The following is a 55678-nucleotide window of genomic DNA, read 5'->3' as shown; positions in this document are numbered from 1 at the left end:
CTCGCGCTGCCCGCGCATGTGGCCCAGGAGATGTGCGACCGCGTGGTCTCGGCCGGGGTGAAGAGCATTCTGAGTTTCGCGCCCATCACGCTCCAGGTCCCGGACGGGGTGAATCTGCGCAAGGTGGACATGGCCACCGAACTGCAGATCCTGGCGTATCACGCCCAGCGTCTGGTGGACTGACCCGGCCTTTCGTGGCGCCGGAACGGCCGCGGGGATGAAAAATCGCCACCCGGTGGGGGAACACTCGGTAAACTTTGGTCTAGACCAAAAGATCCCGGGAGCCGAGCCTCTAGTGTTCCCTCCGTAAGGTCTCCCGCCGCAAAGGAACTCCCATGCCTCAGCACTCCTCCGCCCCCGACGCCGTCCGCGCGCTCCTGGACTCGGCCGAGGCGGTGCTGTTCGACTTCAACGGGACGCTCTCCCTCGACGAGGACCTCATGGCCAGGCTCTACGCGGACGCCGCGCGCGAGGTCTGCGGGCTGGAGCTCACTCCGGAGGAGTACGGCGAGCGGTTCGTGGGTCTCAGCGACCCGGACATCTGTGCCGCCCTGGCCTCGGGGGATGAGCGCCTCGCGGCCCGCATCCTGGATCATCTCTGCGAGGCGTACCTCCGCGAGATCCGCCAGGAGCCGCGGATTCCCGCCGCGCACGTCGCCGTGGTCCGCGAACTGGTCGCCGCCGGGACGAGGGTCGCCGTCGTGACGGGCACGCAGCGACGCCTGCTGGAGCCTGCGCTGGAGGACAGCGGGCTGTCGGGGCTGATCTCGGCCACGGTCTGCAGCGACGACGTCGAGCGCGGCAAGCCGGATCCGGAGGGCTTCCTGCGCGGCGCCGAGCTGCTGGGTGCGGCTGCCTCGGCGACCGTGGTCTTCGAGGACTCACTCGCCGGGGTGGCGGCTGCGCGGGCGGCGGGCATGCGGTGTGTGCTGGTCGGGTCGCTCGCCACCGCGACGCCGGCCACGGGTTCGCCCACGGAGGTGCACCCGCTCGGGGAGCTTGCGGCGCTGGCGGCCTGAGACCTTCGGGGGCCGGGCTCAGGTGGCGCCGGTGGTGACCCGCAGGCGGAGGGAGTCCGAGCGGTGGATGTCCTCCGCGTACTCCACCGGCAAGCCGTCCGACCGATAGGCGGTCCTGATGATCCGCAGAACCGGGTGGCGGGCGCCGATCGAGAGGAGTTCCCGCTCTTCCGGTGTGGCCGCGGAAGGGGTGAGGTCCTCGGTCTTCCGGACGGGTTCCCAGCCGAGGCCCTGCAGGCGCGCGTAGACGGAGCCGGTCAGCGATTCGACCGCGAAGCCGGGCAGCCTCGCCGCCGGGAACCACGAGTCTTCGAGCATGAGCGGTTCCCCGTCGAGAAAGCGGAGCCGCCGGAGCCGGTGCGCGGGATCCCCCGCGGGGATACGGAGTGCCTCGGCCACGTCCTCCGGTGCGGGGAAGGTGGCCGCGAGCAGGATCCGGGACTCGACCACCGCACCGGTGCGTGAGAGCTGCTGGAAGAGCCCTTGCAGGGAACCCAGTTCCAGCACGGGGACGTCCCCGGAAACGAAGGTCCCTCCGGCTCGTCCCGGACGGCGACGGAGCACACCTTGGAATTGCAGGGTCTCCAGCGCCTGCCGGAGCGTCATACGGCTGACGCCCAGCTCCGTGGCGAGGTCACGTTCGGCGGGGAGCTTCGTGCCGGCCGCGTACCGGCCGGAGGAGATGGCGTCCCGGAGTGCGTCTTCAACGCGCTGCGAGGAGGGGCTGCCGGTCACGGGGTCAGCCTATCGTCCGGCCGCGGCGGCCGCCGGAAAGCCACCGCAGGGAATGCCGCAGGCGGAAAGGCCGCAACCGGACAGGCCGCAGCGCCCCGCCCGGGTGGGCGAGGCGCTGCGGAGGAGGCAGGAGCCGCCGTCGTCGTCCCTGAGAGTGCGCCCGCGGTCAGAGCGGGGCGCGGAAGCGGGCGAACTTCTGGAAGTCCTTGTAGAGCTTCATGCGCGCGAAGTAGGCGCCCGAGTCGGGCAGCCAGCACAGCACGATCGCGACGACGCCGCACAGGATGCTCAGCAGGTCCAGGAGGGAGGCGGAACCGAAGCCGGTCACGGAGATCGCGGCGAGGACCGTGCCCAGGACCCTGGCCCAGTGGTGGCCCTTCTTCACGAAGATGGCCACCAGCAGATAGAGCGCCACGGTGAGGACGAGGGTGATCACCATGGACGCGATGACCATGCCCTTGAGCGAATCGCCGCTCTGCCGGGACAGGATGTCCCTGGTGCTGGCCGGCGCCTCCTCCAGTGCTCGGCGGAACAACTCGTCGAGGTCCATGCCCAGGAACACCTGCAGCGAGGAGATGAGGCCGAAGGCGCACCCGGAGAGGATCAGCCAGAAAGCCCAGCCGATGGTCCGCGGTTCCTGAGGCTTGTCCGGCGGGGTCCCCTGATACCAGGGGCCGGGCTGCATGGGAGTCTGCCAGGACTGGGCGCCGGGCTGCGGGGCGTACGGACCGGGCTGCTGCGGGGCGTACGGACCGGGCTGCTGCTGGGCCTGGCCCTGCCAGCCGCCCGGCTGGCCCTGACCCTGCCAACCGCCCTGCTGGGCGGCGCGGGCCTGTGCTTCTGCCTCCTGCTCGCGCCGGTACTTCTCATACGGGGAGGGCAGTCCGAGATCGGCGGCGCGGAGGCCGTACTGGGGCCGCTCCTGCTGCTGCGGCGCCGGGGCGCCGGTCGGCTGGCCCGGCGCCTGCTGGGCGTCCTGCCCCGAGCCACTTTCCGGGGCGACGGGTTCGCGGCCCGGTTCCGGAGCGGGCGTGTGGCTGTTCATGTGGAAATCCCTGACTGGGGCGTGGCCCCGGACGAGCCGGGGTGGGACGTCGACAACGTCCCACCCCGGCTCATGGACGGTGTGCTGCTGAGGTTCCGGCGCTCAGAACTTCGGGCGCTTGGCGAAGTACGGGCTCGAGTCCTTCAGGTACAGGAGCACGATGGCGGCGATGCCCAGCAGGACGACGACGATGTTCAGGACGCTGCCGCTCATCAGGCTGAAGAGCGAGAGCGCCGCGAAGACGGTGCCGAGGATGCGCGCCCAGTTCGCGCCCTTGCGGACGAAGAACGCCACCAGGAGGTACAGGCCCAGCTGGATGACGCCGATCACGATCGACATCACGGTGATCATGGACCGCAGGGAATCCGCGGTGCCACCGGACTGCTCGACCTGGCGGACCAGGTCACGGTACTGAGCGGTGTCGCCGACGAGGGCGGCGCCCAGCAGGGAGGCCACCAGATTGAGCACGCCGGCTGCGATGATGAGCCAGAAGGCGATCTCCACCTTCTGAGGACGTGCGACGGGTGCCGAGGGGTTGTCGCCGGGCCACTGCGGAGCGCCGGGGTAGCCGGACGACGGCGTCCCGGGCTGGGCTCCGTAGGCCGGGGGAGCGCCGTACTGCGGGGCACTCGGATTGGCGCCGTACTGCGGCGGGCCCGGCTGAGGAGCGCTCGGCTGGGAGGCACCGTACTGGGGTGCGGTGGACGGCTGGTCTTGGCCTGGCTGCTGAGGGGTTGCAGGCTCGTTGGGTGTGCTGCTCATGACAGCTCCTTCGTGAACGGCATGTACGGGTCCGCCGCCAGGAACACGGCGTTCCTCCTACCGTATCCCCTGGGCGGGGCCGTATCCCCAGCCCAGGGGATGATTCTTCAATTCCTCAGACGAAGTGCTTCTGCGACTCGGGCAGCCACATGAGGACGGCCGCGGCGACGGTCACCGCGGAGCCGATGGCTGTGATGCTGAGACCGACCAGGCCCACGATCAGCCCGATGACGGCGAGTCCGCCCAGGATGCTGAGGACGATCCGTGCCCAGCGGGAGCCTTCCTTGAGCCGGATGGCGATGAAGATGACCACGGCGGCCCAGATGATGCTCCAGATGATCCCGCCCACAGAGGCGCCGATCGCGATGCCCGCGTAGGAGCCGTAGGTCGCGGTGAGGAGGAAGACGTTGATGATGGACAGGAGCACGCCGAGCGCGGCCCCCGCCACCCAGAGCCAGTAGGAGTAGACGAGCTGCTGCGGAACGCCGGACACGTCCTTGAGACGGACGGCGAGATTCTTCGTGTCGAAACCGAAGCTGTTCCGGGCCGGGGCTGCATAGCCGAGACCCGCGGGAGGTTGGTTGCTGGGTGCGGTGCCCGGAGCACCGGGATATTGGCTGCTCATAATCCACACTTTAGGTTCGACGGGCCGCGCCGGATAGACCCTGGCGTAACTTTCGCCGGAGCGCAATGCATCCGTTACCCCGGGGTAACGGTGCGAGTGACGTGGGATGACGCGGCGCTTAACGCAGAATGCCCGACGACGCCGGGGGCGTCGTCGGGCATTCTGGCCGGCATCATCCTTCAGGACGATGCGGCGGCCGTGCGCCGGGCGGGCTTCAGCTGGCGGACGGGGCCAGGAAGGAGAGCTCGAGGTTGATCTTGACCTTGTCGGAGACCAGCACGCCACCGGCTTCCAGGGCGGCGTTCCAGGTCAGGCCGAACTCCTTGCGGGAGATGGTGGTCTCGGCGGAGACACCGGCGCGGGTGTTGCCGAAGGGGTCGACGGCCACGCCGCCGAACTCGGCGTCGAAGGTCACGGGGACGGAGACGCCCTTGATGGTCAGCTCGCCGTTCAGCTTGTAGTCCTCGCCGTCGCCTTCCAGGCTGGTGGACTTGAAGGTCAGGGTCGGGTGGTTCTCCACGTCGAAGAAGTCCTCGCCCTTGACGTGGCCGTCACGGTTGGCGTCGCCGGTGCTGATGCTGGCGGACTGGATGGTGGCGTCCACGACGGCGTCGTTGTCGGTGACGGTCACGGTCGCGGCGAGATCGCCGAAGGTGCCGCGCACCTTGCTGATGCCTGCGTGGCGGACGGTCCAGGCGGCCTCGCTGTGCGACGGGTCCAGGGTCCAGGTGCCGGCGGTGAGGTTGGTGGGGATGCTCATGGGGTTCTCCTTGTCAGGTCACTCAGGTCGATTGGTTGAAGCCTCAACCAACCTTCTGTCACCCAGTATAAACATGCATATGCATCTTTTGTTCCCGGGTTCGGAAAATTTTTCCTGAACTTCCAGCGTGGCGCCAGTCACATGTCTCCGCGTGATCGGCGCCGCCCGCCGATTCATGGCGGATTCTCAGCCGCTGCAGGCCCACTCTGGCCCGGGCCGCCCTTAAACTCTGAGAAAATGGAGCCATGCCCCATGCAATCGTTCATCTGATGCGCCACGGCGAGGTCCACAACCCGGACGGCGTCCTGTACGGACGGCTCCCCGGCTTCCACCTCTCAGAACGTGGCTATCGCATGGCGGACCGTCTCGGCGAGTACTTCGGCGCGCAGCGTGATGCCGGTGCGGCCATCGTCCACCTGGTGGCGTCGCCCCTGCTCCGGGCCCAGGAGACCGCTGCTCCCACCGCCGCCGCGCTGGGGCTGGAGATCGAGACGGACGAGCGCGTCATCGAGGCGGAGAACCACTTCGAAGGACTGCGGGTCAACCGCAAGGAACTCCTCAACCCGCGGCACTGGCCGCACCTGGTGAACCCCCTGCGCCCGTCCTGGGGTGAGCCCTACGCCGCGCAGGTCAGCCGCGTCATGGCGGCCGTGCACCAGGCCCGGGAGACCGCCGTCGCGCGTGTCGGAGCGGGAGCGGAAGCCGTGATCGTCAGCCACCAGCTGCCCATCTGGTCCACGCGCCTGGCCGCCGAGGGGCGCCGTCTGGCCCATGACCCCCGTAAACGGGAATGCACGCTCACCTCGGTCACCTCTCTCCTGTTCGACGACGCCGGCCGGCTGGTCGGTGTGACGTACCGTGAACCCGCCGCCGACCTCCTGGTGGGCGCCTCGACCACCCCGGGAGCCTGAGCGATGAGCACCGAATGTTTCTCCCCGGACCGTCGCCGGGTCCTCGGCCTGGCGGGCGCCGGTCTTCTGGGCCTCGCCCTGTCCGCCTGCAGCCAGGATGACCCGCTCGCGAAGCAGGCCCGCGCCGGTGACAACAAGAACTACGTGGCCGGCGACGGCTCGGTCACCGAGTTCGCCCCGGATCAGCGCAAGGCCGCCAAGGACTTCCAGGGTGTCCTGTTCGACGGGAAGCGCGTCACGAGCAAGGACCTCGAGGGCAAGGTGGTGGTCATGAACTTCTGGTTCGCCGCCTGCGCGCCCTGCCGCGTCGAGGCCCCGGACCTCAAGGCCATGCATACCGAGTTCGCGCCGAAGGGCGTCGAGTTCTACGGCGTGAATCTCCGCGATGAGAAGGCGACCGCCGAGGCGTTCGAGAAGAATTTCGGCATCACCTACCCCAGCTTCAACGACAAGGACGGGCAAGTGCTGCTCTCCGTGTCCGGCCTGGTCCCTCCGGGCGCCGTGCCCACCACGCTGATCTTCGACCGGAAGGGCCGTGTCAGCGCCCGTATTCTCGGCCAGCTGGAGAAGGGCACGCTCAAGACCCTGATCGCGTCCGCCCTGGCGGAGCGGGCCTGACCCATGCCCAACAACCCCTTCGCGGAGACCGTGCTCAACGGCTCGCTGCTCCTGGCGATCCCGGTGGCCGTGCTCGCCGGCCTGGTCTCCTTCCTCTCGCCGTGCGTCCTGCCCCTCGTGCCGGGGTACCTCGGCTACGTCACGGGGCTCACCGGGGTGGACCTGGAGAAGCAGCGTCGCGGCCGGATCTTCGCGGGCGTGGCGCTGTTCGTGCTGGGCTTCTCCGTGGTGTTCGTCCTGCTGGGCGGCGCGTTCGGTCAGCTCGGTGGCCTGATCTCGGGTGACCGGCTGCCGACCGTCACCCGCTGGCTCGGCGTGGTCGTGGTGATCATGGGCATCATCTTCCTGGGCGGTTTCGACTTCTTCCAGCGCAACGCCAAGCTGAAGGCCAAGCCGCCCGCCGGGCTGTGGGGCGCGCCCCTGCTGGGCATGACGTTCGGCCTCGGCTGGGCGCCGTGCATCGGCCCGACCTATTCGGCGGTGCAGCTGCTCAGTCTCTCGGGCGGTTCGACGGCGGCCAAGGGCGCCCTGCTGGCCTTCGCGTACAGCCTCGGGCTGGGGATCCCGTTCCTGCTGATCGCCCTGGCGGTCCGGCGCGGCATGGGCGTCATGAAGTTCTTCCGCCAGCACAAGCTCGCCATCCAGCGGCTCGGCGGGCTCATGCTGATCGCCCTGGGACTGCTGATGATCAGCGGCCTGTGGGGCGAATGGACGGTTCAGCTCCAGACCTGGTTCCAGAACGAGGTGAAGCTGCCCATCTAGGGCCGGCACGGGAATGGGACCAGAGGACATGAAGCGCGGACAGGGAATAGCGCAGACAGGGAAGAAGCACGGATGAGTGAGACGGTGAAGAAGCCCGACGACACGAAGGCGCAGGACACGAAGGCACAGGGCAAGACAGCGCAGGCCAAGAAGTCCGGCAGAGAGGACATCGCCGTCCCCGTCCTGGGCCCGCTCGGGATGCTCCGCTGGGCCTGGACGCAGCTGACCAGCATGCGCACCGCCCTGCTGCTGCTCCTCCTGCTGGCGGTGGCGGCGGTTCCCGGCTCGCTCTTCCCGCAGCGCCCGGCCAACCCGGCCGTGGTCACGCAGTACATCAAGAACAACCCGGTCACGGGGCCGTGGCTGGACCGGTTCCAGCTCTTCGACGTGTACGCGTCCTACTGGTTCTCCGCCATCTACCTGCTGCTCTTCATCTCGCTGATCGGCTGCATCATCCCGCGCGTGCGGGCGCATTACAAGGCGCTGCGCACCGCCCCGCCGAGGACCCCGAAGCGTATCTCGCGGCTGCCCCAGTACGGCACCCTGGTGATCCCGGCCGGGCAGGGGGCGACGGCGTCGTCGGCGCTGGAGGATGCCGCGGCGGTGCTGCGCAAGCGCCGCTACCGCGTCGAGACCCGCGACGCCGACGGCGAGCGTCCCCACCTCGGCGCCGAGACCGGCTACCTGCGCGAGGTCGGCAACCTCGTGTTCCACAGCTCGCTCGTGGGCGTGCTCGTCTCCGTGGCCCTCGGCGGTCTGTTCGGGTACAGCGGCCAGCGCACGATCGTGGAGGGCGAGACCTTCGTCAACACCCTGGTCGGCTATGACCAGTTCACGCCGGGCACCAACTTCCAGTCGGCCTGGCTGAGCCCGTACTCGATGCGGCTGGACAAGTTCGAAGTCCGCTACGACCGCGAATCCGTCAAGCAGTTCGGCCAGCCGATCGACTTCACGGCCCACGTCACCACCCAGGACGGCCCGGAGGCGACGCCGCAGCAGCAGACGCTGAAGGTGAACTCCCCGCTGGAGATCGGCGGGACCGGCGTCTACCTGGTGGGCAACGGCTACGCTCCGGTCATCACCGTGCGGGACGGCAACGGAAATGTGGCACTGCAGGGACCGGTGCCCTCCATCCCGACGGACGGCGTGTACACCTCCACGATGGTGATCAAGGTCCCCGACGCCAAGCCGGACCAGCTCGGTTTCGTGGGCTTCTTCCTGCCGTCCGCCCAGCTCAACGACCAGGGTGTCGCCTACAGCGCCGACCCTGACCCGCTCAAGCCGCAGCTGAACCTCAACTCGTACTACGGCGACCTGGGACTGGACTCGGGATCTCCGCAGAACGTCTACAGCCTGGACGTCAAGAACCTCAAGCAGCTCAACGGCCGCGATCTGCCGGCCAAGGGCATCGTCCTGGACTCCGGCCAGACGTACAAGCTGCCGGACGGCAAGGGATCCATCACGTTCGACGGGCTCAAGCGCTTCATCGCCGTCGACGTCCGCCACAATCCGGGCCAGGTCCCCGCGCTCGTGTTCGCGCTGGTGGCCGTGGGCGGCCTGGTGATCTCGCTCTACGTCGGGCGCCGCCGCGCCTGGGTCCGGACCGGAACCGCCGACGACGGCCGGATCATGGTCGAGTACGGCCTCCTGGCCCGCGGCGAGGACCACGGCCTGGCCAAGGAGACCGCGAAGATCCGGCAGGCGCTTCAAGAGAGCTGGGGACTGAACGCCGGACCCGGAGACCCGCCTGGCGGCTCGGGAACCACGGCGGATAATGGAAAGAACGCGTCCGGGCCTGACACCGGGGCGGCGCGCAATGGAAAGGAAAGCTCATGACACCGCTGAACCCGCTGCTGGGGCAGTACAGCGAGCTCTTCATGCTGCTCGCCGCCGGAACCTACACGGTGGCGTTCATCGCCTTCGCCTGGGACCTGGCCAAGAGCAGCGCCACCCTGAAGGCGATCGATGAGCGGGCCGCGCAGCAGCAGGCCCGCCAGCTGGTCGGAGCGGGCGCGCCCGTCACGTCCCAGGACTCTTCCGGGGGCGGCGCCATCACGGCGGATCCGTCCATGCGCTACGCCACGGAACGGCGCGTCCCCGCCCGCGTGGCCGTCGCGCTCACGGTCCTGGCGGCGCTGATCCACGGCGCGGGCGTGATCACCCGTGGCATCGCCGCCGGCCGTGTGCCGTGGGGCAACATGTACGAGTTCCTCACCACGGGCGCCTGGCTCGTGGCCGTGGTCTTCCTGCTCGTCCTGCTGCGCCGCGACCTGCGTTTCGTGGGCACCTTCGTGACGGCGCTCGTCATCATCATGCTCGTGGCGGCCTCCATCGCGTTCTGGACACCGGTGGGCCACCTGGTCCCGGCTCTGCAGAGTTACTGGCTGATCATCCACGTCTCCATCGCAGTGCTTTCCTCGGCGCTGTTCACCCTGACGTTCTCGATGTCGGTGCTGCAGCTCATCCAGTCCCGCCGCGAGGGTCAGCTGGCCCTGGGCCGCGAGGACAAGCTCAGCTTCATGCGCCTGGTCCCCAACGCCCTGAGCCTGGAGAACTTCAGCTACCGCATCAACACCATCGCCTTCGTCGGCTGGACCTTCACGCTCATGTTCGGTGCCATCTGGGCGGAGAAGGCTTGGGGCCGCTTCTGGGGCTGGGACACCAAGGAAGTCTGGACCTTCGTGATCTGGGTGGTCTACGCGGGCTACCTGCACGCACGCGCCACCCGTGGCTGGACCGGCACCCGTGCGGCCTGGCTGTCGATCGTCGGCTACCTCTGCGTGGTCTTCAACTTCACGATCGTGAACCAGTACTTCAACGGTCTGCACTCCTACTCGGGACTCTGATCCCGGAGCCTCTGCGGCGCTTTCCGGACAGCGATCAGGCCCGGTCCCAGGAATCCTGGGACCGGGCCTGAGGTGTCTCCGGGGCCTCCTTCAGAGACGCGCGTGGGGTGGGCGTACGGAGCGCTGGCGGGGCGGCGCGTGCGGGGCGCGTCAGGCGTCCTGGCTGGGAGCGCCGTCGTCGCCCTTGTGGAGCCGGCGTTCCTGCTCTTCCAGCTTCTTGCGCATCTCCTCGAGCTTGCGGGCCTCCTCCTGGTTGCGGCGGCGCTCCTCGAGGTTGCGCAGGAACTGGGGGTCGTCGTCGGGGCCAAGAGGCCGTCCGCTCGCGGTTCCACCGGCCGCCCGGCCGTTCGTGGCGGGGCCTCCCGTGGCCGGACGCGTCGCGGCGGAGCGGGGACGGCCGAGCAGGAACCACAGGAGGGCGCCCAGCAGGGGCAGCAGAAGCAGCGCGACGATCCACACGCCCTTCGGGACTCCCCGCACCTCACGGGAGTCCGTGCGGAGGCAGTCGATGAGGGCGTAGATGCAGACAGCGACGATGACGACTGAGATGATGACCCGGGGCATCCTGCCAGTCTACTGAGCCGCCCTGAAAACCAGCTGGGGCGCGTGCGGCTGTGCCTTGCCGCTGTGCCTTGCCGCCGAGCCTTGCCGCTGCGCCCTGCCGCTGTGCCGCGCCGCTGAGACAGTGAGTTTCCGCTGAAACAGTGAGCTGAACACACTGTTTCAGCGGAAACTCACTGTCTCGGCCGGGCAGGGGGTGGTGGGCCGACGGTGGTGCGGGGTGCCGCACCGGCCGGGGGATCGCCCAGGAACGGCCGGTAGAATGGTGTGGTGGCGAATCTGAAGTACCTTCTCATCCGGCTGGCCCTCTTCGCAGTGGCCCTGGTCATCTGTCTCTTCCTGGGCACCGGTCTCATCCTCGGTGCGATCTTCGCCGCCGTGATCGCTTTCGCGGTCAGCTACCTCTTCTTCAGCCGCCAGCGCGACGACGCCGCGGTCCAGCTGGCGAGCACCATCGGCGCCCGCTCGCGGGACGGCCGCGCGGAGAAGGATGCCGCTGCGGAGGACGCCGAAGTGGGCCGGGCCGAGCAGAGCCTGTCGGAACCGGTGGAACCGCGCCGCGAAGACGCCCCCACGGACCCGCGGAACGCCTAGCCTTCCTCAGCACGGAACACGGATGCCCCGGACCACGATGGTCCGGGGCATCCGTCGTTGGGGAGCTGTGGTGAGGTTCAAGTATTCGCGTCTCCCGTGCCAAGGGCCCAGGGCCGGGTCCCCATATGCTGATTCCCCACATCCTGATTGCGCCGTGCCGAGCTCGGGCTTTCCGGGTGAGTTCGCCGGCAGACGCCACGAACTCACCCGGAAACCACGAACTCGGCCGGCGTGACGGGGCGGGCCATGGACGAACGGGACGGGCGGACAGATCGGACGGACAGTGCGGGTCGGGCGGGGCAGGAGGAACCGGTGGGCAAGACAGTCAGCCCGTGCCGAGGGCCCCGGGCCCTACACCCCGTGCTGGAGGATGAGCGCCACCGCGAACAGGGCCGCGTAGCCGAGGTTGAGCATGCCGGTCTGCTGCAGCACCGGGATGAGGGCCTTGCCGGTCCGACCGGAAAGCATGAGCCAGCAGGGGAGCAGGGCAGCCGGGATCAGCAGCAGCACCAGGAGGATCCAGAGATTCTCCGGAACCAGGATGAGCGAGGACAAGATGGCGACCGCGAGCATCAGCACGTAGGTGCGGCGGGCCAGGCGGTCGCCCAGGCGGACGGCGAGCGTGTACTTCTTGGCGGCCTTGTCCGTGGGGATGTCCCGCACGTTGTTCGCCATGAGGACCGCGCAGGCGATGAGGCCCGTTCCGACGGCGCCCACGATCGCGCTGAGGCTGATGTGACCCGCCTGGGTGTAGGTGGTGCCGAGCGTCGCCACGAGGCCGAAGAACACGAACACGAACAGCTCGCCGAGCCCCTGGTAGCCGTAGGGGTTCTTGCCACCCGTGTAGCCCCAGGCCGCGATGACGGCGCCCAGGCCGACCAGGATCATCCACCACGTCTGCGTGAGCAGGACCAGGACGAGGCCGGCCACCATGGAGAGCCCGTAGCAGCTCAGGGCCGCGATAAGCACGGCGCGCGGCTTGGCGGCCCCGGACCCGACCAGGCGGAACGGGCCGACGCGGTTCTCGTCCGTGCCGCGGATGCCGTCCGAGTAGTCGTTCGAGTAGTTGACGCCGACCTGGAGCAGCAGCGCGATGACCGCCGCCAGGATCGCGTTGACGAGGTTGAAGGCGTGCAGCTGGTACGCCGCCGCGCTGCCGATCACCACGGGGGCGATCGCCGCGGGAAGGGTGCGGGGACGGGCCCCTTGGATCCACTGGGCGGCTGTAGCCACGGTTACCTCTCGCTCGGCATCGGGTGCTGTGTCAGAACCTGCTGTTTCGGAATCCGCTGTTTCGGAATCCGCGGCGCGGATGCGCCGTAGCTATTTTCCCCCATGTTCGGAGGCGAGCCGGGCAAGGATCGCCTGCCGGTCCACTTTGCCGTTCTCCAGGAGGGGAAGCGCGTCCCACAGCGACACCAGGCGAGGACGCAGGGCGCCGAAGTCCGCGCGCAGCGCTTCGGCCAGTGCCGCCGGGTCGACGGCGGCTCCAGGGCGCAGCACGACGGCGGCCGCCACCGCCTGCCCCCATTCGGCGGACGGGACACCGCCGACGAAGGCCTGCGCGACGCCGTTGAGCGCTTCCAGCGCCCGCTGGACATCCAGCGCGGCGACCTTGCTGCCGCCCGAGTTGATCACATCGTCCAGGCGGCCCGTCACGCGCAGGACGCCGTCGCTGTCCAGTTCGCCCAGATCGCTCGTGCGGAAGTACCGATCGCCGTCGAGGTCCACGAAGGCGTCCTCGGTGGCCTGCGGGTCGTCCAGATAGCCGTCCGCGAGGGTCGGACCGCCCAGGTGCACACGGCCGTCCACGAGGCGCACCTCGACGTCCTCCAGCGGCCGACCGTTGTAGACGCAGCCGCCGGACGTCTCGGCGGAGCCGTACGTGGTGACCACGTTCAGGCCCAGCTCCCGGGCGTGCGCCAGGAGCGTGGGGGAGACCGCGGCGCCGCCCAGGAGGATCGCGGTGAAGCGGCGCAGGACGCGCAGGGTGTCCTCGGTCGGGGCCTCCAGCAGCCGCGCGAGCTGCGTGGGGACCAGCGACGTGAAGCGCACCGGATCGGTCAGCTCGTCCGCGGCGGCGACGAAGGCCTCCGGGGTGAAACCGCCCGAGAGGTCCATGGCCCACGGTCGAGTCCCGGCGAAGAGCGACCTGACCAGGACCTGGACCCCCGCCACGTAGTGCAGCGGCAGGGCCAGAAGCCACTGTCCTTCGCCCCGCAGGGCCACGACCGTGGCCATGGAACTGGCCGCCAGGGCCTCCGAGGAGAGCACGACGGCCTTGGGCCGGCCGGTGGAACCGGACGTGCGGACGACGACGGCGGCGTCCGGGTGGCCGGGCAGCCGCACCGTTCCGATCCGCTCACCGAAGTCGACGGCCGGGCCTTCGCCGTGGAGGGCCGCGGCGAGGTCGTGGAGGACGGGGTCGAGGTTCTGCATGGGGTCCTGGGTGTCGAGGGGGCTGGAAGCAGGAGGTGTTCTAGAAGTAGTACGGGAAGTCGGACCAGTCGGGGTCGCGCTTCTCGAGGAACGCCTGCTTGCCCTCCACGGCCTCGTCCGTCATGTACGCCAGGCGGGTCGCTTCGCCGGCGAAGACCTGCTGACCGGCCAGGCCGTCGTCGGCGAGGTTGAAGGCGAACTTGAGCATGCGGATGGCCTGCGGGGACTGGCGGGCGATGTCCCGGGCGTAGCCGAGGGCGACCGTCTCCAGCTCGGCGTGCGGGACGGCCTCGTTCACGGCGCCCATCCGGACCATGTCCTCGGCGGAGTACTCGCGGGCCAGGAAGAAGATCTCGCGGGCGTTCTTCTGCCCCACCTGGCGGGCCAGGAGCGCCGAGCCGTAGCCCGCGTCGAAGCTGCCCACCGTGGCGTCGGTCTGCTTGAACTTGCCGTATTCGCGGGACGCGATGGTCAGGTCCGAGACGACGTGCAGCGAGTGCCCGCCGCCGGCCGCCCAGCCGTTCACGACGGCGACGACGACCTTGGGCATGGTCCGCATGAGGCGCTGGACCTCGAGGATGTGGAGGCGTCCGGCACGGGCGGGGTCCACGGTCTCGCTCGTCTCACCCTCGGCGTACTTGTAGCCGTCACGGCCGCGGATGCGCTGATCGCCGCCCGAGCAGAAGGCGTGGCCGCCGTCCTTCGGGGAGGGGCCGTTGCCGGTGAGGAGGACGGTGGCGACGTCGGGCGTCATGCGGGCGTGGTCCATGGCCCGGTAGAGCTCGTCGACGGTGTGAGGGCGGAAAGCGTTGCGGACGTCGGGCCGGTCGAAGGCGATCCGGACGCACGGGAGGTCACGGATGATGGCTCCGTCCTCATCCCGCTCCACCTGCCGGTGATAGGTCAGGTCCGTGAAATCGAAGCCGTCCACCACGCGCCACTGGCGGGGGTCGAAGGTGTCGGAGACGGACGCTGGGAGGGCATTGGCGGTCATGGGTGCATACTATGCCCGGCGAACCCTCTCCAAATAAACGATAGAATACTCTCAGTGACGTTGACGTCTATGTCCACATGACAAATGAGTCGGCGCACTGGGGGCGGTGCGCGACATCGAGCCACCGAGGTTCTTCTTCTGATGAAATCCAGTCTGCGCCGCATCGGCGCGCCCACTTTCTCGCTGGCGGCCGGGGTCGCCGCCCTCCTTGCCGCAGGAGCCCTCGCGGTCCAGGGCGCACCGGCCGCCGTCGCGGCCGCGGTGAACTGCATCCAGACGCTGCCGGGCATCGACGCGAATCCTGCGCCCGAAGGCTACGACAACCGCCCGAACCTTTTCGTCAAGGGCGGTTTCACGGTCGTCCAGAACGCCGCGGAGATGGAAGGCAAGGCCGTCGTGCTCGGCGACGCGTCCGTGACCAAGGCCAGCGGCATCTACAACGTCGGCACCGCGGGCGTCGGCTCCGGCCTGTGGCCGCAACCGGGCACGGACCACCTGGTGGTCGGCGGCTCGCTGAGCGCGAACTCCGGCGTGACGGTCGACGTCGGGGCCAACAACACCCCCGGTGGCGGCGCGGTCTCCGCCGGTGGCGACGTGACCGTGGCGAAGCTCAGCACCAACGGCGGCAAGGTCACCACGAACGACTCCTCCGCCGCTGACGCCTTCCGCGGTCTTCCGGCCCAGATCCAGACGACGTCGGCCTCCTACGCGGCGCTGCCGGCCACCGGCACGGTGTCCGTGACCGGCTGGGGCATCGACCTGGTGGGCGACGGCACCTCCGCGACCCAGGTGTTCACCCTCGACGGCAACGCTCTGGGCACTGCTGTGCGCTCCCTCGAGGTCAAGAACGTGCCGGCGAAATCCCGCATGATCATCAACGTCACCGGCGGTCCGCAGGTCACCCTGGGTCTGAACGCCCTCCTGCTCAACGGCGTCCCCGTGCCGATCAGCGACTCCACGTTCGGCGAGCTCGCTGGGCACATGCTGTGGAACTACACCGAAGCGCAGAACGTCCACGTGACCGGATCGGCCCAGGTCCCCGGCTCGATGCTGGTCCCGAGCGAAGCCGGCACCACAACCATCGACGTGCCCGGCTACAACGGCCGCGTCTACGTCAACGGCGATTTCGTGCACGGCGGCAGCGGCTCCGAGGTGCACGCCTACCCGTTCCCGGATGAGCTGACCAGCTGCACCGTCGACCCGACCCCGCAGCCGACGACGTCCTCGCCGGTCCCGACGGAGACGGCCACGTCGCCGGTCCCGACCGAGACGGCCACGTCCCCGGTTCCGACGGAGACGGCTACTTCGCCGGTTCCGACGGAGACTGCGACTTCGCCGGTTCCGACGGAGACTGCGACGTCCCCGGTTCCGACGGAGACTGCGACTTCGCCGGTTCCGACGGAGACGGCCACGTCGCCGGTCCCGACCGAGACCAGCACCTCCGCCCCGGCGACCAGCACGGCTCCCGTGGCCACACCGTCGTCGTCGACGAGCGCCCCCGTGAACGGGTCCGCGACGCCGACCGCCGGCGCCACCGGTGACCTCGCCGTCACCGGCGCCTCCTCGGCGCTGCTGCCCACTGCGCTGGCCGCATTCGGGTTCCTGGTGATCGGCGCCGTGACCCTGCTGACCGTGCGAGGCCGCGGACGGCACTGATACCTGACCCCGTGACCGCGGGGCTCCAGCCTGAGATCCCCCGCCCGGCGACCCGTCGCCGAGCGGGGGATCTCCGCGTTTCTGAGCTCGGAACCCGACATCTGACTCTGAAACATTCGTCAAATGTTGGAAACTGCGGGAATCGGTCTGCCCAGCTGTCGAAGTCCGGCGAATATCCTCCCACGTGCGGGCCGCATGATCAGTGTGATGTGCGACTCAAGCGCGTGTTAGTCAAATCACGTTCGGTGAAGGGTCCGTACACTTGTCTACCGTGTCAGATACAACGCAGCAGGAGCGCACCGAGGGCCAGGCCAACAGGCAGGGTTCCAGCGCCGCAGACAGCACCACTCTCAGCGCCGAGGGTTACAGCAAGTCCCTGAGCCGCCGTCACGTGACCATGATCGCCATGGGCGGGGCCATCGGCGTCGGACTCTTCATGGGAGCCGGCGGGCGTCTCGCCTCCACCGGCCCGGCTTTGATCTTCTCCTACGCCATCGCCGGCGTGATCGCCTACTTCCTCATGCGGGCCCTGGGCGAGCTCATCATGTACCGCCAGACGTCCGGATCGTTCGTGTCCTACGCGGGTGAGCTCTTCGGCTCCAAGGGCGCGTTCCTCTCCGGCTGGATGTACTTCCTGAACTGGGGCATGACCGGCATCGCCGAGCTGATCGCCATCGGCCTCTACTTCCAGTACGTCTTCCCGAACGTGCCGGTGGAGGTCTCCGCCATCGCGGCGCTCGTGCTCCTGGTGGCCGTGAACCTCCTCTCGGTCAAGGCCTTCGGCGAGTTCGAGTTCTGGGCCTCCGTCCTGAAGGTCGGCGCCATCCTGATCTTCCTCGTGGTCGGCACCGTGCTGGTCGTCATGAACGCCCAGGTCGGCCCGTCCCACGCGAGCCCGGCCAACCTTTTCGCGGGCGACGGCGGCATGTTCCCGCACGGCGTCCTGGTCATGGTCCTCGTGCTCAACGCGGTCATCTTCGCCTACAACGCGATCGAACTGGTCGGCATCACCGCCGGCGAGATGGAGAACCCGGCTCGCGAGGTGCCCAAGGCGATCCGCGCCGTCGTGATCCGCATCGTGGTCTTCTACGTCGGCTCCGTGACCCTGCTGGCCATGCTCCTCCCGAGCGACCAGTACAAGGCCGGCACCAGCCCCTTCGTCACCGTGTTCGGCCAGATGGGCCTGCCGTGGATGGGCGATGTCATGAACTTCATCGTCATCACCGCAGCCCTGTCCTCCTGCAACTCCGGCCTGTACTCGATCGGCCGCATCTTCCGCACCATGGCCAACAACGGGCACGCCCCGAAGTGGCTCACCAAGATGTCCTCGCGGCACATCCCGTTCGCGGCCATCCTGGCGATCGGCGCCTTCTACCTGGTCGGGATCATCCTGAACGTCTGGCTCGGCGGCTCCCACGCCTTCGACCTGGCGCTCAACACCGCCTCGATCGGCGTGATCTTCACCTGGGGCTCGATCTTCGCCTGCCAGATCATGCTCCGTAAGAAGAAGGGCGAGGTCTCCAGCCTCCCCATGCCGGGTTCGCCCTGGACCAGCTGGGCCGGCCTGGTGGCGCTCCTGATCATCACCGTGCTGATCGGTTTCGACACCACCAAGGGCTCCGACGGCAGCGTGTTCTACCTCGGCGCCTGGACCCTCGCGACCGTGCCGCTCTTCGCGCTGCTCCTGTGGCTCGGCTGGCTCAAGGTGCGGAACAACAAGCCGAAGAGCGAACTCTTCAGCTGACCTCCCGCCGGCTGCCGGGACCCGCGGTCCCGGCCCGGACGGAGTGAGCGCACGACGGCGGCGCCTCCCCACGCGGGGAGGCGCCGCCGTCGTCGTCTCCGGAGCTTCGCCGGTGCAGATGAACGCTTGGTGAACCCCTTGGAATCCGGGCCGTCCGGGCCGCACAATAGTCCTCGTGCAAAAAATCGATCCCGTGACCCTGCATGGGAAATACGTCACCCTCGAACCCCTGAGCCGGGACCACGAAGCCGGGCTGGTCGAGGCCGTCCAGGACGGCGAGCTGTGGAACCTCTGGTACACCTCCGTGCCGCGTCCGGAGGCGATGGGGGCCGAGATCGACCGTCGCCTGGCACTGCAGGAGACGGGCGGCATGCTGCCCTTCACGGCCCTCTCCAACGCCACGGGCGAGGTGCTCGGCATGACGAGTTTCATGAACATCGACCATGCGCTGCCCCGGCTGGAGATCGGTTCGACGTGGAACCGCCGCTCGGCGCACGGCACGGGCACCAACGCCGATTCCAAGTACCTGCTGCTGCGCCATGCCTTCGAGACGGTGGGCTGCGTGGCGGTGGAATTCCGGACCAACTGGCTCAACCACCAGTCGCGCGAGGCGATCGCCCGGCTCGGCGCCAAGCAGGACGGGGTGCTGCGCAGCCAGGCCCTGACGCCCGAGGGGGTGCTGCGGGACACCGTGGTGTTCTCCATCCTGGCGGGGGAGTGGGCCGCCGTGAAGAGGAACCTGGAGTACCGGTTGGGCAAGGCCCGCTGAGGCGGGCCGGGCGTGTGACAAGACGGCGTGCGCGGAGTTTGCTTCAATGAGGGGATGCTGACCCTGATCGCGCCCCACGCCGACGCCTACGACGCCTGGAAAGACTGTCTGCACGACTTCGGCGACGGCCCTCTGGATGGTTCGGGATTCAATCAGGAGGCCGCCGCGCCGAACCTGAGCCGGGACGGGTTCGAGCAGTACCTGAAGCAGCGGCTCACCGAGGGGGACACCTCGGTGGAGCCGGCGCCCGGACGGGTGCACTGCAGCTACTACTGGATCGTGGAGGACGGCCAGGACGAGATCCTCGGTTTCCTGGCGATCCGGCACGAACTCAACGACTTCCTGTTCAACTACGGCGGCCACATCGGCTACTCGGTGCGGCCCTCCGCACGTCGCCGGGGTGTCGCGACCAAGGCGCTCGCCGAGTCCCTGCGGCTCGCCCCGGCCCTGGGCATCGAGGACGTCCTGGTCACGTGCGTGGAGGAGAACGAGGCCTCCCGCGCCGTGATCGAGGGCAACGGCGGCCAGTATGAGGACACGCGGGACGGGTTCCGCCGGTACTGGTTCCCGGTCGGCTGACTCAGGCCGCCCGGACCCCGCCCGGACACACTGAAGGCCCGCCCCGAGAACGGGGCGGGCCTTCAGCATCCGTAGCCTTGGGCCGTTCTACCGCAGTCCCGCGCCCGGCAGCGGCTCACGAGCGTCCAGGGCGTCCGTGATGAAGGCGTAGTCCCAGGCGCGTTCGCGCCACTGGACGTAGCGGCCGGAGGCGCCGCCGTGGCCGCCCTCCATCTCGATCTTCAGGACCACGGGCTCAGTGCCGGTGTTCCTGTCCCGGAGGGCCTGGACCCACTTCGCGGGCTCCACGTAGAGCACGCGGGTGTCGTTGAAGGACGTGACCGCCGCGATCTTCGGGTACGCGGTCTCCCGGATGTTCTCATACGGCGTGTAGCTCTTCATGTACGCGTAGACCTCGGGGTCCGTGATCGGGTTGCCCCACTCCTCCCATTCGAGGGCGGAGAGCGGCAGCTCCGGATCGAGGATGGTGGTCAGCGCGTCCACGAAGGGCACCTGCGCCACGATGGCCGTGTACTTCTCCGGCGCCAGGTTCGCGACGGCGCCCATGAGCAGACCGCCGGCGGAACCGCCCAGGGCGGCGACGCGCTGCGGGTCCACCCAGCCCGCGGACACGAGGTGGTCCGTGGCGGCGATGAAGTCCGTGAACGTGTTCTTCTTCGCCAGCTTCTTGCCCTGTTCGTACCAGCGCCGGCCGAGCTCGCCGCCGCCACGGATGTGGGCGTCCACGAACACGATGCCACGGTCCAGCAGGGAGAGCCGTGAGACCACGAAGGCGGGGTCCATGCTGACCTCATAGGAGCCGTAGCCGTAGACAAGGCCCGGGGCCGTCCCGTCCGGCTGCACCGAACGGTGGCGCAGCACGGACAGCGGGATGCGGGTCCCGTCGGAGGCCGTGGCCCACTCGCGGGTGGCCACGTAGTCGGACGGGTCGTAGCCGCCGAGCACGGGCTGTTCGCGGCGCAGCAGCAGCTCACCGGACGGGGCTTCCGCCGTCGGAAGCACGAAGTCATACACCCGGGTCGGCGTGAAGAAGCTCGTGTAGCTCAGGCGCACCATGGGCGCCGCGAAGTCGGCGCCGCTCAGGTAGGACGTGAACAGTTCTTCGTCGAAGACGGGTTCCACCGGCTCGGCCTGCCGCGGGGTGCCCAGGCCTTCGCGGGGAAGGAACTGCACGCGCTCCAGGGTGTCCTGGCGCACCGAGAGGACGACGAAGTCCTTCAGGATCGCGGTCCCGTTGACGCGGACGTCGTCGGAATGCGGCACCACGGTGATCCACTGCTGGCCCTCCAGGGGCCGGGACAGTTCGTCCCACGCGGCGAAGGAGACCATGGAGTTCACGGCGTCCCGGTCGTGGGTCAGCAGCACGCCGTCCACGGGCTCGCCGCCGTCCTCCGCCACCAGGGTGAACGGCTCCGCCTCGTAGAGGATCCGCGCGTCGCGGGGGATGACGGTGCGCAGGCCGGCGCCGGGATCGGCGAAGTCGAGCAGGCGCACCTCGCTGTACTCGGAGCAGGACGACGCGACCACCAGGTGGGTCCGTTCGGCGGACAGCTCGAAGCCGAGCCACATGCCGGGGTCGTCCTCCTGGTAGACGAGCTCGTCCTCGTCCACCGGGGTGCCCAGGGTGTGACTGCGGACCTGGTGAGGACGCCAGGTCTCATCCACCACCGTGTAGAACAGGCGCGTGCCGTCGGGGGAGAAGGCCAGCCCGTAGAAGGCCCCCTCGATCACGTCCGGCAGGAGCTCACCCGTCCGGAGGTCCTTGATGCGGACGGTGAAACGCTCGTCGCCGGCGTTGTCCACGGCGTAGGCGTAAAGGTTGCCGTCCCGCGTCACGGCCGTGCCGCCCACGGAGAAGAACGGCTGCCCCTCGGCCTCCGCGTTGCCGTCCAGGAGGGTCTGTTCGCCGTCGAGCACGACGTCGGCCTCCACCACCGGAGGCGTCCAGTCGGCCAGGGCGTCGCCGGTGTCCGCTGCCGCCACACGGCAGAACACCGGGTAGTCCTTTCCCTCGGCGGTCCGCGTGAAATACCACCAGCCGTCCTTGCGGCCGGGCACCGAGAGGTCGGTCTCAAGGGTGCGGCCCTTGATCTCCTGGAAGATCGCCTCACGGAGGGGCTCCTGGTCCGCGGTCACAGCCTCCTGGTAGGCGTTCTCGGCCTCGAGGTGCTGCACGACCTCGGGGTTCTCCTTGTCCCGGAGCCATTCGTACTCGTCCACGAACAGGTCCCCGTGGTGGGAGCGTTCGACGGGGACCTTCTTGGCGCGGGGCGGCTGAGGAGCGTGTGGTGTTGCGGTCATGACCCCAGCCTAGTGGGACGGGAAGCGCTGGAGAGGGGGTGGGAATCGGCTCTCGGCGAACGTCTCAGGCCGCCTCCCGCCTACGCGTGTCCCAGGGAAGTGGCAGGGAGCGGAGGTACGATGAGCGACATCCAGGGAGCCGGCCCGTGTGCCTGCTCACCGGCGACACAGGAGGTTTCCGTGGCGGTGCACGATGTCGGTCTGCGAGATCTGGGGCAGGGCAGTTACGTCCTGACCACGGAGGCGGAGTTTCTCAACACCGGGCTGGTGGTGGGGCAGGAAAGAGCCCTCGTCATCGACACCGGATGCGGTCCGCGGCAGAGCCGGGAGATCCTGGAGGCGGTGCGCAGCGTGACCGATCTTCCGCTCGTGGTGGTGAACACCCACGCGCACTACGACCACTTCTTCGGCAATGCCGTGTTCCAGGAGGCGGGGGTCACCGAATTCTGGGCGCATGAGAACGCCGCCCGCGCCATCGCAGAGTCCGGCGAGGCGCAGCGTCCGGCGGTGGAGGTCTTCGAGCCCGAGATGGCGGCTGGCGAGGGCGACGCGACGGCACTCGTGGTGCCGCAGGCGATCGTCAGGGATCAGCCGGTGCTGGTGGACCTGGGCGGCAGGAGCGTGGGGCTCTTCCACCTGGGCCGTGGCCACACCGACGGCGACCTCCTGGTCGGCACCGCGACGACCCTTTACGCCGGTGACCTGGTCGAACACGGCGGCTACCCGGCCTTCGAGGACTCTTATCCGGTGGACTGGGCGGACGCGCTGCGGCACATCTCGGCCCTGCGGCACCGCTACGAGTACCTGGTCCCCGGGCATGGCGCCCCCATGGACGACCGCGAAGTGAAGACCATGGCGGACACCATGGCGATGGCGGTCCGCCAGGCGCACCAGGCCACGCGCGAAACCCCGGACGACGCCACCAAGGCCATCCCGGTGCTCCCGTACGGCCCGGAGCAGTCCCGGCACTTCATCCGCAGGCTCCGCGTCACGGCGTAGGGGCGGGCGTCCCTGGTCCGCGGAAGTGTGCTCTTGCCACCGGACCTGTCGGCTGGATAGCCTGATAGCTCGATGATCGAGCATTTATGGCTGTCGAGTAAAGTGAAGGAACAGGGGCCCGACCCGGGTCCCGGACCTCGCCCAGGCGGCCGATGCGGTGACAAGCCGGCCTCCGGGCGGCGTGAGAAGTGTGGCGTGAGAGAGGGGACATCATGAACGACGACCGGAATTCAGGGAAGCCCGTCGAGCGGCAGGCGGCCGACGACGCCGTGGCCGAGGATGAGGTGACGCCCTCGTCGCAGGGACTCGGCGCCGTCCTCGGCGATGCCGAGCGGACGCCCAACCCGGGTCCCGTCAAGGAACCCAGCCCGGCCGACAAGGCCGCGATCGAGCAGGTCTCCGAGGAGTACGAAGTCGTGCGCACCGAGGACGGCGAGGACTACCTCCAGCCGCGTGAGAGCAGCGACGGCGGCGAACACCGGAACTGAGCGGCGGTCCCGACCACCACTCCGACCATCACGAAGGCCGTCCGGGCACTCCCGGGCGGCCTTCGTGCTGTCCGGACGCGGCTGAGTTCGTGGGTTGCGGGTGACTTCGTGGACCGTGCCCGCGAACTCACGCGAAACCCACGAACTGGCCGAAACCCACGAACTCGCGTGAGGGGTCTCGGCGAGGGCCGCTGATGCGACCCTCGCCGAGACGCCGAGGCCTACGCCAGGCGCGGGGTCCGAGGGGGTTCGGTGCGGCGCTCGCCGGTGGCCTCGAACGCGGCGGCCAGGGCGAGGAGTTCGTTGTCCGAGTAGGCCTTGCCCCAGAAGCTCAGTCCGACCGGCATGCCGATGTCCGCCATGGTGCCCATCGGGACCGTGACCGTGGGGATGCCGAGGTGGCGCGGGACCAGGTTACCGTTGGACACCCATACCCCGTTCCGCCATCCGAGATCCGCGGACTCCTCCCGCACGTCCATGTCGGCCGGTCCGACATCGGCCGCGGCCGGCAGGATCACGGCGTCCAGGCCGAGCCCGTCCATCCACTCCTCGAGGTCCACGCGCCGGGTCTTCTCCAGACCCAGCAGGCCGGATTCCAGGGTGTACAGCTCGCGCGGATGAGTGATCGGCCGCTCGGCCACGACGGCGGGGTACTCGGCGATGTCGTCGTCGAAGCCTGTGTAGCGGTCCGGGAGCGCGCCCTTCGGGTGCGGGAAGATCGAAGCGCCGTCCACCTGGGTCAGGCTGTTCAGCGCCGGGTCGCCGTTCGCGGCGAGGAAGTCGTCCCAGCTCCAGGCGGAGAGATCGACGATCTCCTCCTGCAGGTACTCCGGGGACACGAAGCCCCGGGTCTTGATGCTCGGAGCGCCGGGTCGGTCGGACTCGTAGTTCGACACGACCGGGAAATCGACCTCCACGACCTCGGCGCCCGCGGCTTCGAGGTCCCGGCGGGCCGCCTCCCACAGAGCGATCACCGAAGCCCGCGTGTCGATCTTCTGCCCGGTGGGGCCGCCGATGCCCCGCGCGGACGGCGCCTCGCCCTCGGCGAGGGTGCCGGCGTCGTCGTCCTTGTTGAGGTACATCGTCGGCACGCCGAAGCGCTTGCCGCGCAGCAGGGCGGCGCGCTCGCCGCGGTCGGCGGGGACGAGGGCCGGGTAGGACGGCGGCCGGACCTCCGACGACGCCGGGATGTCCACGAACTCCTGGACGCGCCAGAAGTCGCCGCGGGTCTCGGTGTCATCGGCGACGATCACGTCCAGGACCTCCAGCAGGTCGTCCATGCTGCGGGTGTGCGGCACCACGACGTCCATGGTGGGGACGAGAGGCCAGTTGCCGCGCACGGAGATGACGCCGCGGGAGGGCGTGTAGGCGCACAGTGCGTTGTTCGACGCCGGCGCGCGGCCGCTGGACCACGTCTCCTCGCCGAGGCCGAAGGCGGCGAAGCTGGCGGCGGTCGCGGTGCCGGAGCCGTTGGAGGAGCCGGACCCGAAGGCCGCGGTGAGGAAGTCGCCGTTGTAGGGGCTCTCGGCGCGGCCGTAGACGCCGCGCTGCATGCCGCCGTTGGCCATGGGCGGCATGTTCGTCAGGCCGACCAGCACCGCGCCGGCGCCGCGCAGCCGCTCGATGGTGAACGCGTCCTTCTGGGCGACCAGGTCCTGGAAGGCGGGGGAGCCGGCCGCGGCGGTGAGGCCTTTCGCGAGGTACGAGTCCTTGGCGGTGTAGGGGATCCCGTCCAGAGGGCCGCGCGTCTCGCCGGTGGCGCGCCGGGCGTCCGAGGCTTCGGCGTCCGCGCGAGCGGCGGGGTTCATGACCACCACGGCGTGGAGCTCGCCGTCGTAGGCCTCGATGCGGGCGAGGTAGGCGTCCAGAAGCTCGACGGCGGTGGTCTCACCGGAGTCGAGGGCGGCGCGCAGCTGCGCGATGGAGGCTTCGACGACGTCGATGCGGGCCATGGTGTCTTCCTTGGGGGCGGATGAAAGTTGTTGATCGAGTGATCAATTAGTTCAACGGTAGCTAGACTGAGGCCACCATGTCAACGAAAAACTCCCCGGAGACGTCCGCGCGGCAGGCGCCCCGCGTGCGCAAGAGCCCCGCCGAACGGCACGCCGAGATCCGGGAGGCGGCCGCCGTCGTCGCGCTGGAGGAGGGGCTCGCGGCCATCACGCTGCGCCGCGTGGCCCGGCAGCTGGGCGTGGCGTCCGGGCTCGTGGCGCACTACGAGCCGCGGATCGAGGATTTCGTGGCGGCCACGTTCGCGCGGATCGCCGCGGGGGACCGGGTCGAGGTGAAGCGGTCGATGGCGGATCTCGACGACGCCGCGCTGCGCCTGCGCGCCGTGCTCGCCAGTTCGCTGGACTCGGAGCGGCTGCCCGTCACCGCCGTCTGGGTCGAGGCCTGGGGTCTGGGCCGCCGCAACGAAGCCCTCGCCGCGGCCGTCCGCGAGGAGATGGATGCCTGGCAGGAGCTGCTCCGGGGCGTCATCCGGGACGGGGTGCGCGCCGGGGTCTACTCGGCGCCTGATCCGGCCGCCGTGGCCTGGCAGGTGCTCGGCATGATCGACGGGCTCAACGCCCAGGCGCTCGTGCGCTGGGAGGGTGTGCCTGACCGCCGCGAACATTTCCTCTCCGCGGTGGAACATCTGCTCGGCGTGAGCTGACGCGCAGAGCTACCGCTTCGGGCGGCTCAGCAGGAGGATTCCCGCCCAGGACACCGTGAACGCGACGGCGGAGATCGCCGCGACGCCTGACCAGAAGGCGCGGGTGTCCACCCCGTCGCTGCCGGTCATGCTCAGCGAGCCGAGCGGCAGCTGCGGGAAGACGACGGCGGCCGCGGCGCTGAGCGCCGCGATCAGCAGGGTGACCGTGGACCAGAAGCGCCGGTTGGACAGGACGCGGGAGGCGCTCCCATCTGCCGGTTCCGGGTGCCGCGCTTCATGCAGCAGGACCGGGATGGCGGTGAGGGCGGAGACCGCGCCCACCATGAGCAGCGCCGCAGCCACATCCGCGGGACGGTGCCAGAGGTTGACCACGGTGGACGCGCCCGAGACGAAGGCGAAGGTGCCCCCCAGTGCGGCCGCGAGCGGGCGCCAGCGGGGCGGCACCGCCAGGGTCACGGCCGCGGCGGCGCTGGCCGCCAGAGTGGTGTGCCCGGAGGGCAGCGAGTTGTTGGTGGGTGTCTCGACGCCGAGGTCCGGGCGGCCGAATACGGTGTACTTCAGGACCTGCGTCGCCAGGTTCGCCGCGACCGCCGCGATGACGGCCCACAGTGCCGGTGTCCACCGTCTGCCGACGAACGCGACCAAGCCGACGATGATCGCGGCGAGGATGATCGACGCTGCCGGGAGGTTGTCCAGGACCGCCGTGGTCACCTTGTCCAGACGGCCGCCGCTCATGGCTCTGGCCTGGGACAGCACGAGGGCGTCGAGGGTCTGACCGTCCACGGTCCGGACGAAGAAGCGGTACATCCAGAGGATTCCGAGCGCTCCCAGGACGGCGCCGAAGGCCAGGGCGAGCGGGCGCCAGGCGGAGCCGCGGCTCTGGCGGGCGCCCCGGTGCTCGAGCGTGCTGATCGGTGACATGGGTCCAGCGTGACACAGGAATCTGGAAGCCGCCGGAGTGGCGGCCGGCGCGAACGCCCGGCGAGGCGCCCCGGCGTCGTCGTCCTCGAGGATGAACACTGTTTCCGCAGTTCAGCGACTTGACAAAAAGTGATCCTTGACACAAAGGGCGCGTGGAACCTAATCTACCTAACACGTGTTAGGTGCGACGTCGCACCAGGAAAGGTACAACTCATGGCAAGCAAAGTGGGAGCGGTCGGGGACATCACCCGCCGTGCCGCGCTCGGCGCCCTGGGAGTCGGAGTGGTGGGGGTGACAGCGGCGTCGTGGCCGCGTCTGACCGCAGCCGACATCCCCGGCCGGGGCGACAACAGCCTCAGCATCGTCATCCAGGGCACCAAGGCGGATGCGGCCGCCCGCGAGAAGCTCGTGGCCGACTTCAACAAGGTGCACCCCGAGATCAAGGTCAAGGTGCAGGCCATCCAGTCCGTGGACTGGAAGGACTTCTTCGTCAAGCTCCTCACCATGGTGGCCGCCGGTCAGTCGCCGGACCTGGTGTACGTGGCCACGGAAGGCACGCAGCTCTTCGCCGAACGCCTCGCCGAGCCGCTGGACCGGTTCGTGCAGCGCGATGCCTCGGTGCTGCAGGAGTACTTCGACGACGTCCATCCGAGCCTCGTGGAAGCCATGATGTACAAGGGCAGCCTGTACCAGCTTCCGCTCGACTGGAACGCCGCGAACATGTACTTCAACACCTCCGCCCTGAAGAAGGCCGGACTGGAACTTCCTCCGGCTGACTGGAGCCACCTGGATTTCCGGAACATGCTCAGCTCCATGAAGCAGGCCAACGGCAGCGACTTCACCCCGTACTACTGGACCAACCGTCTCTTCGGCGGCGTGGTGCCGTGGCTCTACATCAACGACACGAGCTTCCTCAAGGAGACCAAGGCCAGTGGCGGCCGCTGGCTCTGGGACGGCTTCTACAAGAACGACCCCAGCAGCAAGATGCGCGCGGGCGGTTCGCTCTGGGAGTCCCCGAATGCCCTCGACTCCCGCGTGGAGGAGTCCTTCGACTTCCTGCGCGGACTGGTCAAGGACGGCCTGGGCGTCCGCCCCGAGGAGGGTGGCGGCAACTCACTGGTGGGTCTGTTCGCCTCCGGACGCATCGGCAGCACGCCCGCAGGCGGTTACTGGGTGGAGGGTCTGCATGAAGCGGGCATGAAGGAGGACGAGTTCGACGTCTCCTTCTTCCCCAAGTGGCGCACGCAGCGGCACCAGTTCGGCACCGCCGGCTACGCCATCATGAAGACCGCCAAGGACAAGGACGCCGCCTGGGAGTTCGTGAAGTGGGCGGCCTCCAAGCCGGCCATGGAAGTGGCCTTCGCCCTGCCGACCACCACGCCCACCCGGCGGTCGATGGTCAACGAGGCCCTGTACTCCGGCAAGGGGCCGAAGCACTGGAAGGTCTTCTACGACACCCTGGACAAGTTCCCGTCCACCGGCCCCATCCCGGCGCCGCCGGAGCAGGCCGCCGTGGAGACCGCCCTGATCAAGAACGTCTCGCTGGCCGTCTCCGGTGACCAGGCCCAGCTCAAGAACGCCATGAAGTCCCTCGAGCGGGATCTCGACCTGGCTCTCGGGAGGAACTGATGAAACAACAACGCTGGCTCCCGTGGGTCTTCCTGGCCCCCACCATCGCGGGCATGGGCATCTTCACGCTCATCCCGATCGTGGCCTCGATCGTCCTGGCCTTCTTCCACTGGGACATCATCTCCGCCCCCGAATTCGTGGGCTTCGCCAACTTCGCCGAGGTGGCCCAGAGCCCCACGGTCCAGGTGTCCTTCCTCAACACGATCCTCTTCGTGGTGGTGGCGGTGGCCCTGCAGCTCGGCATCGCCCTCGGCCTGGCCGTCCTGGTCACCGAGAAGCTTCCCAACTGGCTCCGCAGCTTCTTCCGCAGTGCCCTGTTCTTCCCGCTCGTCCTCTCGGCCGCCTCGGTGTCCATCTTCATGAAGTACCTCTTCAATGAGAAGTTCGGCGTGGTGAACTGGCTGCTGTCCCTGCTCAACATCCCGTCGGTGCCGTGGCTCACGAGCCCCACGGGCTCCGCGGCCGTGATCGTCCTGGTCTACGTCTGGCAGAACTTCGGCTTCTCCTTCCTGCTCTTCCTGGGCGGCCTGGCGTCGATCCCCACCGAGACCTACGAAGCGGCGTCGCTCGACGGCGCGACCGGCTGGCGCAAGCTGGTTCAGATCACCCTGCCCCTCCTCAGCCCCACCACCCTGGTGGCCTCGGTCATGGCGATCATCTCGGCGCTCCAGGTCTTCGACCAGCCCTACGTCCTCACCGGCGGCGGACCGGGTGACTCCACCCGCACCGCGGTCATGGTGATCTTCGAGACCGCCTTCCAGCGCCTCGAATTCGGCCAGGCCTCGGCCCTGGGCGTCATCCTGACCATCATCATCATGCTGATCACGGCGGCGCAGTTCCGCCTCAGCAAGCGCTTCGTCTTCTACCAGTGAGGCCCGCCATGACCACCACCCAGACTCTCCGGCCCCGTGGCACCTCCACCGTGGACCCCGCACCGACCACCCGCCGTCGCATCGACTGGGGGATGACCGGACGGATCGTCATCCTGGCGATCGCCGCCGTGTTCACCATCGGGCCCGTGCTGTGGACCCTGTCCACCTCACTGCGCCTGCCGAGCGAATCGTTCAATCTGCCGCCGAGCTTCATCCCCTGGAACCCGGACTTCACGTCCTACGCCCAGGTGTTCAAGCAGCTCAACATGGGCCTGCTGGTCCTGAACAGCGCACTCGTCACGGGCCTGGTGGCCCTCGGCCAGATGGCCTCCGCCGCCCTGGCCGGGTACGCCTTCGCCCAGCTGGAGTTCAAGGGCAAGAGCGCCCTGTTCTCCGTCATCCTGGCCACCATGATGGTGCCGCTGCAGGTCACGATCGTCCCGGTCTTCCTGCTGATCCGCGGCATGGGCATCTCGGACACGCTGCTGGCCCTGATCATCCCGGCCATCCCGACGGCGTTCGGCACCTTCCTCATGCGCCAGTACTTCCTGGGCCTGCCGCCGGACCTCGCGGAAGCCGCCGCGATCGACGGCGCCACCCCGTGGCGGACCTTCCGTTCCGTGTACGCGCCGCTGGCCATGCCGGGCCTGGCGATCGTGGGCATCCTCGCCTTCAACTACCACTGGAACGAGTTCTTCCGCCCCCTGATCATGACCATCTCGGAGCAGAACTTCACCCTGCCCCTGGGGCTGGTCTCCCTTCAGGGCAACATGGGCACCGGCAGCATCTCCGTGGTCCTGGCGGGCGTGATCCTGTCCATGATCCCGGCGTTCGTGGTGTTCATCTTCGGCCAGCGCACCCTGCGGGCCGGCCTCACCTCCGGCATCGGCAAGTAACCACCTCCCTGAACGGCTCGGGTCCCTTCGCCGCCACGCACCCGTCGTGGCCACGAAGGGACCCGTCCGCCTCCCCGCACTTCCCCGAAAGGACCTCCTCCGTGACCCAGCCTGCAGCCCTCTCCTTCGCCAGGACGGCGGCGGAGCACCCGGATCCGTACTTCCCGCGCCTCCACCCCCGTCCCGCGCAGGGCTGGATCAACGACCCCAACGGCGTCAGCCACGTCAACGGCCGCTACCACGTGTTCTTCCAGTACAACCCGGAGTCAGCGCGGCACCACCGCATCCAGTGGGGTCACGTGAGCAGCGCGGACCTGGTGCACTGGGAGGAGCACCCGGTGGCGCTGACGCCGCAGGACGGCGGGCCGGACGACTTCGGCTGCTGGACCGGCGTCGTCACGGTCGACGGCGGCGTCCCCACCGCGGCCTACTCGGGCGTGCGTGCCGACGGCGGCGCCTCCCAGGTGGTCATCGCGCGCGGCTCGGAGGACCTGGTGGACTGGGTCCAGACCGGGCACGTCGCGGCCTCCATGCCGGAGGACCCACAGGTCACCGCGGTGCGGGACCCGTTCCTCTTCACCTTCGAGGGCGCACGCTACGCCATCCAGGGAGCCGGGCTGGCCGATGGCCGTGCCGCGCTGCTCCTGTACCGCGTCGCCGACATGGACGCCTGGGAGTACCTGGGGATCTGGCTCACCACGGACAATCCCGTCAACGCCCCGGCGAATCTGGCCGAGATCTGGGAATGCCCCCAGCTCGTGCGCATCCCCGACGGCGAGGGCGGGACCGCGTGGCTCGCGATGTTCTCCCTCTGGCAGAAGGACGACTTCCACGAACACGCCCTCGGCACCGGTCACCTGGTGGGCCGCATGACCGCCGACCCGGAGACGGGTCTCCCGGTCTTCACCCCGGTCTCGGGCGGTAAGTCGGACCTCGGCCGGGACTTCTACGCCCCGCAGATCACCCAGCTCGAGGACGCCGAGGACGGGACGCCGCGGGTGCTCCTCTCCGGCTGGGCCAACGAAGGCCCGGGCCGTGACGGCCGCCGGGGCCGCACCCAGGACGAGATCGACGCCGCCGGCTGGGCCGGCGTGCTGACCCACCCGCGGACGCTCCAGCTGGTCGACGGCCGGCTCGAGGTGGCCCCCTTCGCCGAGGTGGACGCCTGCCGCGCCGGCGAGCTGCCCTTCACCGATCGTGCGGTGACGCTGCCCGCTCAGGGCGAGGCGTCCGTCGTCGCGCGGGCGGAAGCGACGGTGACCGTCCGCCTGGGGGAGACGGTTCTGCTCCGGGAGGAGCTGGCCGCGGGCCAGGAGCTCCGCGTGTTCGTGGATGCCTCGCTGCTGGAGATCTACCGGAGCGGCGGCGTCGCGACCACGCTGCGCATCTACCCGCAGCCCGGGGAGGAACTCCGCGTGGCGTTCGACGGCGACGCGCTCGCCAGCGCCTGGAAGCTCGCCCTGCCGGAGGCGTGACGCCCTTCCGGCCTCGTTGAGTGCTCAGTAGTCGCGGGTTGCTTCGGTCCGGACCCGCAACAACTGAGCACTCAACGGTCGGTCATCAGGCCGGGGCCGGTCCCAGCGACCCCCGGTCCACGAAGCGTCCCCGGATGAGCTGCTCGCCCTCCAGGACACTCCGGTCCGGCGGGAGGTGCTTGGACGCCTTCCGGGCGACCCGCGGCACCGCCGACAGCAGCCGGGTCATCGCGGCGGCGCCGATCTCGCGCAGGGGGAGGGCCATGGTGCTCAGCGCGGGGACCATGGTGTCCGCGATGCGCTCCTCGTCGTCGTAGCCCACGATCGAGACGTCCCCCGGCACCTGGAGGCCGAGCCCCCGGGCGGCGAGGACGGCGCCGACGGCACAACGGTCGTTGGCGCACAGCAGCGCAGTGGGCCGCTCGTCCGCGGGCACGGACAACGCCGCGCCGGCCGCGGCGAAACCGTCGGTGATGTCCCAGCCGGTCGGGAGCACCGCGTCCTCCGCGAACGGCAGGCCGGCCTCGGCCATGGCCTCGCGGTACCCGGCGAGACGCCGCTGGGACGCGGGGTGCGTCAGGGGACCCGTGAGGAACGCCAGCCTCCGGTGCCCGTAGGAGAGGACGTGGCGGAGGGCCTCCGCGCCGCCCCAGATCTCATCGGGCAGAACGTTGCCCACATGGCCCGGACCGCGGGAATCGAAGCAGTTCGCGAGAATGGACGGCGCCTTCTCCATGCCGGCAGGCACCTTGAGCTCGCGCAGGCCCACCGTGACGTACATGAGCGCGTCGACGTGCCGGTCCAGGAGCGTCTCGACGGCGCTGACGTCGCGCTGCTCATCCAGCTCGGTGTCCAGGCCGAGGGTCACGAAGCCCTGCGTCCGTGCCACGGCGTCCGCTCCGGCGATGATGTTGCCGTCCACCGGGCCGGAGATGACACGGTCCGAGACGATCCCGATCACGCTCGTGCGCTGATTCCGCAGGCTCAGCGCGACCGCGTTGGGTTTGTAGTTCAGTTCCTTGGCGGCCTGCCGGATGCGCTCCTGGCTCTCGCTGGCGATGTTGCCGTCCCCGTGGCCATTGAGCACCAGCGAGACCGCGCTGCGGGAAACCCCTGCGAGTTTCGCCACATCCTGGGCGGTCGCTTTGCGCTGCATCCAGATCCTGCCTTGATCCCGGCCCGCCGCTTCTGCGCGGGGCTCTCCCCAAGTTTAGCGATCCGCGCCGCGTGCTCCCGGCGGAATCCTGCGAACCGGGGTGAAAACCGCGCGTAGAGTCGGAACCATGAGCCACAGCACCCCCGCGCCGCACGAGAGCCTCCCCGCCCTGGACGAGCTGCTGAGCACGGCCCGCGTGGTCACGCTGCCCCTGCACGTGAAGTTCCGCGGCGTGACGCATCGCGAGATGGTGCTCTTCCGGGGACCGGCCGGCTGGGGGGAGTTCGGCCCCTTCCTGGAGTACGACGACGCCGAATCCGCCCGCTGGCTGGCCGCCGGCGTGGAGGCGGGCTGGCACGGCTTCCCCTCGCCTCTGCGCACGGAGGTCCCGGTCAATGCCACGGTGCCCGCCGTCAGCCCGGACAGGGTCCCCGCCGTCCTCGAACGGTTCGGGCCCGTCACCGCCGTCAAGGTCAAGGTGGCCGAGAAGGGCCAGGAGTCCCACGAGGACATCGACCGGGTCCGCGCCGTCCGCCGCGCGCTCGACGCCGCCGGCCTGCGGGACGCGGCCATCCGCGTGGACGCCAACGGGGGCTGGGACGTGCCGACCGCCGTCGCGCAGTTGAACCGCCTGGCCGAGACCGGGCTCGAGTACGCCGAGCAGCCCGTGATGGGGATCGACGGCCTGGCCGAGGTGCGCTCGCGGCTGGGCGGAGCCGTGCGGATCGCCGCGGACGAGAGTGTCCGCAAGGAGGACGACCCGCTGAAGGTCGCCCGCGCGGGGGCCGCCGACCTCCTGGTGGTGAAGGTGGCGCCGCTCGGGGGTGTCCGGAAGGCGCTGCGGATCGTGCAGGAGGCCGGGCTGCCCGCGGTGGTCAGCTCGGCGCTGGACACGTCCGTGGGTATCAGCGCCGGGGTGGCGCTCGCCGCGGCGCTGCCGGAGCTGCCGTTCGCGTGCGGGCTCGGGACGGTCAGCCTGTTCCAGGAGGACGTGGTCCGGGATGCGCTGACGCCGCGGGCGGGGGTGCTGCCGGTGGGGCCGGTGGAACCCGATCCGGAACTCCTGGACCGGCACCGCGCGTCCCCCGACCGCGAGGCGTGGTGGCTCGACCGTCTCGCGCGCTGCCACGCGCTGCTGGGCTGAACGGACTGCTGGACTGACCCGGCCGGTTGCGGGACCCACCCGCCGTTCACCGGCTGTTCACGGGGCGCTGGGGTGCAGTTCAATCCCCGATGCGATTCTCCAAGGGAACACTCAGAAACCCCGGAGGTACCGTCGTGTCCGAAAACCGTGCCCGCTTCCTTGAGCTCCTGCCGATGGCAGGCCACACCCGCGGCAAGCGAAGCCCCATCACCTGCGCCCTGAAGTGCGACAACGCCTGCTCGGGCGAGGTCTGCAACACCAGCCGCAATGACTACTTCCGGGACATCGCGTCCTCCGCGATGTCCCGCCGCTCCGCCCTGGGCCTGGGCGCCGCCGGTGCGCTCGCCGTCGTCTTCGGCAGTGCCGTGAACGGCGCCGCTCCCGCCGAGGCCTCCTCCACGCTGGCCCCGGCCGCGAAGGCCGGGTACGACAAGTCCCACCTGCGCTTCAGCGCCATCAAGCCGGTCGACGCCGCCGTGGACGAGTTCACCGTGCCGCGCGGCTTCACCTGGCAGCCGGTGATCCGCTGGGGCGATCCGCTGTTCAAAGACGCCCCGGCGTTCGACGTGAACGCCCAGACCGCAGCGGCGCAGGCACGCCAGTTCGGCTACAACAATGACTACTCGGACATCATCACGGTGCCGGGCAGCAAGGGCCGCCGCGCGCTCCTGTTCGCCAACCACGAGTACACCAACGAGAACATCATGTTCTCCCCGGAGACGCCGGCCGCCGAAGCCCGTGCGATCGGCCGTGCCGCCCACGGCCTGAGCGTCGTGGAGCTGGAACGCCGCAACTCCGCCAAGCCGTGGAGCTACATCCAGGGCGCGCGCCGCAACCGCCGCTACCTGATCGACACCAAGTACGAGCTAACCGGCCCGGCCGCGGGCAGTCCGCTCGTGAAGACCTCCCGCGACCCGGAGGGCCGCTGGATCGAGGGCACTCTGGGCAACTGCTCGGGCGGCACCACCCCGTGGGGCACCATCCTTTCCGGCGAGGAGAACTTCAACGGCTACTTCGTCACGCCCGGCGCCTCGCCGGCGGAGAAGCGTTACGGCCTGGGCTCCAAGCCGACGGCGCGTGGCTGGGAGCAGGACGACCCCCGCTTCGACACCCGCAACCCGGGCTTCGAGAACGAGGCCAACCGCTTCGGCTGGATCGTGGAGGTGGACCCGTTCGACCCGACGTCGACGCCGCGCAAGCACTCGGCCATGGGCCGTTTCAAGCACGAGGGCGCCAATGTGATCGTGGCCCGCTCCGGTCACGTGGTCGCCTACATGGGCGATGACGAGCGCTTCGACTACCTCTACAAGTTCGTCTCCAAGGGCAAGTACCGTGAGGGCGACCGCCGCCACAACATGACCCTGCTGACCGAGGGCGATCTGTACGTCGCACGGTTCACGGGTGACTCCCCGGCCGCCGAGATCGACGGCACCGGCAAGCTCCCGGCCGACGGCGCCTTCGATGGCTCGGGCGAATGGCTGCCCCTCGTGGTGGACGGCCGCTCCGCCGTCCCCGGCATGAGCGTCGAGGAGGTCCTGGTCCACACCCGCCTGGCCGCCGACAAGGTCGGGCCCACCAAGATGGACCGCTGCGAGGACGTCCAGCCGAGCCTGCGCACCGGCAAGATCTACGTGGCCTGCACCAACAACTCGGACCGCGGCAAGCCCGGCAAGGAAGGCCCCACCGAGGTCAACCCGCGGAGCCTCAACCGCGACGGCCACATCGTCGAGATCACGGAACGCGGCGACCAGACCTCCACGCGGTTCGCCTGGAACCTGCTCCTGGTCTGCGGCGACCCCGCGAAGAACGGCTCCACCTACTTCTCCGGTTTCCCGAAGGACAAGGTCTCGCCGATCTCCTGCCCGGACAACGTGGCCTTCGACTCGGTGGGCGACCTCTGGATCTCGACCGACGGCGCCCCGAGCACCATCGGTTACAACGACGGTCTCTTCAAGGTCACCCTGGAAGGTCCGGAGCGCGGCAAGGTGGAGCAGTTCCTCTCCGTACCTCGCGACGCCGAAACCTGCGGCCCCGTCATCCATGACCGCGACCGCACGGTGTTCGTGTCGGTGCAGCACCCGGGCGAGGAGGGCAGCTGGGAGGAGCCCCACTCGTACTTCCCCGACTACGTGCCGGCCGGTGCGAAGCTCAAGCGCGGCCAGGCGCGGGCCCCGCGTCCCGCCGTCGTGCAGGTCCTGCCGCGCTAGTGGTCGAAGGCCGCTGAAGCACAGCCGCTGAGACCCGCCTCGGGCCCCGGAACCGATGTTCCGGGGCCCGAGGCGTTGCGGGGGACGGGATTCCCAGGTGCCGGTCAGGTCCGTGAAAGCCTGCTCTTACCCGCGCGCCTCATCGTGAAATCGGCCGGTCCGTCCGGGGCGGCCGTCAGTTCCGCCGCCCACGGCGGCCATCGCAAGGAGTACCCTCCCATGCCGACCAAGAAGATGATCCTCGGGGCCGCAGCAGGCCTCCTCGCACTGGGCGCCGCCACCGGCGTTGCCAGTGCCGCGTTCGCCGACACCAGCGCCTCCGGCACTCCCGCTTCACCGTCGACCGCCCAGAACACCCCCGCGGTGGGGGACCGGCACGGCGGAGGCAAGCTCGTTCAGGAGCTTGCCTCCAAGCTCGGGGTCGACCAGAGCAAGGTGGAAGCCGCGCTGAAGTCCTTCCGTGACGCGAACAGGCCGTCGTCAGGGGCGAAGGAGAACAGTGAGAGCAAAGCCGACCGTCAAGCGAACCGCACCGCCCATCAGGCCGCATTGGAGAAGTCCCTTGCCAGCGCTCTGGGGGTGAGTGAGGCGAAGGTCCATGAGGCTTTCACGGCCATCCATGCTGATCAGCGGGCTCAACGGGAGGCTTCTCTGAAGAAGAAGCTGGATTCCGCGGTGACCTCTGGGAAGCTCACCCAGGCCGAGGAAGACGCCGTGCTCAAGGCCCAGGGACTAGGCCTGCTGGGTGGCGGGCGCCGCGAGTGACCTCTCGCAGCCCGGGCGGGCGCACCGGCCCGACCTGATCAGTTGGACACTGCGGCCTCGCCACGGTGGGTGTGAGGGTGCACGTTCCCGGATCAGTTCTGGGGCGTGTACACGCAGCGCGCGAATCCGGTCGCCTTGTTGCTCTGCTGCTTGGACACGGACTTCCCATCCACGAGGATCTCGCAGCCGAAGGACGGGTTCTTCGCCTCCCAGTCCTCGCTTTGCACGGTCAGGGTGATGAGTCCGTCGGCCTTCGCCTGAACGGTGGTGGTGGAATCCGTGGAGGCGGCGAAGGTCCGTGAGCTTGAATTCTGACCGCCACTCGCCGACCAGCCGGATTCCACGGAGACCGGGCTGTTCGCGGTCGCTTTGAACTCGACCGAGACATCCTTGGATGGCTTCTCGCTTCGGTAGCTGGAATACGACCTGTAGTGGTAACAGTGCGCGCCGGCATTTTTGCCATCGCCGCTTTCCTTCGCCACGGATGTCCCGTCGACGAGGATCTCGCACGTGACCTTTGCGTCTTTCGCAGTGCGGTCTGCCGGGGTCGCCGTCATGTCGAGCAGATCCTTGCCTTGTGCGGTGAACTCCGTCGTGAAGTCCGAGCTGACGGTCTTTTCGGAATCCCCGGTCGGCGTGGAGAAGCTCACGTTCGTGGAGGTCGAGGTCGTGACGATGTACTTGACGGACACCCGTCTGTCCTGGCCTTCGTCGAATTTCTTCAAACGTTCGAGCCCGGAACTGCTCAGAGTGGCGAAGACGATCAATGCGAGGACCGAGCCCAGGACGCCGAGCACACCCAGGCCTGTGCCGATCCATGCCATGACCTTCCCGCCGAACCTCCTCGCCAGGGACACCACGCCGAGGACGATCGCGGCGAGGCCGGCGATGAGCGCCAGGACGGTGATGGCCGGGACCCAGGCCAGAAACAGGGAGACGGCGCCGCAAACGAGCGATGCGATCGCCAGGCCTTTCGAGCCCGAAGGCGCCGGCGGTGGGCCACCGTACTGCGGCATGCCGCCAGGGACTGTGCCTGCGGGCGCCTGCCCCGTGGGGTAGGGGAGGCGTGCACCTGGCTGATGACCGTCAGGTCCCGGTCCGGCAGGTGGGGTGCTGTACGACATGGGGTCCTCCGCGAGTTAATCAAGCGATTGCAGTAATCGCTACTCGCCACCTTAAATGCTGTGGGCCGGCTGGCGCCAGCGCCAGCGGTGATGCGCTTCCGCTGCGTCCCGTGTCCCGCCGTCGTGCAGGGGAAGGCCTATTTCCGGCTGCCGGTGAGGGGAGGAACCCGGCTCGGCGCCTTCTGAGGCGAAGCGCCCGCACGCCTGCGGAGGAACTGCACGAGGAGCCCTGCGGCCAGGGCCCAGCATGCCGAGCTGAAGCCCCAGGCCGAGAACCCGGAGGCGGCGACGATGAAGGTCACGGCCGAGGAGTCCCAGTGGGCCCTGTCAGCGACGGCGCCGGCGAGCGCGGACGCGAGGGTCCCGATGAGAGCCACGCCGGACAGCGCCGCGAGGACGCCTGGCGGGGCGGCGAGCATGATGACGGAGAGGCTCGCCGCGCCCAGCCCGAGCAGGATGTAGGTCGCGCCGGCCGACACCCCTGCGAGCCAGCGGCGATGCGCCGGTCCGGCTTCGGGCCCGGCCGCCAGGGCTGCGCTGATGGCCGCAAGATTGACCGCGTGCCCGCCGAAGGGCGCCGCGATGAGACTTCCTGCGCCTGTGGTCACGATCCCCGACCGCCAGGGCACCTGGTACCCGAAACTTCCGAGGATCGCCGCCCCGGGGATGTTCTGGGACGCCATGGTGATGAGATACAGCGGCAGGGCGATCCCGGCGATCGCCTGAAGGTCGAAGACCGGCGCGACGAATTCGAGGCGCGGGATGAACGTGGACCCGCTGAGGTTCACCGCCGACCCGCTGGCACTCACCGCGACCACGACGACGGCGACGACGAGGGCACCGGGGACGGCCCACCGGGGCCGCCACCAACCGATCAGGAGCCAGGCTACGAGCACCGGAAGGATGGCGAGAGGGCTGCTCTGCAATTCCTTGAACGGGGCCACGCACAACGGCAGGAGGACCCCGGCCAGCACCGCCTGGGCGATGTGGGGCGGGATCCTGCCGACGAGGGTGGCGAGGAACGGCCACAGTCCGGTGAGGGTGAGCAGGACCCCGCAGACCAGGAAGGCGCCCACCGCTGCGGGCCATCCTCCGGGGACCGCCTGCGTGCTCATGAGCAGTGCCGCACCCGGGGTCGACCACGCCGCCACGAGCGGGATCCTGTGACGCCAGGAGAGCAGCAAGGAGGCCGCGCCCACCATGAGGGTCACCATGATGAGGCCGGAGGTCGCCTGTCCGGGCGTGGCGCCGACGGCCTGGAGACCTCCGAGCACGACGGCGAACGTGGCGGCGAATCCCACGACCGCGCACACCACACCGGCGGTCAGCGGAGCGGAAAGCCCACCCTCCCGCGTTCCATCTACAGAACGTTCCATATGTGGAACGTACCATGGGTGAATGACTTCGCTCAATATCGGTCGCAACGTCCTCGCCTTGCGGGAGGCGCGGGGGATGACGCTCACGCACCTCGCCCGCGAAGCCGGGATCGGCAAGGGCACGCTGTCCGAGATCGAATCGGGCAAGCGCAACCCCACCGTCGAGACGCTGTACTCCCTGTGCGCGCCGCTCAACGTCCCGCTCACCGCCCTCGTGGGCGAATCGCCCGGCGCGATCTCCGAGTCGAGCGGCGGGATGCGCACCACCCTCTTGTCCGTCCGGCGGAATGAGCGGCACACGGTCGAGGTCTTCATCATCGAGATCCCGGAGGGCGCGGCGCACACCTCGCCCGGCCACGGGCCTGGCGTGATCGAGCACCTGGTGGTCACCGAAGGCGCCCTTCACGTCGGGCCGGTCGGCGAGACGGTCACCGTCGAGGCGGGACATTCCTTCACCTGGACCAGCGACGACCGACACCACTACGCCAGCCCGGAGGGTTCCGGAGAAGGCGTGCTGACGATCATGACCCCGCTTCCGTAGCGCGGCGCCCGCGCCTGGCCGGCGGCCGACGTCGTGGGTCCCGACTCCGCCGCGAGCCGCAGGCCGAGCGGAATCCCTGGCTTTCCCGCCGGTTTTTCTGGAAGATGGATGAACAATCCAGGGCGACGTTGGGGGCGAAATGGTCGGCAGTCGGGTTCAGAGGGATCGCACGGCGATCTTGGGCGTCATGCGGGCCGGTTCCGTCGCTCTGTGCACCGTGGCGCTGACGCTGTCGGCGCTCGTGACCGGCCCGACAGCACAGGCATTGGACGAGCCGCAACCGTCGGTTTCGCCGTCCGTCGGGGTGACACCGGAACCTGACCCGACGTCGTCCCCGGTGCCGACGGTGACGTCCGAGCCGGAACCCCACGCCATCGTCCCGGGCGCGGTGACGCTCGAGGGCCCGGCGGCGACAGGGCAGACGATCCGGGCGGTGGCCGCAGGCTGGGAACCGGACGTGACGCTCACCTTCCAGTGGCTGCGTGACGGCGTCCCTGTCGAGGGCGCGACATCGGCTACCTACACCATCACGGCCGCCGACGCCGGAGCGAAACTGAGTGTGCTCGTCACCGGCGCCCACGAGGGCTCGGAGCCGGTCCAGGTGAAGTCCGTCCCCCTCACGGTGCCGGTCCAGCTGCCCGGCGCGATGCCCACCATCACCGGCACCGCAGTCCAGGGCAGCACCCTGACAGCCGTCCCCGGCGCGTGGCCGGCCGGCTCGACCCTCAGTTACCAGTGGCTGCGCAACGGCGCGGAGATCTCGGGAGCCACCCGGCCGACGTACCTTCTGACGTCCGACGACGGCGGGCAGAACGTCTCGGTGCGGATCACCGGCGCTCTGGCCGGCTACCTGGAGGGCGTGAAGACGTCCGCCCCCGTGTCGGTGCTGAGGCTGATGACGACGTCGGCTCCGACACTGGCGGGGACGGTCAAACTCGGCTCCGTGCTGACCGCGCAGCCCGGCGCCTGGACGTCCGGGACGGCCTTCACGTATCAGTGGCTGCGCGACGGCGCCCCGATCGCCGGCGCCACCCGTTCCAGTTACACGGTGGGCGCCGCTGATGTGACCAAGTCGGTTGCCGTGCGAGTCAGCGGAACGAAGGCCGGCTATGCCGCCGCGACCAGGGCAAGCATCCGGGGCGTGATCGTGCCGCGGGTGCTGAAGACCGCGGCGCCCAGCTACGCGGGGCAGACGGTCCTGGGCGAGGCGCTGTTGGGAAGAACCGGCGTCTGGACCGCAGGAACCTCGTTCCGGTACCAGTGGTACCGGAACGGGATCGCGATCCCCACCGCGACCGGGTTGAACTACAAGATGGTCTCCGCGGACCTGGGCAAGCGCCTCATTCTCCGCGTCAGTGGCTCGAAAGCGGGGTATGCGCCGGAGACCCGCCTGAGCGGAGGGTCAGCGGCGATCCGGCGCCCGGCGCCGGTGGTCTGGCGGCAGAATGATCCCCGCTGGGCGAACATCCGCGTGGGCATCAGGCTCATCGGACCCTCCGGCTGCGTCCCCACGGCCACCGCGATGGCGCTGTGGTCCGAGGGCATCAAGACCACTCCGTACGGTGTCGCGCTGACGATGAACCGTCTGGGTGACTACAACCGCACCGTCTCCGGGGCCGGTTCGCGCTCGATCGTCGCGGCCGCCAAGTACTACGGGGTGAAGGCCACCCCGATCACGAACGTCGCGGCTCTGCGCGCTTCGTTGAAGGCCGGTCACTCCGTCGTCGCGCTCATGCGGGGCCCGGCATCCATCACCTGGCCGGGCACCACTCACGCCATCACGCTTTCAGGCTTCTCGAGCAGCGGCGCCACCTACGTCCGCAATCCCTATGCCGGCACGGTCAACGACTGGTATCACCCCGACACCCTGTGGTTCTATCAATCCCTGGACCCCTTCGACCGCAACGCCGGCGCCGTCTTCTGGCAGATCGGATAGGGAGTCTCACGTGTGGGAGTGGACTGCGAACGGGGCTGTCCCGGGTGGGGATGGCTGGATGACGGTCAGGCCGTCATCGAAATCGGCCTCCCCGACGGCGACACTCGCCTGACCGCCGGCTGGTACCTCGCGGTTGAGGGATGGACTCCGGCCAAGGAAGCGGTGCTGGCAGGACGCCCCGTGACGCTCGCGAGCGAGAACATCCGCGACGCGTTCCCACCTGACACGCCCGCGCTCCATGACCGGTTGATGGGCAAGGGGGAGCGGAAGGGCACCTTCCTCAGCCGGCTCCTTGGATGGCGAGGGATGTAACCCCCTCCATTCGCGTGTTGCTTTGCCGGGCCGAGGCGAGGCGTCAACGGGAGTGCGAGGTCAGCTCCAAGCGGGATGTCAGCATCTTGGCAAGGCGCAGCAGGGCTCCATCCGGTTCCGGTCGTGTGATCATGCTGAGGCGGACGCTCCAGGTGAAGGGGAGACTCGTGATCCTGTCGCCGGGCAGGCGTTCGGCGACGGCGGAACTGCGGGGGATGATGGCAGGCTCACCTGCGAGGCGTGCCATGCGGATCGTTCCCGTCACGGTGGCGCCCAACCGTGGAGTACCTCCGAGCGCGACAACCCGTGCCGTGAGGTCATGATCTCGGAGGTCGTACGTTGACGTGGGCAGAGACAACCCGGACAGCGGCAGGCGTCCAGCGGTGGGATGCGGCGCGCCGTCAGGGATGAGGACCACCATCTCGTCGCGACCGATGTCATGGCCCGTCACGTCGGCAGGAAGGCGCCGCTGTCCGGCCACCGACACGATGGCGGCGTCGAGCATACCTTCCGCGACCCAGTCGATGAGGGTGAGCCCGTGATCCACCGCCTGGGTGATCGTCCGCCCGTTTCGCTGCGAATCGATGAGGGGCAGAACAGTGTCGGCGAGCCCGTGAAAGCACCCGATCCTCAGAGGCGGATCGGTTGTAGCCGAGCGGATGTCGTCGACTATTCCGTCGAGGTGGCCCAGGATGTGCTCGGCGCGCCTGGCCATCTCGTAGCCCGCTGCTGTGGGTGCGGCGCCGCGTGGCCCTCGGGTGAACAGCGAAACCCCCATCCGCCGTTCCAGGCGGGTCAATCGCACCGAAGCCGACGCCTGGGAGATTCTCAGCCTCCGCGCGGCCGCACCAATCGATCCCACCTGGGACACCGTCCAGACCAGCTCCAAGTCATCAACATCCGGTCTGAGGGCCATAGTCAAATGCTATGTCTTGGCGGACAGAATGAGTGCCTACTCTCCAGTCCGGTTTCCGCCGAGGATGAGTTCATGTCCTCCTTCCGACCCACGGCCACACTCTTCTCGGCCGCCGTCATCATCGACGTGAGTTCGCGTGCGGCGTTCGTCGCCTTGCCGCTCATCGTGCTCAGTGAGACGGGCTCCGCGGCGCTCACCGGCGTCGTGAGCGGCGCCATGGCGTTGCCTTTGCTGCTGTCCCCGTGGTGGGCGAGAAGGCTGCGTCACGCTGCCGCCCGGCCCGCGGTGCTCGCGGCGTTGACTCTCCTTGAAGCGGTCGGGGCGCTGCTGGTGCCGGTCGCCACGGTTTCCGGACATCTGACCGCTGGAGTTCTCCTCGGGGCGGGCCTCGTGTCCGGCGCGGGGCGTACTTTGACGCTCCCCGGACGCCAGACGTTGCTGGCTGAACTGGAACAGGAGCGCACTGGATCGCCGGTCCGGATTCTCGCCTGGCAGGAGGCGGCCTCACGCGCCACGAGCATCGTCGGACCGGCGGTGGGGGCTCTCGTCGTCGCCGCGGGGTACGGGACCGGTCTGCTCTTCGCCGAAGCCGCGGCGATCAGCGTCGGCGCGTTGCTGACGCTGACGGTGCGCAGCCCAGACCTCAGGAGTGCGGACCACAAGCCTGGGTCCGTCCCGAAGCTGCGCACCCTTCTGAAACGCTTCCCGGACATCCGGGCCGGATGGATCATCCGTGCGACGGCGGGCGCGACCTGGTTCGCCTTCTCGCTCGGCCTCGCCATCCAAGGGGAGCTACAGCATCGTCCGGGCTACTTCTACGCGATCGGGCTCAGTAGCTACGCACTCGGAGCCGTCATCGCCACGCTCACTGTCGGACGTCTGCCCTGGGTTGCGCCGAGCCTGTCCTTGGCCGCGCTCGGGTGGACCGTGAATGGCGCCGCGTGGGTGCTGATGGGGATATGGCCGCAGGAAGGGGGTTATGCCGTCGGCGGGCTGATCGGCGGATCGGGGGCCGCCATGGGGTTCGCGACCATCACCCGCCTCATCGCCGAGCGCACCGATGGACCCGACCGGGGCGCGCTCCTCAGCGGTCAGCTCGTCGTCGTGGAGAGTGGCACAGCCGTGGGAATGTTCGCCGGAGGATCGCTCATCGAGCTGTGGGGCATCGGAGGGGCGTTCGTCATCACGGGAGCGGTCCTGACCGCCGTCGCGCTCTTCGCGCCGTTGCTGCTTCTTAGCTGGCATCATGGCCCGAGAGCGAACCGCAGGAGGCAAGGCGTGCTCGAGGGCGGGTAGCGACCTGCGGCGACCAAGGTCGCCGTGGACCTGTGGGGCGTGATCGGGCACTGATCTCATCGGGGCGGCGCCCCCGCTCACAGGGGGGCTTCCGCCGCCCCACGGCACCGGGCTAGATTCGAAAGCACGATGACCATTCCAGAGCACCGCCGCCACGCCACCGCCTACTGGACCGTCCGCCCGGGGGAGGGCGAACTCCGCACGGAGGAACTCCCCGAGCCCGGAGCCGACGAAGCCCTCGTCAGGACCCTCTACTCCGGCATCAGCCGCGGCACCGAGCTGCTCGTCCATCAGGGCCAGGTCCCGGACAGCGTCGCCGACGCCATGCGCGCCCCGCACCAGGACGGAGACTTCCCCGCGCCCGTGAAGTACGGCTACCTCTCGGTCGGCGTCGTCGAGCACGGCCCCGACGACTGGACGGGCCAGGCGGTCTTCTGCCTCCACCCGCACCAGGACCGCTACGTCGTCCCGGTCAGCGAGCTCACCAGGATTCCCGACGGCGTGCCACCCCGCCGCGCGGTCCTCACCGGCATGGTGGAGACGGCGCTCAACGCCCTCTGGGAAGCCGGGCCGCGGCTGGGAGACCGGGTCGCCGTCGTCGGGGGAGGGCTGCTGGGTGGCACGCTGGCGGCGCTCCTGCGGAAGTTCCCGCTGGACCGCCTGGAACTCGTGGAGGTGGATCCGGCCAAGGAACGGATCGCCGAGGAGCTGGGCATCGCGTTCGCCCACCCGGACGAGGCGCAGGCGGATTGCGACCTCGTCTTCCACTGCTCCGCGACCAGCGACGGCCTGCACCGCAGCCTCCAGCTGGCCGGCGACGAAGCCACGGTCATCGAGCTTTCCTGGTATGGCGACAAGCCGGTCGAGGTGCCGCTCGGCGAGGACTTCCACGCCCGCCGCCTCTCGATCATCGCCAGCCAGGTGGGGGTGGTCTCGAAGGCACGCCGTCATCGCCGCAGCACCGCGGACCGCCTTACCACCGCCGTCGGCCTCCTGGAGGACCCTGCCTTCGACCTTTTTCTCAGCCAGGACACCAGCTTCGCCGACCTGCCGGCCACCATGGAGAACCTGGCCGACGACGGCGGTGGGAGCGCCTGCGCCGTCGTCAGCTACCGTGCCCCGCAACCGGAGGAATGACCATGTTCAGTCTCACCGTCCGTCGCAGTTTCATGATCGCCCACAGCCTCCCGCGCGAGTCCTTCGGTCCCGCCCAGGGGCTGCACGGTGCGACGTTCGTGGCGGAGGTCGGCTTCCGGCGCGCGGAGCTCAACGAGGACTCCGTGGTCATCGACATCGGCGCGGCGGGGGACCTGCTCCAGGAGATCCTCGACCGGCTGAACTACAAGAATCTGGACGAGCTGCCCGAATTCGCCGGACGGCTCACCACCACCGAATTCCTCGCCCGGCACATCGCTGAACAGCTCGCGGAGAAGCTCCCCGACGACGCCGGCCTCGCCGGGCTCGACGTCACCCTCCGCGAGAACCCCGACGCGTGGGCCGGGTATTCGCTCGACCTCGGCCGGGGGCGATGACCACCCTCCGCTTCATCGTCCCGGGCAACATCGGGCACCGCTCCGGCGGCAACGTCTACAACGCCCGGCTCGTGGAGCACCTGGAAGCGCTCGGCGTCCGCACCGAGGTGATGGCGCTCGACGGCGCGTGGCCGCCCGGGCGCCCCGAGGACCGCGAGTCCCTGGCCCGGGCCCTCCGCGCCGCGCCTCTCGTGGTCGTCGACGGCCTGGTCGCGGCCGGCGCCCCGGACGCCATCGAAGCCGCCGTCCAGGCCGACACCCGGGTGTGGGTGCTCTCGCATATGGCGTTCCCCGACATCGCCGGGCTGGAGGGCCGGGCCCTCGCCGCGGCGACCGGCGTCATCTGCCCCAGCTCCTTCGCGGCCGCCCGGCTCGAGTCGCTGTACGGCCTGGACCGGGTCCACGTAGCCCGGCCCGGAACGCAGCCGGCCGAACCCGCGGTGGGATCGCATCCGCCGCGGATCGTCTGCGTCGCGGCCCTGCTGCCGAACAAGAGTCAGCTTCTGCTCGTCGAGGCGCTCGCCCGGCTCGCTCAACTGCCCTGGACGGCGTCCCTCATCGGTTCGCCGGACGCGGAACCGGCGTATGCCGCGCGGGTCGCGGCCGCCGTCGCGCGTCACGGCCTGGAGGACCGCATCCGCCTGGCGGGCGAGCTCGACGGCCAGGCTCTGGAGGACGCATGGCGCGCCGTGGACCTCAGTGTCCTGGTGTCCGAGCGCGAGAGTTTCGGCATGGCCGTGCAGGAGTCGTTGGCGCACGGGGTTCCGGCGGTCGTCCGCCGGGGAACCGGGGCGGAGGAGGCTCTCGGTGCAGGCGGTGCGGGCACGGCGCTGGATCTCGACGGCGGGCCGGACGCTCTGGCGAAGACTCTGGCGGCCTGGCTGGAGGATCGAGAGCTCGCGGCCCGGTGGCGGGAAGCGGCTCTGCTCCGGCGTGCGGCCCTTCCCAGCTGGACGGAGACCGCCGAGACCGTGCGCGCGCTCCTGCGCGGGTGAGGTGCGCCCTGTTGAGTGGCGGGTCACATCTGGAACTTCGCACCTGATCGCACTAGTCTCGCGAAGACAAGACCCGGTGCGGAGAAACGAGGAAGCCGTGGCGCGACGACGAAGAGCGCTTGTCTGGCCCTGGACGGAGTGGTGGTCCTGGACGGCGCTGCTGGTGTTCCTGATGATCATCGTCGTGCCACTGCTGACCTCCAGGGTGCGGGGCTGTCCAGCCTCCGCTGGCTATGGCGACGCCGATCAGTGTGTCGAGACGCCGCTCCTGGGCACCCCGCTCAGCGAGATCCTCACGGGGATCTGCGGAGTCGTGGCGGCGGGCGCCCTCATCGGGCTCGTCTGGACCATCCGGCTCAGAGTCTCCTCGGCCAAGCGGTAGACGGTCACCGGCGAAGAAGCCGGCCCTACAGGTGTCGGCCCGCGTCCATGCGCTGGTGCAGGACTCTGATCACGTCGACGCCGTCGGCGGCGACCACGTAGAAGATCAGGTGGCTGCCGATGGCATACTTCCGGTACCCCGCACGGATCTCATCGCAGGTCCTTCCCCGGGCGGGGTCTTCGGCGATGCGTTCCATTGCAGCGTGGAGCTCACGGATGTAGGTCTCCGCCTGCCGCGTGTCCCAGCGCTCCGCGGTGTAGTCCCAGATGGAGGACAGGTCGGCTCGCGCGGCGGGGGTGAGCCGGAAGCTCATCCCTTCTTCTCGGCGATGAACGCTTCGAGGTCGAACGGCTCGGGAGTTCCGCTGGATTCGCCCTCGGCGAGGGAGGCCCGGAGCGCTGCCAGGTGGGTTTCCTGGTCCTCCAGCAGCCGCAGCCCGGCACGCACGGCCTCGCTCGCCGTCCGGAAGCGCCCGGATTTCACTTCCCTGGCCAGGAAGGCGGCGGAGTGCTCGTCCAGGCTGATCGAGGTGTTGCTGCTCATGCCTTCAAAGTACCAATAATTGGTAATCGCGAACAGGTGTCGCGCGGGACGTGGACCCGGAGAGGAGCGGTGGAAACCCACCCCTGGTCCGGGCCGTGACTGTGGCCTAGCGTGAGGTCATGACCATGAATCGTTTTGGGGGACGGGTGGTGTTCCTGACCGGGGCGGCCCAGGGGATCGGCGCGGCCACGGCACGGCGCCTCTTCGCGGAGGGCGCCACGCTGGTGCTCGCGGAGCGGAACACCGAGGGCGCCACGCGCGTCGCGGAGGATCTCGGCGATCCGGACCGCACCCTGGTGGTGCCGTGCGATCTGACGGACCGCGAGTCCGTGGACAGCGCCGTCGCGGCCGCGGTGGAGCGCTTCGGCCGGCTCGACGCCCTCGTCAACGTGGCGGGCGGCGCCCTGCGGCACCCCGGACTCCTGCACGGGATGGACGACGACGGTTGGAACCGGACGCTCGACCTCAACCTGAGCGGCCCCATGCGCTGCATCCGCGCGGTCGCGCCGCATCTGGGCCCGGGAGGAGCGATCGTCCTGGTGAGCTCGGTCAACGGATTGCAGGCGTGGGGCGGGGAGTCCTACTCGTCCGCCAAGGCCGGGCTCGTGGTCCTGGCCAAGAATCTCGCCGTGGAGCTGGGACCGGCCGGGGTGAGGATCAACGTCGTGGCCCCCGGAACGATCCGGACACCCGTCTGGGACGACCAGGGCGGCCCGGACAGGCTCGCCCCGGTGTACCCGCTGGGCAGGGTGGGGGAGCCGGAGGACATCGCCGCGGCGATCGCCTTCCTCGCCTCGGACGACGCCTCCTGGATCACCGGGATCACGCTGCCGGTCGACGGCGGCGGGGGAACCGGCCCTCTGCACCTCCTGCACCAGTTCCGGAAGGACCCTGACGGGGACTCACTCGAAGCGTGAGAAGGGCTCCGCGTAGCGGAAGGTGCCGCGCTCGCCGTCGTAGGCCGGAAGCAGGCGGACCTGGAAGTAGTCGCCCCAGGCGGGATCCGGCGAGCCGACGCCGTGACGGGACGCCGCGACCCAGCCGTGGCGGCCGTAGTAACCGGGATCGCCGAGCAGCGCGATGAGCGGTTCGCCCAGGAGCACGGCGGCGTCCACGGTCGCGGCCAGCAGCGCGGCACCGATGCCCCGGCGCTGCGCGGACGGGAGCACCGACAGCGGACCGAGACCGAGCGCGGGAACCGGCCGGGCGCCGCCGCCGTCGAGGGTGCCGCGCGTCGTCATGATGTGACCCACCATGGCCCCGTCCTCCTCCGCGACGAGGGCCAGCTCCGGCAGGTAGCCGGGGTCCTCCCGCAGCCACTCGACGAGGACCGCCTCGCCAGGATCGGTGGTGCCGTCGACAGGCGGGGCCGCATGGGGCGCGCTGCGGAACGCGTCCGCGGTCAGGGTCCGGATGACGGCGAAGTCCGCAGGCGTCTCAGGCCTGATGAGAAGGGGCATGGGTCCAGCCTGCCACTCCGCGCGGCTCACGGAAAGCGCAGGACGACCTGTCCGCCGTCGCGGGTGACCTCGACGCCGGTCAGGTCCTTCACGTGCACGTCCGGGCCGTGCGCCGCGGATGCGGTTCCCACGCCCACCACGGTCATGCCGGCCGCCCGGGCGGCGGCGATCCCCGCTGAGGAGTCCTCGAACACCACACACTCCTCGGGAGCTGCGCCCAGAGCACGGGCGGCCGCGAGGAAGCCCTCCGGGTGAGGCTTGCTGTTCCGCACGTCCTCCGCACTGACCATGAGGGGCGGCAACGGAACTCCGGCCGCCGACATCCGGGCCGTGGCGAGCTCCAGGGTGGCCGAGGTGACGAGCGCGTGCGGCGTCCCCTCCAGCGCTCGCAGGAAGACCTGCGCTCCCGGCACCTCACGGACGCCGTCGAGTTCGCGGACTTCACGGACCAGCATGGCCTGGTTCTCCGCCAGATTGAGCTCGTGCTCACGCTCCGGGAGCAGGACCGCCATACTCTCCTGGCCCTGGCGGCCATGGATCACGCTGAGAACCCGCTCGGGGTCGAGGCCGTGGGACTCGCCCCACTCGGTCCAGAGCCTCTCCACCACGGCGGACGAATCCACCAGGGTGCCGTCCATGTCGAGCAGGATCGCCTTGACGTTCATGATGTCTCCCATGAACCCACCCTACGGGGCGACCCGGGGTGGGCGCGCAGGCTGTGGAAGCCGGACCTCACGGGACGAAGCGGTACCCCATGCCGGGCTCGGTCACGAGGTGCTCCGGATGGGCCGGGTCCCGCTCCAGCTTCCGGCGCAGCTGGGCGAGGTAGACGCGCAGATACTGGGTCTCCTCGGTGTACGCCGGACCCCAGACCGAGCGCAGCAGGTGCTGCTGGGTGACGAGCTTCCCGGAGTTCTCCACCAGGAGCTGGAGCACGGCCCATTCTCGCGGCGTGAGGTGCACCCGCTCGCCGTCGCGGGTGACCGAGGAGGCGGAGAGGTCGATGCGGAGCGCCCCGGCCTCCACCACTCCGGGGGCGAAATCCTGCACCCTGCGCCGCTCCACCGCGCGCATCCGGGCCAGCAGTTCGTCGAGGCCGAAGGGCTTGGTGACGTAGTCGTCCGCCCCGGCGTCGAGCGCTTCCACCTTGTCCGAGGAGCCGTGCCGTGCCGAGAGCACGATGATCGGGACCTCGGTCCAGCCGCGCAGACCGTGGATCACCTCGGTGCCCTCCATGTCCGGCAGGCCGAGGTCCAGGACCACCACGTGCGGCGGGTTGTCGGCGGCGGCACGCAGCGCCGAGGCGCCGTCCGCGGCCACCGCGACGTCGTACCCCTCCGCTCGCAGATTGATCTGGAGGGCGCGGAGCAGCTGCGGCTCATCGTCCACCACGAGGACCTTCCTCATGCCTGCTCCTCCTGTCCTTCGCGTGTTCCGAGAGCTATGCCGTGCGAGTGCGGCCCCGCGTAGAGCGGGAGCCGGACCACCATCGTCAGGCCGCCGCCCGGCGTCGGCTCGGCGGTGAGTTCTCCGCCCATCGCTTCGACGAACCCCCGTGCCACCGCGAGTCCCAGCCCCAGGCCGCTCGCCTGCGCATCCAGTTGGCGGAACGGCTGGAACATCTCGGCCAGACGCTCCTGTGCCACGCCGGCGCCGTGGTCCACCACGCGCAGTTCACTCGCGGGACGGCCGTCCAGCACCGGGCCGAGAAGCCCACCGGGCGTCGCCACGAGGACCACCCCGGAATCCGGGGCGTGCTTGACGGCGTTCTCCACGAGGTTCGCCAGGGCCCGTTCCAGCAGGCCCCGGTCCGCGTCGACCGGCGGGAGATTCGGGGCGAGCTCCACCCGCACCTGGCCCTCGCCGACGCCGGACAGCGCTTCCGGGACGACCTCCAGCCAGGAGACCGGCTCGTGGAGCACGGTGACGGCGTCTCCCGAGATCCGGGACATGTCCAGAAGATTGGCGATCAGCGATTCCAGCCGGTGGTTGCAGCTCTCGATCGTCTCCAGCATCTCCTCCTCTTCCTCCGCCGTCATCTTGCCGCGCTGACGCCGCAGGGCCGTGGCGGCCAGACCGATGCCGGCCAGCGGCGTGCGGAGGTCGTGGGACGCGGCCTGCAGCAGGGATGTCCGGATGCGGTTGCCCTCCGCGAGCTTGACGGTGTCCGCCAGGCTCAAGGCCAGCCGGTCCCGTTCCAGCAGCGCGAGCAGATGGGATTCGAACGCCCGGAGCAGCCGCCGTTCGCCGCCCGAGAGGACCCGGCCGTTCCAGGCCAGCAGTGCGGTGGGGGTGAGCTCCTCCGCGGTGCCGGCCTCCTCCGGACTGCCGGGCGCGCCGGCGCCGGTGGAGGCGCTCAGCCGCCAGCCGGCGTCGTCGCCCGCAGGCTGTGAGCCGTCCCGCTCGAACAGGGACACCGACTCCAGCGAGAACTCCTGCCGCACCTGCCGCAGAAAGTCCGCCGGGCTCTGGTCGCTGGCCAGCGACGACGACGCGAGCTCACTCAGCGTGACCGCTTCGGCCCGCGCGCGCCGGGCCTCCACGCTGCGCCGGGCGGACAGGCCCACCACCAGCGAGACGGCGATCGCGACCCCGAGGAACACGATCAGGGCGAAGAGATTCTGCGGATCGGAGATGGTGAACGTGTCCACCGGCGGCGTGACGAAGAAGTTGAGCAGCAGCGAATCCAGGATCGCCGCCGGGACCGCCGGTTTGAGCCCGCCCACGAAGGCGACCGCGATGACCACGCACAGGTGCGCCAGCACATGGGTGGCCAGGTCGAGCCCTTGGAACGGGGACAGGAGCAACGTGATGAGCGGGGGCCCCACGAGCGCCAGCACGAATCCCAGCGTGGTCCGCAGCCGCCCGAGCGAGGGGGCGGCGGTCGGCAGGGCCGCCTGGCGCCCGGTGAAGGGATGGGTCACGAGGTGGACGTCGATGTCCCCGGAACCGCGCACCACGGCGTTGCTCACGCCGGTGCCGAGCAGCTGGTGGAGCCGCCCGTGCCGGGACACCCCGATGACGATCTGCGTGGCGTTCGCGCCCCGGGCGTAGTCGAGGAGGGACGCTGCGACGTCCTCGCCGGAGACGTGGACGAAGCGGCCGCCGAGATCCTCCACCAGGCGCTGCTGTGCGCCCAGCCGGCCGGCAGAACCGTCGTCCAGGCCGTCGGCGCGGCGCACGTGCACGGCCAGGAGGTCGCCGTCGTTCACGCGGGAGAGGATGCGGGCGGCCCGGCGGAGCAGGATCTCGCCCTCAGGCCCGCCGGTCAGGCCCACCACGATCCGTTCGCGCGCGGGCCACGTGCCCTCGATGCCCTGGTGTTCGCGGTATCGGGCCAGGCCCTCGTCCACCCGGTCGGCGAGCCAGATCAGGGCGATCTCGCGGAGGGCGGAGAGGTTGCCGAGGCGGAAGTAGTTGGCGAGGGCGGCGTCGATGTTCTCGGCCGGGTAGACGTCGCCCTGGCTCAGCCGCTGTCGGAGCAGCTCCGGCGCGATGTCCACGAGCTCGATCTGGTCCGCGTGCCGCACGACCGCATCCGGGATGGTCTCCTGCTGCCGCGTGCCGGTGATGGCCTGGACCACGTCGTGGAGGGAGGCGAGGTGCTGCACGTTGACGGTGGAGAGCACGTCGATGCCCGCGGCCAGGAGTTCCTCCACGTCCTCCCAGCGCTTCTCGTTCCGGCAGCCGGGGGCGTTGCTGTGAGCGTATTCGTCCACGACGGCGACCGCCGGCGCACGCTCCAGCACGGCGTCGAGGTCCATCTCCTCCAGCGCGGCGCCGCGGTGCGTGTGGCGGCGGAGAGGCACCGTCTCGAGTCCGTCGAGCAGCCGCGCCGTCTGCGGCCGACCGTGATCGAGGGCGACGGCCACCACCACGTCTTCGCCGGCGGCCCGGAGCCGGTGGGCCTCCTCCAGCATGGCGTACGTCTTGCCGACGCCCGGGGCCGCCCCGAGGAACACCCGCAACCGGCCGCGTCTCATGCGCCGATCCTAACAGCGCCGATCCTCACAGCGCGGGTGGTCCTCGGCGGACGGCTTCCCGGGCGTTCCACTAGCGGTTTCCGGTCTGAGGTGGCGCCGTCTGCAGGCGCTTCCCCAGCGCCAGGTTCAGCGTCGTGGTGTTGACGGACTCCTGGCCCAGGAGCGATTCGACCCCGGTGGTGGTCGACTGCTGGATGAGGGTCTGCACCTCGGCCAGGGGCAGCCCCGTGGCACGGGCCACGCGCGGCGCCTGCAGCGCCGCGTAGGCGGGGGAGATGTCCGGGTCCAGGCCGGAGGCGGAGGACGTCACGGCGTCCTCCGGAACCGCCGAACGGTCCACCCCTTCCCGGTTCGCGACGGCGGTGCGCGCCGTGTCCTTCGCCTCCTTCAAGGCCGCCGCCGTGGGGGCGAGGTTGGTCGCCGAGGACGTCTTCGGGTCCCAGGTCACGGCGGAGGGCCGCGGGAAGAAGAACCGGCGGTCCGTCTCCGGCACGGGCTGGGCGAGGAGCGAGGAAGCGGCGGGCGAGCCGTTCACGCTCTGCACGGAGCCGTTCGCCTGCGCCGGGGCGATCGCCTGGCCGAGCCCGAAGACCGCCAGGGGGTACAGCCCACCCAGGATGACGGTGAGCAGGGCCAGCAGGACGAAGGCCACGCGGAATTGTCGCAATGTCGCGGTCATGAGGTGCTCCTACGCGAGTCCGGGCAGCAGAGCCACCACGAGGTCGATGAGTTTGATGCCGAGGAACGGCGCGATCAGGCCGCCGACGCCGAACACCAGCAGATTGCGCCGCAGCGCGTTCTGGGCGCTCACGGCGCGGTACTTCACGCCCTTGAGCGCGAGCGGCACGAGGGCGACGATCACCAGGGCGTTGAAGATCACGGCGGAGAGGATCGCGCTCTGCGGCGAGTGCAGGCCCATGATGTTCAGCAGCCCGAGGCCCGGGTACGCCACGGTGAAGAGGGCCGGGATGATCGCGAAGTACTTCGCGACGTCGTTCGCCACGGAGAAGGTGGTGAGCGAACCGCGCGTGATGAGCAGCTGCTTGCCGATCGCCACGATGTCCAGGAGCTTGGTGGGATCCGAGTCCAGATCCACCATGTTCGCTGCCTCCTTGGCGGCCTGCGTCCCGGAGTTCATGGCGACCCCCACGTCCGCGGCGGCGAGCGCCGGGGCGTCGTTGGTGCCGTCGCCGGTCATGGCCACGAGCCGTCCGGCGGCCTGTTCGGCGTGGATTCGGGCCAGTTTGTCCTCGGGGGTGGCCTCGGCGAGGTAGTCGTCCACCCCGGCCTGCTCGGCGATCGCCGCCGCGGTCAGCGGGTTGTCGCCGGTGATCATGACGGTGCGGATGCCCATGGTGCGCAGCGTGGAGAACCGCTCGGCGATGCCGGGTTTCACCACGTCGGCCAGTTCCACGGTGCCCAGCACCTCCACGCCGCCCCGGGCGTCCTGCCGTGCGACCACCAGCGGGGTGCTGCCGCGCCGGGAGAGTTCCTCCACGGTGGCGGCCACCGCGCCGGGAAGCGCGCTGCCGCCGTCTTCGGCCCAGCGCCCGACGGCGGCCGCCGCTCCCTTGCGCACCTTCACTCCGCGGTGGTCCAGGCCGCTCATCCGCGTCGACGCGGTGAACTCCACGGCTTCGGCCGCGTCCGGACCGCTGAACAGGTCCTCCAGCGTGGGCCGCCCCTGCGCGGGGGCGGCGCCGGAACTCTCGGCCAGCTCCACGATGGACCGGCCTTCCGGTGTCTCGTCGGCGAGCGAGGAGAGCCGTGCGGCCTCCAGCAGCTCCTCCCGAGCCACTCCCGGGGCGGGGATGAACTCGACGGCCCGGCGGTTGCCGTAGGTGATGGTGCCCGTCTTGTCCATCATGAGGGTGGTGATGTCCCCGGCCGTCTCCACGGCGCGTCCGCTCGTGGCCAGGACGTTGTGCTGCACCAGGCGGTCCATGCCGGCGATGCCGATGGCCGGCACCAGGGCGCCGATGGTGGTCGGGATGAGGCAGACCAGGAGGGCCACCAGGACGATGGGGCTCGGCACCGCCCCGGCGAGCTGCGAGAACGGGACCAGGGTCACCGTCACCACCAGGAACGTGATGGTGAGGGCGACGAGCAGGACGTGCAGGGCGATCTCGTTGGGGGTGCGCTTGCGTTCGGCGCCTTCCACGAGGGAGATCATGCGGTCCAGGAAGGTCGCCCCCGGCTCGGCGCTGATGCGGACCACGATCCGGTCGGAGAGCACCGTGGTGCCGCCCGTCACGGCGGAGCGGTCGCCGCCGGACTCGCGGACCACAGGGGCGGACTCACCCGTGATGGCGGATTCGTCCACCATCGCCAGGCCCTCCACGATCTCGCCGTCG

Annotated in this window: 55 protein-coding genes (2 of these 55 running past the window's edge); 31 read left to right on the top strand and 24 right to left on the bottom strand. The window is 69.6% G+C overall.

Annotated elements, in window-relative coordinates; genetic code table 11:
• Window positions 1–183, top strand: partial view of a redox-sensing transcriptional repressor Rex gene (locus P9849_RS13700; RefSeq protein ID WP_278267285.1) — the 3' end only. Its footprint begins 552 nt before the window's first position; only the last 183 of its 735 coding nucleotides appear in the window; its start codon lies off the left edge, out of view; it ends in the stop codon at window positions 181–183.
• A gap of 152 nt (window positions 184–335) precedes the next feature.
• The gene (locus P9849_RS13695) at window positions 336–1019 is read left to right on the top strand and encodes an HAD family phosphatase (protein WP_278267284.1); all 684 of its coding nucleotides are present in this window, start codon (window positions 336–338) and stop codon (window positions 1017–1019) included.
• 18 nt (window positions 1020–1037) lie between these two features.
• On the opposite strand, the gene P9849_RS13690 is transcribed toward P9849_RS13695, so the two are convergent.
• The 5 genes from P9849_RS13690 to P9849_RS13670 form a co-directional block, all read right to left on the bottom strand.
• Complete coding sequence (locus P9849_RS13690; RefSeq protein ID WP_278267283.1) at window positions 1038–1754, bottom strand: GntR family transcriptional regulator; 717 nt, start codon at window positions 1752–1754, stop codon at window positions 1038–1040.
• 166 nt (window positions 1755–1920) lie between these two features.
• On the bottom strand, window positions 1921–2799 hold the full coding sequence (locus tag P9849_RS13685; RefSeq protein WP_278267282.1) for a hypothetical protein: 879 nt from the start codon (window positions 2797–2799) through the stop codon (window positions 1921–1923).
• Between the two features lie 102 nt (window positions 2800–2901).
• Window positions 2902–3561 (bottom strand): hypothetical protein, encoded by a 660-nt coding sequence (locus tag P9849_RS13680; RefSeq protein ID WP_278267281.1) that lies wholly within the window; start codon window positions 3559–3561, stop codon window positions 2902–2904.
• Window positions 3562–3676: 115 nt separating this feature from the next.
• Window positions 3677–4186 (bottom strand): hypothetical protein, encoded by a 510-nt coding sequence (locus P9849_RS13675; protein WP_278267280.1) that lies wholly within the window; start codon window positions 4184–4186, stop codon window positions 3677–3679.
• 214 nt (window positions 4187–4400) lie between these two features.
• Window positions 4401–4946, bottom strand: coding sequence for a YceI family protein (locus P9849_RS13670; protein ID WP_208186787.1), 546 nt, complete (start codon window positions 4944–4946; stop codon window positions 4401–4403).
• 245 nt (window positions 4947–5191) lie between these two features.
• On the opposite strand from P9849_RS13670, the gene P9849_RS13665 reads away from it, so the two are divergent.
• The 5 genes from P9849_RS13665 (at window position 5192) to ccsB (ending at window position 10083) form a co-directional block, all read left to right on the top strand.
• Window positions 5192–5857 carry a histidine phosphatase family protein gene (locus P9849_RS13665; RefSeq protein WP_278267279.1) on the top strand — a complete coding sequence of 222 codons (666 nt, stop codon included), beginning with the start codon at window positions 5192–5194 and terminating at the stop codon, window positions 5855–5857.
• 3 nt (window positions 5858–5860) lie between these two features.
• On the top strand, window positions 5861–6475 hold the full coding sequence (locus tag P9849_RS13660; protein WP_278267278.1) for a TlpA disulfide reductase family protein: 615 nt from the start codon (window positions 5861–5863) through the stop codon (window positions 6473–6475).
• Between the two features lie 3 nt (window positions 6476–6478).
• Window positions 6479–7237: a cytochrome c biogenesis protein CcdA gene (locus P9849_RS13655; protein WP_278267277.1), complete on the top strand. Its 759-nt coding sequence runs from the start codon at window positions 6479–6481 to the stop codon at window positions 7235–7237.
• Window positions 7238–7309: 72 nt separating this feature from the next.
• Complete coding sequence (locus P9849_RS13650) at window positions 7310–9073, top strand: cytochrome c biogenesis protein ResB (protein WP_278267276.1); 1764 nt, start codon at window positions 7310–7312, stop codon at window positions 9071–9073.
• Window positions 9070–10083, top strand: coding sequence for a c-type cytochrome biogenesis protein CcsB (gene ccsB / locus P9849_RS13645; RefSeq protein WP_278267275.1), 1014 nt, complete (start codon window positions 9070–9072; stop codon window positions 10081–10083). The genes P9849_RS13650 and ccsB overlap by 4 nt, the downstream gene beginning before the upstream one ends.
• 150 nt (window positions 10084–10233) lie before the next feature.
• Here the strand turns inward: ccsB and P9849_RS13640 are convergent, their stop codons facing one another.
• Window positions 10234–10647 (bottom strand): PLDc N-terminal domain-containing protein, encoded by a 414-nt coding sequence (locus P9849_RS13640; protein WP_278267274.1) that lies wholly within the window; start codon window positions 10645–10647, stop codon window positions 10234–10236.
• Window positions 10648–10914: 267 nt separating this feature from the next.
• Between P9849_RS13640 and P9849_RS13635 the strand changes: the two genes are divergently transcribed.
• Window positions 10915–11238 (top strand): DUF4229 domain-containing protein, encoded by a 324-nt coding sequence (locus P9849_RS13635; RefSeq protein WP_278267273.1) that lies wholly within the window; start codon window positions 10915–10917, stop codon window positions 11236–11238.
• A gap of 351 nt (window positions 11239–11589) precedes the next feature.
• Here the strand turns inward: P9849_RS13635 and P9849_RS13630 are convergent, their stop codons facing one another.
• From P9849_RS13630 to P9849_RS13620, 3 genes are all read right to left on the bottom strand, one after another.
• A complete protein-coding gene (locus P9849_RS13630; protein ID WP_278267272.1) occupies window positions 11590–12471 on the bottom strand; it encodes a 1,4-dihydroxy-2-naphthoate polyprenyltransferase in 882 nt (293 codons plus the stop codon).
• Between the two features lie 90 nt (window positions 12472–12561).
• Window positions 12562–13677: an AMP-binding protein gene (locus P9849_RS13625; protein ID WP_278267271.1), complete on the bottom strand. Its 1116-nt coding sequence runs from the start codon at window positions 13675–13677 to the stop codon at window positions 12562–12564.
• 40 nt (window positions 13678–13717) lie between these two features.
• Window positions 13718–14671 (bottom strand): 1,4-dihydroxy-2-naphthoyl-CoA synthase, encoded by a 954-nt coding sequence (locus P9849_RS13620; RefSeq protein WP_278267270.1) that lies wholly within the window; start codon window positions 14669–14671, stop codon window positions 13718–13720.
• Between the two features lie 141 nt (window positions 14672–14812).
• Between P9849_RS13620 and P9849_RS13615 the strand changes: the two genes are divergently transcribed.
• The 4 genes from P9849_RS13615 to P9849_RS13600 all read left to right on the top strand — a co-directional run bounded on the left by P9849_RS13615 (window position 14813) and on the right by P9849_RS13600 (window position 19419).
• Window positions 14813–16327, top strand: coding sequence for a choice-of-anchor A family protein (locus P9849_RS13615; RefSeq protein ID WP_278267269.1), 1515 nt, complete (start codon window positions 14813–14815; stop codon window positions 16325–16327).
• Window positions 16328–16598: 271 nt separating this feature from the next.
• A complete protein-coding gene (locus P9849_RS13610; protein ID WP_278267268.1) occupies window positions 16599–18071 on the top strand; it encodes an amino acid permease in 1473 nt (490 codons plus the stop codon).
• A gap of 175 nt (window positions 18072–18246) precedes the next feature.
• Window positions 18247–18840 (top strand): GNAT family protein, encoded by a 594-nt coding sequence (locus P9849_RS13605; RefSeq protein ID WP_278267267.1) that lies wholly within the window; start codon window positions 18247–18249, stop codon window positions 18838–18840.
• Window positions 18841–18894: 54 nt separating this feature from the next.
• Complete coding sequence (locus P9849_RS13600; RefSeq protein ID WP_278267266.1) at window positions 18895–19419, top strand: GNAT family N-acetyltransferase; 525 nt, start codon at window positions 18895–18897, stop codon at window positions 19417–19419.
• 87 nt (window positions 19420–19506) lie between these two features.
• On the opposite strand, the gene P9849_RS13595 is transcribed toward P9849_RS13600, so the two are convergent.
• The gene (locus P9849_RS13595; protein WP_278267265.1) at window positions 19507–21720 is read right to left on the bottom strand and encodes a S9 family peptidase; all 2214 of its coding nucleotides are present in this window, start codon (window positions 21718–21720) and stop codon (window positions 19507–19509) included.
• 180 nt (window positions 21721–21900) lie between these two features.
• On the opposite strand from P9849_RS13595, the gene P9849_RS13590 reads away from it, so the two are divergent.
• Window positions 21901–22719, top strand: a complete 819-nt coding sequence (locus P9849_RS13590; RefSeq protein ID WP_278267264.1) for an MBL fold metallo-hydrolase — start codon at window positions 21901–21903, stop codon at window positions 22717–22719.
• Between the two features lie 212 nt (window positions 22720–22931).
• Complete coding sequence (locus P9849_RS13585; RefSeq protein WP_278267263.1) at window positions 22932–23207, top strand: hypothetical protein; 276 nt, start codon at window positions 22932–22934, stop codon at window positions 23205–23207.
• Between the two features lie 221 nt (window positions 23208–23428).
• Here the strand turns inward: P9849_RS13585 and P9849_RS13580 are convergent, their stop codons facing one another.
• The gene (locus P9849_RS13580) at window positions 23429–25159 is read right to left on the bottom strand and encodes an amidase (RefSeq protein ID WP_278267262.1); all 1731 of its coding nucleotides are present in this window, start codon (window positions 25157–25159) and stop codon (window positions 23429–23431) included.
• 77 nt (window positions 25160–25236) lie between these two features.
• Here P9849_RS13580 and P9849_RS13575 point away from each other — a divergent pair, with 77 nt between their 5' ends.
• Window positions 25237–25863 (top strand): TetR family transcriptional regulator C-terminal domain-containing protein, encoded by a 627-nt coding sequence (locus P9849_RS13575; RefSeq protein WP_278267261.1) that lies wholly within the window; start codon window positions 25237–25239, stop codon window positions 25861–25863.
• Window positions 25864–25872: 9 nt separating this feature from the next.
• Here the strand turns inward: P9849_RS13575 and P9849_RS13570 are convergent, their stop codons facing one another.
• Complete coding sequence (locus tag P9849_RS13570; protein ID WP_278267260.1) at window positions 25873–26784, bottom strand: phosphatase PAP2 family protein; 912 nt, start codon at window positions 26782–26784, stop codon at window positions 25873–25875.
• 213 nt (window positions 26785–26997) lie between these two features.
• Between P9849_RS13570 and P9849_RS13565 the strand changes: the two genes are divergently transcribed.
• The 4 genes from P9849_RS13565 (at window position 26998) to P9849_RS13550 (ending at window position 31656) form a co-directional block, all read left to right on the top strand.
• A complete protein-coding gene (locus tag P9849_RS13565) occupies window positions 26998–28413 on the top strand; it encodes an extracellular solute-binding protein (RefSeq protein ID WP_278267259.1) in 1416 nt (471 codons plus the stop codon).
• A complete protein-coding gene (locus P9849_RS13560; RefSeq protein ID WP_278267258.1) occupies window positions 28413–29285 on the top strand; it encodes a sugar ABC transporter permease in 873 nt (290 codons plus the stop codon). Before P9849_RS13565 ends, P9849_RS13560 begins: the two co-directional genes overlap by 1 nt.
• A gap of 92 nt (window positions 29286–29377) precedes the next feature.
• On the top strand, window positions 29378–30181 hold the full coding sequence (locus tag P9849_RS13555; protein WP_278269167.1) for a carbohydrate ABC transporter permease: 804 nt from the start codon (window positions 29378–29380) through the stop codon (window positions 30179–30181).
• A gap of 101 nt (window positions 30182–30282) precedes the next feature.
• Complete coding sequence (locus P9849_RS13550) at window positions 30283–31656, top strand: glycoside hydrolase family 32 protein (protein WP_278267257.1); 1374 nt, start codon at window positions 30283–30285, stop codon at window positions 31654–31656.
• Window positions 31657–31741: 85 nt separating this feature from the next.
• On the opposite strand, the gene P9849_RS13545 is transcribed toward P9849_RS13550, so the two are convergent.
• Window positions 31742–32812, bottom strand: coding sequence for a LacI family DNA-binding transcriptional regulator (locus P9849_RS13545; protein ID WP_278267256.1), 1071 nt, complete (start codon window positions 32810–32812; stop codon window positions 31742–31744).
• A 127-nt stretch (window positions 32813–32939) separates the two neighbouring features.
• Between P9849_RS13545 and P9849_RS13540 the strand changes: the two genes are divergently transcribed.
• The 3 genes from P9849_RS13540 (at window position 32940) to P9849_RS13530 (ending at window position 36928) form a co-directional block, all read left to right on the top strand.
• A complete protein-coding gene (locus P9849_RS13540; protein ID WP_278267255.1) occupies window positions 32940–33956 on the top strand; it encodes an o-succinylbenzoate synthase in 1017 nt (338 codons plus the stop codon).
• A gap of 173 nt (window positions 33957–34129) precedes the next feature.
• A complete protein-coding gene (locus P9849_RS13535; protein WP_278269166.1) occupies window positions 34130–36163 on the top strand; it encodes a PhoX family phosphatase in 2034 nt (677 codons plus the stop codon).
• A gap of 219 nt (window positions 36164–36382) precedes the next feature.
• Window positions 36383–36928: a hypothetical protein gene (locus P9849_RS13530; RefSeq protein ID WP_278267254.1), complete on the top strand. Its 546-nt coding sequence runs from the start codon at window positions 36383–36385 to the stop codon at window positions 36926–36928.
• A 92-nt stretch (window positions 36929–37020) separates the two neighbouring features.
• Here the strand turns inward: P9849_RS13530 and P9849_RS13525 are convergent, their stop codons facing one another.
• Together P9849_RS13525 and P9849_RS13520 are read right to left on the bottom strand one after the other, a co-directional pair.
• The gene (locus P9849_RS13525) at window positions 37021–37944 is read right to left on the bottom strand and encodes a DUF4190 domain-containing protein (protein WP_278267253.1); all 924 of its coding nucleotides are present in this window, start codon (window positions 37942–37944) and stop codon (window positions 37021–37023) included.
• 245 nt (window positions 37945–38189) lie between these two features.
• Window positions 38190–39428: a benzoate/H(+) symporter BenE family transporter gene (locus P9849_RS13520; RefSeq protein ID WP_278267252.1), complete on the bottom strand. Its 1239-nt coding sequence runs from the start codon at window positions 39426–39428 to the stop codon at window positions 38190–38192.
• Between the two features lie 22 nt (window positions 39429–39450).
• Between P9849_RS13520 and P9849_RS13515 the strand changes: the two genes are divergently transcribed.
• From P9849_RS13515 to P9849_RS13505, 3 genes are all read left to right on the top strand, one after another.
• Complete coding sequence (locus tag P9849_RS13515) at window positions 39451–39969, top strand: XRE family transcriptional regulator (RefSeq protein WP_278267251.1); 519 nt, start codon at window positions 39451–39453, stop codon at window positions 39967–39969.
• 187 nt (window positions 39970–40156) lie between these two features.
• On the top strand, window positions 40157–41905 hold the full coding sequence (locus P9849_RS13510; protein WP_278267250.1) for a C39 family peptidase: 1749 nt from the start codon (window positions 40157–40159) through the stop codon (window positions 41903–41905).
• A 12-nt stretch (window positions 41906–41917) separates the two neighbouring features.
• Window positions 41918–42217, top strand: coding sequence for a hypothetical protein (locus P9849_RS13505; protein WP_278267249.1), 300 nt, complete (start codon window positions 41918–41920; stop codon window positions 42215–42217).
• A 43-nt stretch (window positions 42218–42260) separates the two neighbouring features.
• Here the strand turns inward: P9849_RS13505 and P9849_RS13500 are convergent, their stop codons facing one another.
• Entirely contained in the window at window positions 42261–43133 is an 873-nt protein-coding gene (locus P9849_RS13500; protein WP_278267248.1) for a LysR family transcriptional regulator, read from the bottom strand.
• A 72-nt stretch (window positions 43134–43205) separates the two neighbouring features.
• On the opposite strand from P9849_RS13500, the gene P9849_RS13495 reads away from it, so the two are divergent.
• The 5 genes from P9849_RS13495 (at window position 43206) to P9849_RS13475 (ending at window position 47338) form a co-directional block, all read left to right on the top strand.
• Entirely contained in the window at window positions 43206–44429 is a 1224-nt protein-coding gene (locus tag P9849_RS13495) for an MFS transporter (protein WP_278267247.1), read from the top strand.
• Between the two features lie 129 nt (window positions 44430–44558).
• A complete protein-coding gene (locus tag P9849_RS13490; RefSeq protein ID WP_278267246.1) occupies window positions 44559–45566 on the top strand; it encodes a dehydrogenase in 1008 nt (335 codons plus the stop codon).
• A gap of 2 nt (window positions 45567–45568) precedes the next feature.
• Window positions 45569–45961 carry a 6-carboxytetrahydropterin synthase gene (locus P9849_RS13485; RefSeq protein ID WP_278267245.1) on the top strand — a complete coding sequence of 131 codons (393 nt, stop codon included), beginning with the start codon at window positions 45569–45571 and terminating at the stop codon, window positions 45959–45961.
• A complete protein-coding gene (locus tag P9849_RS13480; RefSeq protein ID WP_278267244.1) occupies window positions 45958–46956 on the top strand; it encodes a glycosyltransferase family 4 protein in 999 nt (332 codons plus the stop codon). Before P9849_RS13485 ends, P9849_RS13480 begins: the two co-directional genes overlap by 4 nt.
• Window positions 46957–47032: 76 nt before the next feature.
• Window positions 47033–47338 (top strand): hypothetical protein, encoded by a 306-nt coding sequence (locus P9849_RS13475; protein WP_278267243.1) that lies wholly within the window; start codon window positions 47033–47035, stop codon window positions 47336–47338.
• Between the two features lie 25 nt (window positions 47339–47363).
• On the opposite strand, the gene P9849_RS13470 is transcribed toward P9849_RS13475, so the two are convergent.
• Window positions 47364–47651, bottom strand: a complete 288-nt coding sequence (locus P9849_RS13470; protein WP_278267242.1) for a type II toxin-antitoxin system RelE/ParE family toxin — start codon at window positions 47649–47651, stop codon at window positions 47364–47366.
• Window positions 47648–47881: a type II toxin-antitoxin system ParD family antitoxin gene (locus tag P9849_RS13465; protein ID WP_278267241.1), complete on the bottom strand. Its 234-nt coding sequence runs from the start codon at window positions 47879–47881 to the stop codon at window positions 47648–47650. Before P9849_RS13465 ends, P9849_RS13470 begins: the two co-directional genes overlap by 4 nt.
• Before the next feature lie 119 nt (window positions 47882–48000).
• Here P9849_RS13465 and P9849_RS13460 point away from each other — a divergent pair, with 119 nt between their 5' ends.
• Window positions 48001–48798, top strand: a complete 798-nt coding sequence (locus tag P9849_RS13460; RefSeq protein WP_278267240.1) for an SDR family oxidoreductase — start codon at window positions 48001–48003, stop codon at window positions 48796–48798.
• Here the strand turns inward: P9849_RS13460 and P9849_RS13455 are convergent.
• The 6 genes from P9849_RS13455 to kdpB all read right to left on the bottom strand — a co-directional run.
• Window positions 48784–49341, bottom strand: coding sequence for an N-acetyltransferase (locus P9849_RS13455; RefSeq protein ID WP_278267239.1), 558 nt, complete (start codon window positions 49339–49341; stop codon window positions 48784–48786). The genes P9849_RS13460 and P9849_RS13455 overlap by 15 nt on opposite strands.
• A 26-nt stretch (window positions 49342–49367) precedes the next feature.
• Window positions 49368–50018 (bottom strand): HAD-IA family hydrolase, encoded by a 651-nt coding sequence (locus P9849_RS13450; RefSeq protein WP_278267238.1) that lies wholly within the window; start codon window positions 50016–50018, stop codon window positions 49368–49370.
• Window positions 50019–50073: 55 nt separating this feature from the next.
• On the bottom strand, window positions 50074–50748 hold the full coding sequence (locus P9849_RS13445) for a response regulator (protein WP_278267237.1): 675 nt from the start codon (window positions 50746–50748) through the stop codon (window positions 50074–50076).
• Entirely contained in the window at window positions 50745–53324 is a 2580-nt protein-coding gene (locus P9849_RS13440) for a DUF4118 domain-containing protein (protein WP_278267236.1), read from the bottom strand. The genes P9849_RS13445 and P9849_RS13440 overlap by 4 nt, the downstream gene beginning before the upstream one ends.
• Before the next feature lie 70 nt (window positions 53325–53394).
• On the bottom strand, window positions 53395–54003 hold the full coding sequence (locus tag P9849_RS13435) for a potassium-transporting ATPase subunit C (RefSeq protein WP_278267235.1): 609 nt from the start codon (window positions 54001–54003) through the stop codon (window positions 53395–53397).
• Between the two features lie 9 nt (window positions 54004–54012).
• Window positions 54013–55678: the 3' portion of a potassium-transporting ATPase subunit KdpB gene (gene kdpB / locus P9849_RS13430; protein WP_278267234.1), read on the bottom strand. It continues 485 nt past the right edge of the window; the window shows 1666 of its 2151 coding nt (coding positions 486–2151); its start codon lies off the right edge, out of view; its stop codon occupies window positions 54013–54015.

The organism is Arthrobacter sp. Y-9 (assembly GCF_029690065.1).
Lineage (GTDB): Bacteria > Actinomycetota > Actinomycetes > Actinomycetales > Micrococcaceae > Arthrobacter_E.
The sequence above is the reverse complement of the archived record's forward strand: the minus strand, read 5'-3'. Positions and strand labels throughout refer to the sequence as shown.

Bases quoted from the DNA above. Each gene is read 5' to 3' on its own strand.
- P9849_RS13695 (WP_278267284.1), top strand. From the start codon at position 336: ATGCCTCAGCACTCCTCCGCCCCCGACGCCGTCCGCGCGCTCCTGGAC.
- P9849_RS13685 (WP_278267282.1), bottom strand. From the start codon at position 2,799: ATGAACAGCCACACGCCCGCTCCGGAACCGGGCCGCGAACCCGTCGCC.
- P9849_RS13680 (WP_278267281.1), bottom strand. From the start codon at position 3,561: ATGAGCAGCACACCCAACGAGCCTGCAACCCCTCAGCAGCCAGGCCAA.
- P9849_RS13675 (WP_278267280.1), bottom strand. From the start codon at position 4,186: ATGAGCAGCCAATATCCCGGTGCTCCGGGCACCGCACCCAGCAACCAA.
- P9849_RS13670 (WP_208186787.1), bottom strand. From the start codon at position 4,946: ATGAGCATCCCCACCAACCTCACCGCCGGCACCTGGACCCTGGACCCG.
- P9849_RS13665 (WP_278267279.1), top strand. From the start codon at position 5,192: ATGCCCCATGCAATCGTTCATCTGATGCGCCACGGCGAGGTCCACAAC.
- P9849_RS13660 (WP_278267278.1), top strand. From the start codon at position 5,861: ATGAGCACCGAATGTTTCTCCCCGGACCGTCGCCGGGTCCTCGGCCTG.
- P9849_RS13655 (WP_278267277.1), top strand. From the start codon at position 6,479: ATGCCCAACAACCCCTTCGCGGAGACCGTGCTCAACGGCTCGCTGCTC.
- P9849_RS13650 (WP_278267276.1), top strand. From the start codon at position 7,310: ATGAGTGAGACGGTGAAGAAGCCCGACGACACGAAGGCGCAGGACACG.
- ccsB (WP_278267275.1), top strand. From the start codon at position 9,070: ATGACACCGCTGAACCCGCTGCTGGGGCAGTACAGCGAGCTCTTCATG.
- P9849_RS13640 (WP_278267274.1), bottom strand. From the start codon at position 10,647: ATGCCCCGGGTCATCATCTCAGTCGTCATCGTCGCTGTCTGCATCTAC.
- P9849_RS13625 (WP_278267271.1), bottom strand. From the start codon at position 13,677: ATGCAGAACCTCGACCCCGTCCTCCACGACCTCGCCGCGGCCCTCCAC.
- P9849_RS13620 (WP_278267270.1), bottom strand. From the start codon at position 14,671: ATGACCGCCAATGCCCTCCCAGCGTCCGTCTCCGACACCTTCGACCCC.
- P9849_RS13615 (WP_278267269.1), top strand. From the start codon at position 14,813: ATGAAATCCAGTCTGCGCCGCATCGGCGCGCCCACTTTCTCGCTGGCG.
- P9849_RS13600 (WP_278267266.1), top strand. From the start codon at position 18,895: ATGCTGACCCTGATCGCGCCCCACGCCGACGCCTACGACGCCTGGAAA.
- P9849_RS13595 (WP_278267265.1), bottom strand. From the start codon at position 21,720: ATGACCGCAACACCACACGCTCCTCAGCCGCCCCGCGCCAAGAAGGTC.
- P9849_RS13585 (WP_278267263.1), top strand. From the start codon at position 22,932: ATGAACGACGACCGGAATTCAGGGAAGCCCGTCGAGCGGCAGGCGGCC.
- P9849_RS13580 (WP_278267262.1), bottom strand. From the start codon at position 25,159: ATGGCCCGCATCGACGTCGTCGAAGCCTCCATCGCGCAGCTGCGCGCC.
- P9849_RS13575 (WP_278267261.1), top strand. From the start codon at position 25,237: ATGTCAACGAAAAACTCCCCGGAGACGTCCGCGCGGCAGGCGCCCCGC.
- P9849_RS13570 (WP_278267260.1), bottom strand. From the start codon at position 26,784: ATGTCACCGATCAGCACGCTCGAGCACCGGGGCGCCCGCCAGAGCCGC.
- P9849_RS13565 (WP_278267259.1), top strand. From the start codon at position 26,998: ATGGCAAGCAAAGTGGGAGCGGTCGGGGACATCACCCGCCGTGCCGCG.
- P9849_RS13560 (WP_278267258.1), top strand. From the start codon at position 28,413: ATGAAACAACAACGCTGGCTCCCGTGGGTCTTCCTGGCCCCCACCATC.
- P9849_RS13555 (WP_278269167.1), top strand. From the start codon at position 29,378: ATGACCGGACGGATCGTCATCCTGGCGATCGCCGCCGTGTTCACCATC.
- P9849_RS13545 (WP_278267256.1), bottom strand. From the start codon at position 32,812: ATGCAGCGCAAAGCGACCGCCCAGGATGTGGCGAAACTCGCAGGGGTT.
- P9849_RS13540 (WP_278267255.1), top strand. From the start codon at position 32,940: ATGAGCCACAGCACCCCCGCGCCGCACGAGAGCCTCCCCGCCCTGGAC.
- P9849_RS13535 (WP_278269166.1), top strand. From the start codon at position 34,130: ATGGCAGGCCACACCCGCGGCAAGCGAAGCCCCATCACCTGCGCCCTG.
- P9849_RS13530 (WP_278267254.1), top strand. From the start codon at position 36,383: ATGCCGACCAAGAAGATGATCCTCGGGGCCGCAGCAGGCCTCCTCGCA.
- P9849_RS13525 (WP_278267253.1), bottom strand. From the start codon at position 37,944: ATGCCGCAGTACGGTGGCCCACCGCCGGCGCCTTCGGGCTCGAAAGGC.
- P9849_RS13520 (WP_278267252.1), bottom strand. From the start codon at position 39,428: ATGGAACGTTCTGTAGATGGAACGCGGGAGGGTGGGCTTTCCGCTCCG.
- P9849_RS13515 (WP_278267251.1), top strand. From the start codon at position 39,451: ATGACTTCGCTCAATATCGGTCGCAACGTCCTCGCCTTGCGGGAGGCG.
- P9849_RS13510 (WP_278267250.1), top strand. From the start codon at position 40,157: ATGCGGGCCGGTTCCGTCGCTCTGTGCACCGTGGCGCTGACGCTGTCG.
- P9849_RS13500 (WP_278267248.1), bottom strand. From the start codon at position 43,133: ATGGCCCTCAGACCGGATGTTGATGACTTGGAGCTGGTCTGGACGGTG.
- P9849_RS13495 (WP_278267247.1), top strand. From the start codon at position 43,206: ATGTCCTCCTTCCGACCCACGGCCACACTCTTCTCGGCCGCCGTCATC.
- P9849_RS13490 (WP_278267246.1), top strand. From the start codon at position 44,559: ATGACCATTCCAGAGCACCGCCGCCACGCCACCGCCTACTGGACCGTC.
- P9849_RS13485 (WP_278267245.1), top strand. From the start codon at position 45,569: ATGTTCAGTCTCACCGTCCGTCGCAGTTTCATGATCGCCCACAGCCTC.
- P9849_RS13480 (WP_278267244.1), top strand. From the start codon at position 45,958: ATGACCACCCTCCGCTTCATCGTCCCGGGCAACATCGGGCACCGCTCC.
- P9849_RS13470 (WP_278267242.1), bottom strand. From the start codon at position 47,651: ATGAGCTTCCGGCTCACCCCCGCCGCGCGAGCCGACCTGTCCTCCATC.
- P9849_RS13465 (WP_278267241.1), bottom strand. From the start codon at position 47,881: ATGAGCAGCAACACCTCGATCAGCCTGGACGAGCACTCCGCCGCCTTC.
- P9849_RS13460 (WP_278267240.1), top strand. From the start codon at position 48,001: ATGACCATGAATCGTTTTGGGGGACGGGTGGTGTTCCTGACCGGGGCG.
- P9849_RS13455 (WP_278267239.1), bottom strand. From the start codon at position 49,341: ATGCCCCTTCTCATCAGGCCTGAGACGCCTGCGGACTTCGCCGTCATC.
- P9849_RS13450 (WP_278267238.1), bottom strand. From the start codon at position 50,018: ATGGGAGACATCATGAACGTCAAGGCGATCCTGCTCGACATGGACGGC.
- P9849_RS13445 (WP_278267237.1), bottom strand. From the start codon at position 50,748: ATGAGGAAGGTCCTCGTGGTGGACGATGAGCCGCAGCTGCTCCGCGCC.
- P9849_RS13440 (WP_278267236.1), bottom strand. From the start codon at position 53,324: ATGAGACGCGGCCGGTTGCGGGTGTTCCTCGGGGCGGCCCCGGGCGTC.
- P9849_RS13435 (WP_278267235.1), bottom strand. From the start codon at position 54,003: ATGACCGCGACATTGCGACAATTCCGCGTGGCCTTCGTCCTGCTGGCC.